The following is a 57,202-nucleotide window of genomic DNA, read 5'->3' as shown; positions in this document are numbered from 1 at the left end:
AGCATCATTATTTTCATTGTTATTTTCGTCAGCTATCAACTGAGAACCTAACTCAAGCCTTTGCATCAAGGTGTTGCCTTGATACCAGTCTAAGTTATCTCCTCTTTCTACAACCATGTCTCCCTTTAATGCAGATAGAGGGATAAATTCAACAGTCTCAATACCTAGTTCTTCGGCAAATTTGAGGTAGTCCTGTTTGATGGTTTCAAAGATGTCTTCGCTATAATCCACTAAATCCATTTTATTTACTGCAACAACCAGATTCTCGATACCCACTAAATGCGAGAGATAAGAATGTCTGCGGGTTTGCGTTTGAATTCCTTTGCGTGCATCTACCAAAATAATAGCCAGATTTGCGGTCGATGCAGCTGTCACCATATTTCGTGTATATTGCTCATGACCCGGCGCATCCGCGATAATGTACTTGCGTGTTCCCGTAGAAAAATAACGGTAAGCCACGTCAATCGTAATCCCTTGTTCACGTTCAGCCTGAAGGCCATCGGTAAGTAGTGCCAGATCAATTTCTTGTAAGCCTCTTTTCTGCGAGGTTTTATCCAGCGCAGACAAGGTATCGGTGAGTATCGACTTGGAATCAAATAGCAAACGTCCAATCAGGGTGCTTTTACCATCATCAACACTGCCACAAGTGAGCAATCTTAATAAACCGTTGTCTAAGTGATGGTTAGAAGTTAATGCAGTCATTAGAAATATCCCTCTTTTTTGCGTTGTTCCATCGCGGCTTCGCTTGATTGGTCATCAAGACGTGTTTCTCCGCGTTCTGTAAGTGTTGTCGATGCAGTTTCGAGAATGATTTTTTCAATCGAATCAGCATCTGAGATAACAGGAGCTGTACAGCTGATATCACCTACTGTGCGAAAACGTACCTGTAAATCAATGATGTCTTCATCTTGCTTAGCAGGGGTGATATCGGTAACAGGAACGATATTTCCATTACGTTTAACCACTGGGCGTTGGTGCGCAAAATAGATACTCGGCAAGCTTAATTGTTCGCGCTGGATATATTGCCAAACATCCATTTCAGTCCAGTTAGAAATAGGGAATGAGCGAATGTTTTCACCTTGATGAGTACGCGCGTTATACAGATTCCAAAGCTCTGGGCGTTGGTTTTTAGGGTCCCACTGACCGAATTCATCACGAAAACTCATGATTCTCTCTTTCGCTCTGGCTTTTTCCTCGTCGCGGCGTGCGCCACCGATGCAGGCATCAAATCCGAACTCTTCAATTGCCTCGAGTAAAGTGACAGATTGGTGCTTATTACGAGATTCATCGGCATTTTTAAGTACGACTGTTCCGCGTTTCATCGAATCTTCGATAGTGCGCACAATCAGTCTTTCGCCTAATTCTTCGGCGTATTGATCACGAAATTTAATCACTTCTGGGTAATTATGACCCGTATCAATATGCAGTAAGGGAAACGGAAAACGACTTGGACGAAACGCTTTTTCTGCCAGGCGAAGTAAACAGATTGAATCTTTGCCACCAGAAAATAGTAGTACCGGGTTTTCACATTGCCCCGCTACTTCGCGCATAATATGGATAGCTTCTGACTCTAACCAGTCAAGGTGCGAAAGCTGATTGTTCGTCATTTTTTGATCTTGATATAACATGGTAAACCTTCAGTTTGAGAAGCGAAGGAGTATCTACTAAATCATGTTTCGAGATTAGTGATATTAATTGATGTATTTATCTAATTAATGAATATATAAGGCAAACAAAGCAAGAGCGGCCCGTTTCTGATATTTAAACGGGTTAAAAATGATATATGCGTAAAACGTAGAGGGCAAATAAAGGACAGCAAGAGAGCTATAAAGAGAGGTAGAAATAAAGGTAGAAATAAAGCCAAACGGCTTGGAAAGAGTGCACGCTGAAACTATGGTGACCTTTTAACAGCGTGCATCTGGAGGTATTTCAGTTAAGGATAAAATTAATGATGCAAAGCATTTAAAATCTGCTTTAACACAATATCCGCACTTTTCGCATCGGGGTTTGTTTTCGCCATTACGCGAAGTCCCCAAATATTCACCATCAAAAATTTAGCTAAATCAGCGGGGGTTTTATCAGCGGATAGTTCACCTATTGCCTGAGCTTGCTGTAATCCTCTAACAAGTTCATCCTCAACCGCTTGCAACTGCAAGTTTGCTTTGGCTTGCACAGCATCATTGTGGGATGCCATTTCGAGGATAGAATTAACGATTAAGCAACCACGTTTATCTGTGCTTTTGCATTTATCTACAATACCTTTTAGAAAAGCTTCGATGGCACTTAGGGGAGAGCTTGAATCATCAAAATATTGTTTCAGTTGAGAAACAGAATTCTGGCCGTAAAACTCTAGCGTCTCAAGAAATAAACCTTCTTTGGATTTAAAGGCAGAATAAATACTGCCAGGATTCAATTTAGTAGAATCCACAAGATTGGGAATGCTCGTCATCGAATAGCCATTATTCCAAAAGGTATTCATTGCATTTTCTAGCACTTCATTACGGTCAAATTCGATTGTTCTAGCCATGGTATCGCCTGCTTCTCATGCGCAAATTTTTAGTACAAAAATTGCTTAATAAAATTAATCTTATAGCAAATGTAAATCATTTCAAGATATTACTTGAATGAGCATTCAATATAACCTAGTCTTATTCTTGAATAATCCTTCAATTATAAGAGAAATCTCCAATGAGTACACTAAAAGAAGAAATTGATGCGTATGAAGTTGTTAAAGCACAAAATGTTCCTGCGCCTACATTAGCAATAATGAATGATGCCACGACAGATTTAATTGCAACTGGTATTGAAAATAAAGCACTTAAAACCGGTGATAAAATTCCTGAGTTCAGCCTGCCTAACCAGAACAATGTGGTTAGTTCGATCACAGAACGTCTCGATGCATCTATGCTGGTTATTACTTTTTACCGCGGTGGTTGGTGTCCGTACTGTAATTTCGAGTTAAATGCTTTTCAGAAAATGATTCCTGAATTCGAAGCAGCAGGCGCAAAGCTCATCGCTATCTCTCCAGAAGTACCCGATCATTCTTTAAGCACTCAACAAAAGCACGATTTATCTTTTGATATCCTTTATGACAAAGGAAATGCAATCTCAAAAGAGTTTGGTCTGGTGTTTACTTTGCCACAAGAAATTCGTTCAATTTACGATACTTTTGGTATTGATGTTGTCGATCACAACGGTGATGACACTTTTGAATTACCATTACCAGCAACCTACGTGGTAAATCAAGCGGGTGAAATTGTTTATGATTTTGTCGACCCGGATTACACGAAGCGTTCAGAGCCAGCAGACGTTTTAGCTGCGGTAAAAGCAAACGCTTAAATAGTTACTGAATAAAGTTAACAAGGGTCAATAGATTCTGATAGCAAGCGAGTTAATGTAGCTTGTTATCAGAACTTGTTAACAGAACCGAATAGCTACTGAATAGATTAAACACAGGATGTAGAGATTTAGAATAGGGGAGTAGAAAGCAGAATCTTAGGATTTTCTACTTGCCTTAAACATTAACTTTTAAACTTTCTAACTCTTTCTTCAAGGCTTCGTTTTCTTCACGTAGCTTCTTGAATTCATGATGAGTAAAGGCTTTTACTTTCTCTAGATTAATGAGTTGCGGAATATATTTAGGGCAGTTCCAGTCCATCGCAACCACTTCAATGGTCGCAACGCGATCTACGTTTCCCTGACCTTTAGTTTCCAGCTTTTTGCAAAGTGCAGGGTCTGCATCTTTAGCGTGTTGCATTTTGATGTGACCGAGAATTTTTAAGCGGGATTTGTTTTCATAGTCCATTAAAAACAGCGCAACTTTATCGCTTATTGCTGCGTGTCCCATGGTGATGAATTGACGGTTGCCACTGTAATCCGCATACCCCAGCAGGTTATCACCAAGCACTTTCAAAAAACCTTTAGGACCGCCACGATGTTGAACATAAGGCCATCCTGTCGATGAAACCGAGGAAATGTAAAAACTTTCTCTGGAAGAAATAAAAGCAATATCTGACTCATCCAGTGCTTCTTTCGTTCGACTGGGATATATCTTCTCATAGGTCTTTCCGACACCGTCTTCATCCTGAAGATTGCGTACTTCATTTACAAAGAGTATCTCTGCGTAATTATCCATAAGTTTTAGTATGCGGCTGTATGAGTTAGCAAAATTTGTTGATTACTTTTATCATTATAGTTTATAAGCCAAATACTTTAACACAAAATTAAGGTGAATTTAATTAATACATTATTACTTATTGGTAATCTTTCTAAGGGCAGATGTCTTCTATAGATATAAAGCTGTGTATAAACCCACTTATATAAAAACATTGCAGAATTTATACTGATGAACGTTTGTAAAGTGTTCTGTATGAGTCCTCTATTGTTACCCTCTAATTTTGTCCTTTATATAGGCTCTGTGAAACGATCGATTTTTAAAGATAAACTCCGCAAAAACATATCAATGACGGGCACATTTATTGCATACTATATTTAATTATCCACACTGATAGATATCGGCATGAAACACAGTAGCTTTAGCGGAAAACCTGAATATCAAAACTTTAAAGAGTTGGATCGTTTCCTCTCTGAAGGCATTAAAGACGAAACAACCAAAGAGCAACTCAATAAAGCACTTCAATTTGTCTATGACGTTCAGGATGAGAATGATCATCGCCCTTCATCTCTCGACATTGCATATACGCTGAAGAAACTCGGTGTCGATGCGCAAACCTTAATTGCTGCATTATTAAGCGACCCAAGATTGCGCGATAACCTAGACCCTATCTTTTTGGAAGAGCAGTTCAATGAGCGCATCGCCAAGCTTGCGAATCACGTTAACTGGTTGAATACCTTTAAAGAAGCAGATCTGTCGATAGACTATATTCCCGAGCAGGCAGAAGCATTGCGCCGTTTATTATTAGCCACAGTAAACGATGTTAGAGCCGTATTAATCCGATTGGTATTTCGTTTACATCGTCTCCGAAAACTATACGAAGAAGACTCGGAAACTCAATACGCAGTCGCTAAAGAAACATTGGATATATTCACGCCTCTGGCCAATAGACTGGGTATCGGTCAAATTAAATGGGAGATGGAAGACCTCGCGTTTCGTTATTTAGAGCCTGAAAAGTACATGTCGATTGCGAATTCAATGGACGTGAATCGTGCAAAACGTGAAAGCATCATCAATAACTTTGTCGAACAATTACAAGGCTTGTTAGAAAAAAATAACATCAAGGCAGAGGCTTATGGTCGCGCCAAACACCTTTATAGTATCGCAAAGAAAATGCAGCGTAAAAATCAGGAATGCCACGAACTGGCAGACTTGTTAGCGGTAAGAGTTATTGTAGAAAATGTCACCGAATGCTACCAAGTGCTGGGTATTGTGCATGGTTTATGGAAGCACCTCCCGCAAGAATTCGACGACTACATTGCCAACACCAAAGAGAATGGGTATCAATCAATTCATACCGCTATCTTCGGCCCAGAACAGCAAATCATCGAAGTGCAGATACGCACCAAAGACATGCAAGAATTTGCCGAACACGGTGTGGCTGCACATTGGCGTTACAAAGAAGGCAGTAATCAAGATCAGGCGATGGAAAAAACCATCGAAGCATTACGTGGCATGCTGGAAAATCCGATTGACGACGACGCCTTACTGGAAGAACTAAAACCCACGTTCTTCAATGATCGCGTCTACGTGCTGACCCCGAAAGGGAATGTCATCGACCTGCCACAAAAAGCCACAGCGCTGGATTTTGCCTATTTTGTGCATACTGAAATCGGCGAACACTGCATCGGGGCGAAAGCCAATGGCCAACGAGTACCACTCAGTTACCCTTTAAAATCAGGTGAGCGCGTAGAGATTTTAACCGACCCGGAATCAACACCCAAGCTCAACTGGTTAAACCATAATAAGCGCTTTGTCACCACTGCCAGAGCCAGAGCAAATATCCGTAACTGGCTTAAAACTCATTACAAAGATACCCACTTTACCCAGCTGATTTTGAGCGACAGCCATTCGGGCTTAGGCAGTCGTGAAATCTTAACCGCACCGTGTTGTCACCCACAGATTGGTGATCGCATCATGGGAGTCTATCAACTCGATGGCACCATACAGGTACATCGTGCTACTTGCCCGAATGGGTCAAAAAGCAAACATGGGCTTCCTACACTAGATTTAGAATGGGGCGAAAAAACCGACAAGCTTAGGCATACGGTTCATCTCGAAGCGTTTGATCGACAAGGGCTGTTACAGGATATTACAACGCTGCTCAATCAATCACAGGTCAATGTGCTCAAAGTGAATTCAGAAACTGATCTGGCAGATCAATCGGTAACGATGGAATTATTTATAGAGTTGGAGCCAGAAGACGATTTGAAACATCTACTCAAACGCATGGAATATATTCCAAATGTGATTAAGGCGAATGCTGCTTAAACGTTTTTAAAGAGATAAAAAAAGTGCCCCAAAGGTGGGGGGTGCCTTTTTAAATGTTTTTTCGTCTTATTCTTTATGAAAGCCTTAATCACTAACTATTAATGAAACCTTTGATCAAATCTTTAATCTACCCTTTAATCAAACCAATGACGGGTGCGGTTGGCAAAAGCCACTAAGGTCAGCATTACAGGCACTTCTACTAAAACACCTACCACGGTGGCCAATGCAGCACCTGACTGTAAACCAAATAAAGAAATAGCAACCGCCACAGCCAATTCAAAAAAGTTGGATGTACTAATCATGCAGGCGGGTGCCGCAATATTATGCGGAAGTTTAATGGCTTTTGCGGCAGCGTAAGCAATCGCAAAAATACCGTATGTTTGTATCAATAACGGTATCGCGATTAACACGATAGCCAGAGGTTTGGCGATGATAGTTTCTGCCTGAAAACCAAATAACAACACAACTGTTGCTAATAAACCTGCTACCGAAATCGGTTTAAGTTTCTGAATGAAGTTATTAAGTGTTGAAGCGTCTTGCTTTGCATTCAGTGCTTTGCGCGTTAACACACCTGCGATCAAGGGGATTACGACATACAACACCACCGACAACAGTAAAGTATCCCAGGGTACAGTCACATCAGTAACGCCCAATAAAAAGGCAGTGATCGGTGCAAAGGCAAAAATCATGATCAAGTCATTCACCGAGACTTGCACCAAGGTATAGTTTGCATCGCCTTTAGTCAGGCTGCTCCAGACAAACACCATTGCGGTACACGGTGCTACACCCAGTAAAATCATACCTGCGATATATTCTGTGGCGGTTTGCGGGTCTACCAGATCAACAAAAATAACCCTGAAAAATAGCCAGCCTAAAAACGCCATACTAAACGGTTTGATCAACCAATTAACAACCAATGTCAGAAACAAGCCCTTCGGCTTTTTGCCAATATCTTTAATCGAAGAAAAATCCACCTGAATCATCATCGGGTAAATCATCACCCAGATAAAAATAGCGACAGGAATATTCACGTGAGCAATTTCCAGACCGGCAAACCACTGGAATAAACCGGGAATCACACTCCCCAGGATTACACCACCAACGATGCACAACCCCACCCACAAACTCAGATAACGCTCAAATAAACCCATAATAATTACCTCTCTAACAGATCATTCAATGTTGATGATGATCTTTCGCTTTGTATGTTTATGTAAAAAATCATTCATAAAAATGAGTATTAAGAACTAACAACATTGAGGACGATTTTCCATCGCCTTCAAACTTGTTTGTAGAACCTGCAAAGACTCTTTATTGGTGCGACTCGTCGTTTCTAATATTTCTGTCGCCCACTCGGGAAGGTTCTTTGATATCGAATAAAATACCCATTGTCCTCGTCTTACATCATCGAGAATGCCGCAGGCGCGGAGTTGAGAGAGATGTCGGGAAATTTTTGGCTGGCTATCGTTGAGTGCTTCTACCAACTCACAAACGCAGAGTTCGCCCTCAACAAAAATGAGGAGTGTGGCGTTTAATCGCGTAATGTCAGATAAGCATTTGAAAAACTGTAAAGGTTCTTTCATGGTTGCAATTCTTTATATATGGATATCCGTATATTCGGATATGGTGTGGTTTTAGTCAAGTCTAGAAGCGAGATTGTTTTTTGATTTTTTCATTAGAATGATTAGAGCGCGGTTATCAGGTGATTTTTTAAAAATGCCTTAACGTCGATTTATTCCGACGCCAGGGCGAATATATCGTCTCGACAGAACAAGAATTGATCCGAGAGGTGGTTGCCACAGGGGATGATGTTATTTACATGATCTGTTTAAAAAGTGCCTTAAAGTAGGGGGGTGACCTTTTTATCATCATCGTTAGGTTCTCTAACGGTATTTACCAATGTTGAATCAGAGTCTCTTTTTCGTAGCTTTGAGGCTTTTTGATTCTCTTCGGGCTTTGGTTACTGGCTACGAGTTCATTTATTTTGCTCAGCCAAAATAAACAGAACCAAACAAAAGGCTGCCCAACAAACAAGCCGTAAACGGTTCCCTCACTACTCGAAAATTGACGCGGTTTTAGAACTCGCTCCTAAAGTCGCTCAAACAGCTAAAACCTTAATCGTCAATTTTCTGCGTGGCTCGGCTTGTCTGAAAGGGGATTTACAAACATCGCTAGAATGTAAAAATTGCATAAAAGTCGATTTATTAAGCCGCTAGGGCGAATAAATCGTCTCGACAGATCAAGAATTGATCCGAGAGGTGGTAGCAGCAAGGGTTGCTGTTTATTAGATGGTCTGTTTAAAAAGTGCCTTAAAGTAGGGGGGGTGACCTAAACCTCCAAAACCGCACTAACTTCATCACCCATCCGCATAATCCCCGATTGAATCACTCGCGCATTTATCCCACCGTGTCCGCGTATTGCGTTATAACCGCCGGGGCCAAACGTTTCTTCCATAAACGAACAAGGGTGACAGAGTCCTGTGTATTCGAGTATCACTTCGCCGATCTGGAACTGTTTGTCTTTCAGTGCCAGCAGGTTGATGCTGCTGATGCAGATATTGCGACGTAGTTGAGCTGGATCTACGGATTCTAAACCGAGGGTTGCGGCGATTACGGGTAAGTGTTCTGTCTGGATTAGGGTGACTTGTCGATTGCCTGATCTGCCTGCGTAACGATCACCTGTTAAGCCATGTTGTGTTTTAGCTTCGACCGCATCGACGACTAGCATTTCCGCCCGTCGTTCGGGGCGTACGCCTATCCATGTGACTTTGCCTTTTTGCGGGAGTGTTTTGAAGAGTATGTCGAGTGTTTTCATTTTTGTATTATGTCAGGTTTTAGAAACTGGCTATAAAAAACCGCTTGTAAGTAGGGGGCTGCCATCTAAATTCTACCTAAGCCGATAATTTCAATAAAATCGCACCCATCACAGTCATGCTAACTACCACGACTTTGAGCCAGTTAAATTCTTCTTTCAGGAAGAATACGCCGATGATTAAAGCAAAGCTGATACTGGTTTCGCGCAGGGCGGTGACCAAGGCGACCGGAGCCTGAGTAAATGCCCAGACGATAATTGCGTAGGCGAAAAAGGTGGCATTGCCGCCGATAAAAAAAGCGGCTTTCGCTTCTTTAGGAATGCGTTTGATGAGGCCGGGTGATTGGCGTTCGGCAAGTACCGGGAAGATTAATCCATAACTGAGTGCGATGATGGCGTAATAGCTGAATGCATTGTTGGCGAGTTTTGCGCCCAAGGCGTCGATAATGGAATAACCAGCGATACAACAGCCCGTGATTAGCGCTAATTTAGCGGCCTGGAAATTACGTTTGCCATTCGATTGTTTGCCGATGGCGGTGACTAGAATCCCCAGAACGATCATGGTGATGGCAAGTATTTGTAATAGGCTGAATTGCTCCCCCAGAAAGAATATAGAGAACATCGCGACAATCAATGGACCAGAACCACGCGCAATAGGATAGACCTGAGTCAGGTCGCCGGTTTCGTAGGCGTAGAGTAAGATGAAGTGATAGGCGATTTGTACCGCAATGCTGGCGATGATATAACCCCAACTTTCGACTGCGGGAAAGGGGAAGATGGCTAATACGACGAGTGAAATGGGGATGCTGCCCATCACCACAGCAGCCATATTCAGTCGTTTGTCATTCCCGCCTTTTACGATCGCATTCCATACGGCGTGAAGTAATGCTGCGAGAATGACAGCGAAAAATACGGTAGTTGTCATGGCTTGAATTTACTCATAAAACAGTTAAACACTGAATTCTATTTATCACGTCGATTACAGCGAAGTGGAGATAGTATTGAAGTGAAATTACATCCCTAAATTGGCGAAAAAAAGCCCTATAAGTAGGGGGGTGACCTTATTATTCTATTCGAGTATAGCGCCAGTTAGTATTAAAGAATATCTTCTCTGTAAGAGAAATAAAATGCATAAAAAATTATTTTTTGTTGGCAAGTAGCGACAATAAAATCTAGTTGGAAATTGACGAGAAACAAGGAAAGGGATTGCTTCTCATCAGCTAAGCTTTATGCGTGCTAGTATGAATATATAAAGTATTTGATGGTTATATAGTCAGGTTCAGAAGCTAGTGTTACGACTTAGCTGCATTAAGATTTTCAGCACTAAAACTCGCAGCACAAAACAATGAGGAATACATGATTCACGCTGAAACACATCGATCGAATCGCATAGGCTGGTTGCGTGCGGCAGTTTTGGGTGCAAATGACGGCATCGTATCTACGTCGAGTTTGATCATTGGAGTAGCGTCAGCAAGCTCGTCGCACGATGGTATTCTACTTGCTGGTGTCGCTGGTTTGGTTGCCGGTGCAATGTCGATGGCAGCAGGTGAGTATGTTTCTGTCAGTTCACAGGCAGATACTGAAAAAGCAGATCTTGCCATCGAAAAGAAATCCTTAGCACTAAATTTTGAATCAGAGAAAACCGAGCTCGCGCAGATTTATGAAAAGCGGGGCATCGAACCTGTTTTAGCAAAAAAAGTGGCAGATCAATTGATGGCTAAGGATGCGTTGGGTGCGCATGCTAGAGATGAAATTGGAATTTCTAAAGATAATAAAGCCCGACCTATTCAAGCAGCCATTTCTTCCGCGGCAACCTTTACTATTGGCGCTGCTTTGCCATTGCTGATTGCATGGATGAAACCGGGAGATCAATTAGTGCTGCTAGTCGCGATTTTTTCTTTGGTTTTTCTGGCTATGCTGGGTGCCATCGCGGCAAAAGTGGGCGGTGCTTCAATAGCTGTCGGTGCCATTAGGGTCACTTTCTGGGGCGCGCTCGCAATGGCAATAACGGCGGCCGTGGGTAAACTATTCGGTGTGACAGTCTAACTTTATCTCGTCTCATCTCATTTTTAAAAAGATAGTTAATAAAGGCTCGGCATTAATATTAAGCAATTATGCTAAGCCTTAATACATAGCCTTCATACAAAGGTCTGCACCCATTCCACCAGTTTAGTCAACGATGCCTGATCGCGTTCCGACAATTCTTCGTGGGCTAATTCTTCTAGTCTGGTTTGTAGCTGTTCGGCGGTTAGGGTGCAATCATATTCACCGTCGATTATTTTAGCCTGACAGAATGCTTGCCATTGCTTTTGTTCTTTTTCATCGAGAGTCTCAGGCCAGTTTCTGGCGCGGTATCTTGGGTAAAGTGTTTGCAGTCGACTCGATTTGAATTCGGGTGTCCAGTTGCTGAGCTTTTCGGGTGATGAGGTTAATACCATATTACACAGTTTGCGGTCGTCATTGCTGATAAAACCACCGTAGAGTGCAGAGTCGGCATCTGATTCTTTCTGCTCACGTTTGCGGCTGTACATTTCTTCCAAACGTCGGATGAGTGTGTCATCGGCAATTAATTGTTGTTTGTGTGCTTCGATTTGATCCCAGTCTATTTCCCAGCGTTCTGCAAGTTCGGGCGTGAGTGTATTGGTCGGTGAAACTGCAGGTGACTTATTGATGTGAATTCCTTTTAACGCGATGTGCTGATGATTTTCATCGCGCTCAGCTCTTGGCTTGTAAAGGTTTTCGATGATCTGATCAACGCTCATAGCTAGCATAGCATTGGGGTCGTGGCGCAGGTCGTAACAGATGATTTCGTTTTTATTTACGGGATGCACAATCAACGGCACGATGGGTGAGAGACAGCCTTGAGTGGCGGGGAACATGCCGCTAACGTGTAACATGGTTTTACGTTGAGCCATTTCGACTGTGGTATTTAATAACGGCGCGACATTGTTTTTGATGCGTAGATCAAAAAAGTAATCGTACAAACGCGGTTGTTTGGTTTTGATCAGGCGTGCGATATCAATAGTGGCTTTCACGTCGACTAAGGCATCGTGCGCACCAGCTTGTTCGATATCGTTGGCGGCGGTTAAGTGCTCTAAACGAAAACTGGGTACGCCTTCTTCACCTTCACGGTCTGGCCAGTTGATGCCTTCAGGTCGCAGTGCATAAGTCATGCGGACTAAATCTAAAATATCCCAGCGGTTATTGCCGTTTTGCCATTCGCGTGCGTAGGGGTCGATAAAGTTGCGGTAGAAACCAAAGCGCGTGACTTCATCATCAAAACGAATACTGTTGTAGCCAGCCCCACAGGTGCCTGGTTGTGAGAATATTTCGTTAATTCGACCAAAAAATTCGGCTTCGATATACCCTTTTTCAAAGGCTAATTGCGGCGCAATTCCCGTAACTCGAACGGCATCAGGGTGTGGCAGAAAATCATGAGTGGGTTTGCAGTAAAACATTACTGGCTCACCGACAACTTCCAGATCTAAATTGGTGCGGATACCCGCAAACTGCGAAGCGCGATCACGTCGAGGATCAACACCCCAGGTTTCATAGTCGTGCCAGAAGATGGTTTGTTCAGTCATATTTTAAAGCGCCAAAAATCGTGGGTGTTTTTCCCATAAAAAAAACAGCCTATAAGTAGGGGGGTGACCTTCTTAGACTCACCAAAAGTCAAGAAAGTCCATCGTAGATTCCATAAGGAATCGTCGATGTACAATGGTTGAGTTACATCTTTTTTCTTTATATATGTCAATAATATAACTCCCAATATTATCAGCTGTTGCGGATAGAGTGTATTATTAGTGCTCATCTTAAAGGTAGTTTTACTATGTTGTGGTTAAAAGCGTTTCATATTTTATTCGTGATGTCATGGATGGCTGGAATATTTTATCTGCCACGCATCTTTGTGCATTTTGTCGAAGGTAAAGAGGCAGGGCAAGATGTCGATCGATTAGCGATTATGGCGCGTAAGCTGTATGGCTTTATGACAATCATGATGGTGATTACTTTAGTCACGGGAACGTGGCTATGGCTGGCTTACGGTTTTGCGGGAGGCTGGTTGCACGTGAAGTTATTGTTTGTGGGTTTGATGATGGCGTATCACTTTTGGTGTCGCTTGCGCATGAAAGAAATGCAGCAAGGGCATCTTGATCACAGTGGCGTTTTCTATCGCTGGATGAATGAGTTACCGTTGATTTTGACGATTGTGATTTTAATTATGGTCGTAGTTAAGCCTTTCTAATGTTTAAACTATTCTAAAGTTTAAGTCATTAAAACCGTGTCGCATTGAACGTACGTTGACATAAAAAAAGCCAGATTAATTATCTGGCTTTTTTTATGAGTGTGCATTTTAAAAATGACTGGTTAAACAATCTGCTCGATAAAATACTCAGACTAAAATTAATTTATGTGGATATCTCAAGGCCAGATTAATAGTAAAGTCAGCAGATAGAAAACGGGGAAAAAAGGCCTGAAAGTAGGGGGGGGGATGTAATCATTTGAACGAAAGGCTGTGTTTAAATTACCAATGGTTTTCCTTTACATAAATTTACATTTTGTACACATTCTTTGACATTTTCTCAAAATATACTCCATCGTTTACAGCAAAGACTTCAAATAATGCCTAGTACTTCTCTATCTTACCGACCAGAAATTGATGGTCTCAGAGCCTTTGCTGTTATTCCCGTTATCCTGTTTCATTTTGGTTTAGACTGGATTCCGGGTGGTTATATTGGCGTTGATGTATTTTTCGTTATTTCAGGTTTTTTAATCACCAGCATTTTATTAAAAGATTACGATCAGGGTGTTTTCAGTTTCAGCGACTTCTGGTTACGTCGCATCAGACGCATTCTTCCGGTTTTGGTGGTAATCGTTCTCGTTACACTCATCGCCAGCCAATTCTTACTCTATGCGCCAGATATTTATTATCTAGGTAAACAGGGGATTGCCTCCTTATTGTCTTTCGCCAATATTAGCCAATGGCTGACTGCGGGTAATTACTGGGGTTATGCCGCGGAGAATTCACCGTTATTGCATACCTGGTCTTTGTCAGTAGAAGAACAGTTTTATTTGATTTTCCCTTTATTCATTTTTATTGCGCTGAAGTATTTTAGAAACTGGCTCGCGCCCTTGGTTTTGGTGCTTTGTGTGTTAAGCGCGTTACTGTTTATTTATGGCACTAAAAATCATCCAGATGCGACTTTTTATCTGCTACCGACAAGAGCGTGGGAGTTAGGTGTCGGCGCATTTTTAGCGATTGCAGTGTATAAATACCCAGCGTTTTTCCAGCGTAAAAAAAGTAGCACCTTGCAGGTTTTGTCTCTTGTTGGTTTATGCGTTGTCGCACTATCGTATTTCTTCATCGATGGTCACGATGGCATATCACCGCTGCTGATTCTTCCCGTTATTGGCGCAGGTTTAATCATTGTTTTTGCCAGCGGTAGTCATACGCTGGTGAATAAAGTGCTATCAATTCCAGCGGTGGTGTATGTCGGTAAAATTTCCTATTCATTGTATCTGTGGCATTGGCCCGTATTGGTGTTATCAAAAAACTTAAGCTTGAAGACACAAACCGAATATTCGATTTATTTACTCCTCGGATTGATGCTGGTTTTATCAATTATCTCTTACCACCTGATTGAAAAGCCTACCCGTAAGAATAAGAAAACAGTCCCAGTCGTGCTGACTGTTCTGGTGCTTGGGGTTATCTATTCTTACACCCTGACGCATTCAGATTATGCAGAAGATATTTCCATGTATAGCCAGACGCAATGGGATGGTGAGCTTTACAACAGCAGCCCCAGCAAAGAAGTTATGGATGCCACCAAAAGGAAGATGCAGGGGATTAAGGTATCTGACAATAAAGGAAGAAACTGGCAAGCCTACAAAGAAGGAGGGGTGGTAAAGCATTATGGTAAGGACTCACCTGAAATCGTTGTACTGGGAGATTCGCATGCATTAATGTGGGCTAGCACTCTGGATCAAATTGCTAAACAATTGAATAAAACCATAGATTTTTATGCGGCTGATGGAACGCCAACGTTTTTTAAGATTCCCGTTACTTTGGGTGACAGAACAATCTTTTTCACGGCAGAAGAAAAACGTGATTACGATGAGGCACGCTTAAAATACCTGCAAAAATGGAAGCCTGAAACCGTCATTATTACCCAGAGTTGGTCAAATCTGGAAAGTGTAGAAAGCACGCATGATTTAATTAAATTTCTGGGGGAGATTGGCTCAAAGGTGTTTTTAATCGAGCAGCCGCCAGAGCTGTTTTATGGGGATAAAAATGCCACTCAATTTCTCTCTCATTATGGAATGAAACCACGTGAGGGCGAGAAGCAGTATGTGCCTTTTGTAAATTCTGCGTTGTATCAGTACGGACGAAAGTCGGTGAGAGACATTGTCGATGCTTGTAACTACTGTGAATTAATTGAAATCGCTGATATTTATATGAAGGGTGATCAAGGCTGGGTGCTGGATGGTTCGGATGTGTTATATATCGATGAAGATCATTTGAGCAGTGCAGGCTCATCAAAAGCACAACAAAGGATTATGCAGGCATTAGATACGCGGATCAGTACACGGATAAGTACACAGATAAATACGCACCAAATTAATACAAAAGCTGAATATCATTAATCACATTTCAGTGAAAAAATAGCGATTAGCTAAACTTGAATACAGAAAATCAGCGCAAAAAAAAGGGAGGTGACTTAAAAAGCCACCTCCCCACTTACAGGCTGTTTTTTGAAATTTATTTCCAGCCAGCTTTATCCATCACCTTAACGGCATCAGCGTTCTTTTCGCCTAGCTGAGAAAGATTTAGAGAATCAGCTTTAAACTTGCCCCAAGAAGACAGTGTTTCACTCCAGTCTGCTGAAGTTAATACTGGGTATTCATAATTCACTTCTGCGTACCATTTCTGAGAATCTTTAGTGGTTAAGAATTCCATCAACTTCTGTGCATTCGCTTTGTTTTTAGCGGCTTTAGTCATCGCAATACCACTGACATTCACGTGAGCTCCACGGTCAGCCTGGTTTGGCCAGTAAATAGCCACTGCGTTAGCTGCTTTCTGTTGGCTTTCGTCTTTGCCGTGTAACATCTTTCCGTAGTAATAGGTGTTTGCTATAGCGAGATCACATTCACCCGCAGCTGCTGCTTTAATCTGATCACGGTCACCACCTTTTGGTTTACGCGCTAGATTTTTCACAAGCTTGTCTGCCCATGCCTGAGTTTTCTCTTCGCCGATATTGGCAATCATGGAAGCAACAAGTGACTGATTGTAAATGTTTTCAGAGCTTCTGATACAGATGCGGTCTTTCCATTTGTCATCTGCCAGTGCTTCATAGGTAGATAATTCTTCAGGCTTCACTTTGCTTTTTACATAGAAAATAGGGCGTGCGCGTAATGACAGGCCATACCAGAAACCTTCAGGGTCACGATACTCAGCAGGGATTGCTTCATTCAAAGCAACAGATGTCGTTGCTTGTAAAACTCCGGCTTCTTTGGCTTTGTGCAAGCGACCTGCATCAACCGTGATGAATAGATCAGCAGGGCTATTCGCGCCTTCTGTTTCCAGACGCTTTAATAAAGGTCCTGCTTTTGCGGTGACTAGATTAACTTTTATGCCGGTTTCTTTGGTGAAGTTGTCCAGTAAAGGCTTGATGAGATTTTCTTTTCTCGCAGAATAGAGGTTCACTTCGTCAGCCGCATAGCTGATTGTTGGCGCTGCTAAGGTGCAAGCCAAAAGTGAAACGACGCTAACGATTTTTTTCATGAGGTACTCCAAAACATAACGTTTAATTAATGATGGAGTGGATGTTATTGCAAATAAGAATGATTTGCAATAACACTTGTTTAATAGTGAGTATTATTCCTATTAACTTTTTTTAATGTAGAAATAATAAGCCGTAAACGCTGGTTTATTCGGGCTCTGCGTACAAAATCAATGAATGATCCAGTAGCTTATAACCGTGCTCTTTCGCGATTTCTATTTGACGTTGTTCGATAATCTCATCATGAAACTCAATGATTTTACCGTTTTTCATGTCGACGATATGATCGTGATGTTCGCCCTTATCAAGTTCAAAAACAGCCTGTCCACCTTCAAAATTATGGCGAATAACTAAGCCAGCGGTTTCGAACTGGGTCAGAACCCGGTAGATGGTGGCTAAACCAATCTTGGAATCTTCCTCACGAAGTAATTGATATAAATCTTCCGCACTGAAGTGTTTTTCTTTAGAGGTTTCCAGAATTTTCAGAATTTGCACACGAGGCTGAGTGATCTTTAAGCCTGCTTCTTTGATATCGTTTTTATTCATAATTAGTTTGGGTGTTTTTAGTATGAGTGAACTCAGGGGTTATTATTTACTTTGATTAACTTTATAGTTTAGTTCATTTTAAGTAATACTCATAGCGGATACAAATAACTGATTCAGAGAAAATCAGGTCATAGGTTTTTAGTATGATTAATTTAAGTCGGTTTTTGCGCTTCAATAACGTTTTTAGCGCTACTTTTCCGTTGAATTTAGCGACAGATTACCCGTAACAGTAAGTAGTGTTTTAGCCAACGAATCTGCAGAGATCATCTGTTGCTTTTGGCTTTTTATCAGAGCTGATGTTTTAGATTGAGCATTCTGCCAAATAAAATAATCAGACTCCTCCTCGTCATAATCAAGCTGCTGATAGATATTCGGCATGCTCGGTATGTGGTCCCCATAAAAGCATAAAGCCTGTGGATTTTTTGATTGGGAATAGGCGTGGGTTAACTCTGCGATCATCTTATCTGCGTTTTGTAGATGCCTAAGATAGACCGTTAAATCGTTAGCGGCTGTTAACGGTTTTTTCTCAAAATAACTGTGTTGCTCTTCTGCGGTGGTTTTTTCCAAATGCAGAGGTCCATGGTTTTCCATGGTTATGGCGAAGATAAATAAGGGCTGATCAGGCTTATTTGTTTCGTGTTGCTGCGTGATTTCCAATATTTTATCAGTCACTGCCTGATCCGAAATATAAGGCCCAAAGGTGTTGTTGCTGTCGAACTCTTTAATGTCGATAAACTCATCGAATCCCATTTGCGGGAAAATTCTGTCTCTGCCGAAAAATGAATCAGGGTGCGGATGAATACACACACAGCGATAACCTTGCGCGCTAAGATAAGAGGCAATCGAACTGATCGGCATTTTGTGTAAATACTGGTAAGGGTAATAACGATAAAGCCCTAAATCTTGATATTTTAAGCCACTCAAAAATGCAAACTCGGTACGCATGGTGTTTGCGCCCCAGGCAGGGACTTTGAGTTTTCCGAACTGGGTTGATTGTTGATTACAACTATCAAAGTTCTTCAGCACATCTGGTTTTATTGAATCATGCAATCGTCGCGCATCAAAAAAGGATTCGCTCTGGATGACGGTAATATTAGAAAAAACGCCCTTAAAGTGGGGGGGTGACTTTTCATTACTTTCTTTGTTTGTTCTTCCGATTGGAGACTTAAAAGGAGAATCCGCCAAGGTAGTTTGGATCGTCTGTTGATGTTCTGGTGTGCGAGCCTGAATAGCGTAGACAAAAATCGAATTGAGCAAGCCTAAACACTCGATATCCTGATCTGGTTCCTGAGTGAGTGTGAAGCCTAAGGCTATTTTTCGGGCGATAAAAACAAACGCTGCGATCGCTAAAATACTGATTACAATCCGTTGCGCGGTAAACGCCATCGCTGGTTCCAGACTGAGTACCGTAATGATCAAAGCAATGATAATAATGGGCGCCGCAATAACAGGTAACAGCCCTAGAAAAGGGAAATACAAACGAGGGTGCTTAAACGCCTGTGAAAACATAGCGATGTCCGAGAATACCAAAGGCTCGCGTAAGGCTTTGTATTTTGCGTTACTGACACCGCTAAGAATGATTAGAAATATGGAAACCGCCAATGCCGAAAAAATAGGACGTTGCACAATGAGGGTTACGGCTAAAAACAGTATCGATACCAATAAGGCTTGCAGCAAACCAGTACTGAAATTAATTTTAGGTGTTTTTGGTTTTAGCCAGCGCTCAGGTAGAAATGAAAAAGCGATGGTTAACAACAGCGCTAAAGCAAGCGTCGGAAAATACGAGGGAAGAAAATCCTGCATCAGCGCTTTCCGGCACCAAATAATAGATTCATAAACCAATCTGCAATCCGCGCGGGCATCACGCTTAAAAACCACGTACCCAAATTAAGCGGGAATGGGAAGGTGATGCTTGGTTTTTGTTTTTCGATACCATTAACGATGATATTCGCGGCTTTTTCTGGCGTCAGCATAAACGGTCTATCAGAGATAAACTGATCACTTAAATCTGATTTTACAAAGCCAGGGTAAACCATCGAGACTTTTATACCATCGTGTTTTAACCAGCCACGGATTGCTTCGCCATAACCTTTTAGTCCCGCTTTACTGGCACAATAGCTTGGTGTGATGGGCATGCCATAAAAGGCTGCAAGCGAGCTGATGATCGCGATATGTCCCTGTTTGCGAGCCTGCATTCGCGAAATCAATGGATTAATCGTAGCCAGTACGCCATTCAGGTTGGTATCCACGACTTGGGTTATTTCTTCCCAAGTTTCAGCTTCGCCTTTTCTTCCGACGCAATTTGTAACACCTGCATTACAGATAATCAGGTCGATTGGGTATTGGGTGTCGATTTCTGTGATCAAGTCCTGAAGCTTTTGGTATTCGGTGACATCAATCGAATGTGTTATCACTTCTGCAGATTTATTGCTACAGAGCGTATTGATCGCATCCAGTTTTTGTTGGTTTCTGGCGAGTAAAATCAGGCGGTTTTCTGGTTTTGCCAAGCGTAAAGCTATGGCTGATCCTATGCCGCTGCTGGCGCCGGTGATGACGATAGTCTTCTTATTCATATGCTTAGCCTGAGCTTCTTAACAGTTGATCGGCATCCATTTTATTGTTCGTTACCGCTGCGTTTTCACAGGCCTCAACGTTGTTATTGTCTGGTTGTAACTGTGGTGTATTTTCAGCAAGGCGTTTTATCGTTGCATCAACGGCCATTTTAATGCCTTTTTGATTGTAGAAACTGCCGTTGATTTGAGTGTGTTCAATATAGCTTTGTTTGAACGCATCGAACAATTCAGCATCAGGTTTTTCGGTATTCGCCCAGAAATCATCTAATTCACCCTGAAAGGTTAGGCCAGGTATATCAAAAATGGCGGAACCTAAAGCAATCACCGGACAACCCACCGCTAAAGCGGATGTGCCTACGGTGCTATTCACCAGCACAGTGCCTTGGGCATGTTCTAGTAATGCATTCAGGTTACCTGCTTCTAGGTAAATGACTCTGTCTTTATCTATCTGGTATTGATTACAAAGCGACTCAATGATCTTAGGGTAATTGATAAACCACGGATCAAGCGGATGCAGTTTGATAACGAGTTTGGCATGCTCAGGTGCCTTCGTGGCGAATGATTCAAGCGTTGTTTGAATCACGTGTTCCAGACTCGTAAAGTCAGAATGCAGTCTAATTTGAGAATCCGCTTCTAGCTGCAAGGGCAGCAGGTAAAATGGTGATTTACTCGCAATTAACCTTTTGATTTGTTGATTAGACTGGCGTTTGTAATACAGCGAAACCATCGGCATGCGCCTGATAAATCCCCAGTACTCTTGTAATGGGCTATCTGGTCTGTGTGTTTCGTATTTCGGAAACATCGGCTTGAGCAGTGTTTTCGCGAGGTGATAACGAATATCGTGCCATGCGCGAATGGCTAAACCACCGCCAGTATTTTCACTCTTGTCTTCCCAGTCTGGATTACGTTCAACGTGTTGCAGAAACCATTCTGGTTCGTTTTCGGAATGCTGGTAGACCTTTGAGTAAGCGTTAACGCCATTACCATCAAGCGTTACCCAATTTGGTCTGAAATAACCTTCTTCGAATACGTGCACAGCGATACCTTGCTGTTTTGCTAATTCAATGGCTGGAACGTGCACAGGACGCGTATCACCAAACAATGCGATATCGGTAATATTATGGTCTGTGAAAAGCGTTTGATAGAACTCGGGAAGTTCTGCCAGTGATCGCTGAAAATTGATGTGATTGAGTGCCGTCGAGAAGAAGCGCCCAGCGAGCAAATCACCACCACAAAAATTGATTTTGAGTGCTTTATGTCCGGCGTCGATTAAGGCTTTTTCAAGCTCAGCAAAAAAAGGACTCGCTACCCCTTGTAGGAGAAGAAAGGATTTTTGCTGAGGTGTCACTTGTGCTGGCACTTGATATGGCTCTTGAGATGACAAGTGAGTAAAACTTATTCGCGACCGATTAACTCAATTTGATATCCATCGGGATCTTCAAGAAAGGCAATGATGGTGCTACCGGCATTCATTGGGCCAGCATCACGAATCACTTTTCCGCCTGACTGCTTCATTTTTTCACAGGCTTCGTAAACATCATCGACACCAATGGCAATATGGCCGTATGCGTTACCCAGATCATAACTTTCAACGCCCCAGTTATGGGTTAGTTCTAATACTGTGTTATTTGCTTCGTCACCGTAACCCACAAAAGCAAGGGTGAATTCTCCTTCTGGGTAATCTTGACGACGTAATTCCTGCATGCCTAAAACGTCTGTGTAAAAAGCGATGGATTTTTCTAAGTTACCCACGCGCAGCATGGTGTGTAGCATTCTCATTTTTATAAGTCCTGTTATTTATTACTATTCAATTACTCTACATTTAACCAAACGTGTAATTGTGGAAGTACCCGAACGTCAGTCCAGTTTAACGATTGTACTGCATCAATCAACCAAAGCATTTTTTGTTTTTGGTTGTATGGCGAATTTTCTTCCTTTGATCGGTTATCAACATTGATATCCGCATTATTATTACAAGGCTGTACATAACAAGGCAATTGTGGATATTGCTCTGCAATCTCTTTTGCCCAGAGTAAATCATCCTGATCTGCCACAACAAATTTGAGTGAAACATCGGGATGCGTTTGGCTATTTATAACCTCAAGCGTTTCACAAGCATCCAGACAACGCTGCAAGCCCTTGTGTTTGAAGCGCATTCCAGAAGAGGGTGGTTTTGGGCTAAACGTCAATTGATCGAGTAAGGCAAACCAGGGTTTTGCAATACTGCCCTGCGTTTCCATGGAAAACTTATAGCCTTTCGCCTGACCCAGTTTAATGAGTGGTTCTAGATTTTGCATCGCCGGATTGCCGCCAGATAGCGTAATCCACATGGCTTGTTTATTACTGAGCGATTCTATTTTGTTGAAAACAGATTCGGCATCCATGTTCTTCCAGTCACTATCAAACTCGGGCAAAACGGCATAACCGGTATCACACCAACTGCATCGGTAATCACAACCCGCGGTTCTGACAAAAATCGTTTGAGTACCAATCAACGCACCTTCTCCCTGAATCGTGGGGCCAAAGATTTCCGAAATACTGATTAAATCAGTAGCATCATTGCTCACAGATTCTGTAGAAAAAGTGCCTGAAAGTGGGGGGGTGACTATAGATGGAATACTCATGGTCTATATTCGGCCCATGTTTTAGGCGTCTCACTGACGCGTACCGCACTTACTTCTGGCCATTGTTTTTTTGACCAATCGTATAAGAAATAAGCCAGATTCTCGGCAGTCGTATCATCATGACCAAATACTTCATTGAGATGACGATGATCAAGCGTGTCGTCGATATATTGCTTTAAGGCATCGAGATCATTGTAATCTCGCACAAATCCAGTCGAATTAAGCGTCGCTGATCTCAACTCGATTTCGACAATATAGTTGTGCCCATGCAGTCGGTGACAAGGGTGATCTCCAGGCAAGTTAAGTAGCTGGTGCGAGGCGCTGAAAGTAAATTGTTTGCTTATTGTATACATGATGATCTTCTATTCTTCTTGTTATAAAGAGCTATGTAACTGATTGCCAGTAATCGGCATCGGCGTATTCGGTTGGATCTTCAATACCCGCAAGATGAAATGCCTCACGGCGCTCAACGCAGGTGCCACAACGACCACAGTGCTTTTCTTGTCCTTTGTAACAGGACCAGGTATCAATCACAGGTACGCTATATTTTGCTGAATCGCGGGCGATTTCAGTTTTATCCAGGTGTAAATAAGGCGTGTATAGCTCAATCTCCGACATACCGTCTAAAGCCATTTTTTGCATCGCTGCAAACGACTCAATAAAGTCTGGGCGACAATCCGGATAGATAAAATGATCACCGCCATGCACCGCCATGGCTACCGTATCTGCATTTTGTGAATACGCCAAACCAAAAGCAATCGTCATCATAATCGCGTTTCTATTAGGTACGACGGTGGTTTTCATGCTTTCTTCAGCATAGTGTCCATCGGGCACGTCGATGTCATCGGTAAGGGCAGAGGTAAGCTGTTTGCCAACCTGACTTAAATCGATAATGGTGTGTTTTACGCCTAACTGTTTTGCGCAATGTGCGGCAAAGTCGAGTTCTTTGCGATGGCGTTGTCCGTAATCGAACGATAAGAGTGATGATAGCGTGCCTTCGCTGGCTACTTTGTAGGATAAAGTAACAGAATCGAGGCCGCCCGAACAAACTACTAGGGCTTTCATATTTCCTTCTATGGGAGATAATTCTCCCCGTGTTTTTTACCTGGTGCGTCGACAGGGGTAAATCGGTTGATTTACCAGCGCGGTATTATAACCAAAGGTTTTTTAAAATGCGATTGTTGTTTGATGAGAGAATTTGATAAAACCTGACGACACACTGAGGTGTCAAACTGATGGTAACTAGAGAGTGAGTTCTGTTTCTAATATAATGCTTTGAAAATATTCATAATTTGAGGAAACCATGTTTCTAACATACTTAAAAGCAGCGCTGATGATTCTAATCCCGGGAATGATAGTCGCGTGGTTATCCTATGACTTTTATCACACCATCGTAAACGGTGTGACCTACAAACTAAGAGTGAACGGAACCCTGGATTTCAGTGAATACCCGTTTATTTTTATTTTTACGGTGGTTTTGAAATTAGTGTTTTATGTTTTTATGCTGTCTTTTATCCGAGATGGTTTTCGCGTTTTTAAAAGCTATGGCAAGGATCAAGCTAAAAAATGAGTTTGTAGAAGTCAGATTTCTAGCGTGTGAAAAAGTGCTCATAAGTAGGGGGGTGGCTTAATACATCAATTAGGCTTCATTCTCTTTTAGAAATTTGCGAATAAACAGTCTGATTTCTCTGGCGGCACTGGTATCCATATCTTCGCAGAGACTCACGAAGCGATCTCTGTCTTCAGTCGCAATACGAATCACCAGTTGGCTGTCTTTTTTGTTTTTCTTTTTTTGTTTTCTGGCTTTCTTTGTTGTATCTGAAGATTCAGTCATAGCTACTTCGCATTTCTCTTTTCAATTGGTCGTATTCCTTAAAGTGCCAAAGTTGCATTTTTTTATAGGAATTAGCTTGCCAGAGCTCTTTGTCTTTCAGGATGTTACAGGCCTTGGTCTGGTATTTTTTATTCGCAATATTATCCGTGATGTGATCACTGCCACCAAAACAACAAGTATCGTATAGGTCAGTCACATCCGGATTAATGCTCGAATGTTCGTGGCCAAGCCAGTGGATCATTTCGTGAAACATCAATGAGCTGCGGTTTTTGTAGCGATGCATCGTATCAAGATGCACGGGTTTACCGTTAGATATTTCTGCTATTTGTTCTTCGTTTAATTTGAAGAAGTTACGATAAGTTTCGGCGTTGAATTTGTCCGAAATAAATCCGCCAATTCGATAGGTATCAACTATCACACCGGGATAGCGAATAGTGCGGGTGATATCGTCTTTTTTTAGTTGGGCTTGCTTATCGGAGGGTAGTGTAGAGATTGCATAAGCGAAGGTTTTATCTTTCACACAGCGAAATGTTTTGGCCTGTTTGCTGTTCAATATTTTAATCAACCGCAAGGCTTGTTCTTCATGGTAAGGGTGTAATTTTCCTGCTGGGCTATTGCCAGCAAGACATTGCAATCCGGTTTCTAAGCCCTGTTTAATGTCCCGCAGAAGTTTTGTTTTACCTATATTGTGTTTATTGGAATTGTGCTTACTGGAATCTGCGCTTTTGTTAACGGCGTATTGGAGGCCATTTTCGTTTTGTGCTTGATCGTTCTTGTGATTGTTATTGTCATTGGCGTGATAAGGGTAGTCTTCACAATCTTGTATCTGGAAATGAATTTCATCAACGTTCAGTAGTGGGGGATTTCCTGATTGTTTGCCTTGAGACTGAGAGATTGAAACGGTATGAAGTGCGGTTGATGGCTCTGTTAAAAGAGGCTCAGAGGCATTGCTCGGTTGTGAAATTACCGATAAGAGAATGATGGCGATTGTAGCCAGAGGTCTGGCATGCCACTTCATATTACCTCCTTTTTTATTTACAGAGTCGTAAAGCTGACTATCAATATAACATACAATGTATATTTAATGTATATACGTTTTTTAGGGTGGTTGTGCGTTGAGATGATGGCAAGTGTTCTCTAGAAATAGCAAGAACGATGATTAGGCGATTAAAATAAAAAAACGCCTATAAGTAGGGGGGTGCCAAATTGTATTGGCTGATAGATATGTCTAGTAAATAGTGCTAGTTAACAGGGCTGATATAAAATTCAATCAGTGCTTTTTTGTCGTCATCAGACAATTTTCTAAAACGTTTTTTCATTCGTCTAGGCATATAGCGATCACCTTCGCTAAGCACTTCAAACTGGCTTTGAAGATAGTTTTTCCATTGGCCTCTTAATAACGATGCGTCTTCAATATTGCCGGTGCCTTCGTCAACATGACAGTTCTCGCAGAGATCCATGTGGATAGCTTTGCCTTTTGCCGCAAGCTCCTGATCAAATGTTTGTGATGCAGGTTTTGATTTCTGATTGGCCAGAAAAAAGGCAATAGCTTCAATCTCATTTGACTTCAGCGATTTGGCAATCTCATTCATGTTTGTTTCTGTCTTATCGGCAGTTGCAGCGCTGTCCTTTAGCTTAATTGGCTTCGATTTTCTATCTCCCGATTTATATTGATCCAGAATGTCGAAAGTCAAAATAGCCGAAGTCCCTGCAATATTGGGAATCTCTTTGTCTTCGCTGTTGCCATCTTGTTGGTGGCATTCGCTGCATTTTTCCTGAAATAGCTTTTTACCAATATCATCATCAGTCGCTAAAGCGTGTGTGCTTAGGCTCAGGATAAAAATCAGGAAGTGAAATGTCAGAGTAATGCGCATGATGGTAAGTGAGTGTTAGAAATAAATAATGAAGTAAAATCTTAGTTAAAAGTTATGTCAAAACCAGGTCAAAAGAGCGATTAAGTCTCTAAGGCATTATGCGGAATACGCCCCATAATGGTTTCATTTCCTGCTTCTGGATTGCTCGGTACATTAAAGGCTAAGAGCAAGGATATTCCCGCAAAAACAGCCCCTACATAGAACACCAAAGAAGGCGAACTCAACCATAAAGCGCCAAAAATCACCGGAATAACAACCGCTGCAATGTGATTAATGGTGAAAGAAACGCCGGCTGTTGATGCAATATCAGCAGGGTTAGCAATCTTCTGGAAGTAGGTTTTTTGTGCAATCGCCATGGCGAAGAATAAGTGATCTAGAATATACAGACCTACCGCAATATTTGAATTTTCTACCACGGCATAGCCGCAGAACACAGCGATCAAACCAATATATTCAAGGATTAATGAATTTCGCTCGCCGATTTTACCTATAAGCCTGCCGATTCTGGGCGCCATAAAAATATTAAAAGCGGAGTTGATAAGAAACAGTATGGAGATTTCTCCGACACTAAATCCAAACTTTTCTACCATCAAAAATCCCGCGAATACCACGAAGATTTGACGGCGAGCACCACTCATAAATTGCAAGGCGTAATAGAGCCAGTAGCGTTTACGTAGAATGAGTTTTTTACTTTGGTAGACTTTCTGCGGGAAATCATCGAAATGATTCCAGCTGTAAAAGGCGATAAATAAAGAAACGCCGCCACCGACAATGTATATCCATTTGTAATCAAAATGGAAGAATTCGAATAATAGCCACACCAGTGAGAATGCCAGGATCGATGCAGCAGCTTTTGCTGCGATCATTTTGCCTAAAAATTCAGGTGCATCTTTCTTGCTCACCCATTGCAGAGTCAGCGAGTTTTGAATGGTTTCCAGATAATGAAACCCCATCGACATTAAAATTGTAGTGAGATAAAAACCAATAGCAGAGGGAAAAAAGCCAGTGAGTAGTGTTCCCAGCCCTAGTAAAACCATCGAAACATAAGCCATTCGCTGTTCGCGAATAAGCAGTAGAACGTAGATAATCGTAAACGCAAGAAAACCGGGGATTTCGCGAAGGCTTTGTAAAATACCAATTTCCACACCGGTAAATGCAGCACGTTCAATCGCAAAATTATTCAACAGATTTTGCCAGACAGCAAAACTCATCGCTGTACCTGCAGCGATAAGAAGCAGTAATAACTCAGGAGAGTTCTTAGTGATTTTCATGTCTACGTCTTCAACTCTTGTATCGTTTAATTTGCCCCTGGTGTTTGTCAGTTAAAGAAGATAAGTGCCGAATCCCAGGGGTGAATTAAGCAGTGAAAACTAGTTGGTAAACTGAACCCATGGATACTTCTTGTCGTCTTTTACGTGTGACCAGAATAAATCACCCGAATTTCTCCAGGGGTCTAAAATGATTCCATCAGGAACGCCTTTGCCTTTGGCAGTCACAACCAGTGTACTGTGCTCTCTCCAGTAGTTACGTCTAAAGGCAACAGCATGGTAGAACTGTAGTGATTTCATTGGCTTATTGATTTGTTGGCCCATGTCATGCGTCCATTGGTAACATAATCCACGCGGGCGTTTACCATAATTTACCAGCACATTGTGGTAAAGAGGAGGGCTCATCAACTGGTAACGATTCGCTAACACCTTTGGGTAAAGTACGGCTTCTCTCGCGACAAACTGAGCCTCACTTTCAACAATATTGGGTCCTAAGCCCATAATTGCCTGTGTCAGTTCTTTAATCTTTTTGTTGTCATACTCATCAATGGCATTAACAACGGTTCTACCTTGTTTGTTTACATGTACGCCTTGGTACTGAATTGATGAACAGGCACTCAATAACAGTAAAGCAGTAAGTAATAAAGACAGTTTTAGCGTAGATTGATTTTTCATGGCAGGTAATAACATTTAATTCGTTTCTTTATTATTCACGTCAGGAACAGCACTGTAAACTCTTCGTGTGTATTCTTCCCAGTCATATTCTGGATCTTCACGGGTCTGTAGTACTAATAAATCGCCTGAGTTTCTCCATCCATCAAGAATGTAAGCATCTTTAATGCCTTTGCCTTTTGCGGCAACGGTTAAAACATTATGTTCGTATTTTCTGCCCTGATTGGCAACCGCACGATTCAAGGTTAAGGTTTTGTAAGTTCTACCTTTAACGATTTGCTCGCTCATATCACGCGCCCAGTGGTAGCATAAACCACGATCTCTACGGCCTGTGTTAACCAGTACATTATGAGAGTTTGGTGGTGCGATTAATCTGTATTGGTTCGCAAGATATCTTGGGTAAAGAACTGCCTCACGTGCTACAAAGCCCGCTTCCTCAGGATCAATGTTAGGTCCTAATCCCATAATGGTTTCAGTCAGAATTCGGATTTTAAACTCAGTACTTGAATCTATTGCTGAAACCACTGTTTTGCGATTTTCGGCATCATAGCTCACTTCGTCATAGCGAATATCTTTAACGATAGGGCTCATGGAACACGCAGAAAGTAGCATGCTAGACATGAGGAACAGGGTGGATAATATACGTTTCATAATTTACAGTTTTTAAATAAAATTTAATTTTTGGGTTTGGTGAAATACATCAAGTAGTTCACGCTAACATCGCTTTTTAATTTATAGCTTTGAAGTAGCGGGTTATACGTCATGCCTTTTATGTTTTCAAGTTGCAAGCCAGACTTTCTTGCCCATGCCTCAAGCTCTGATGGTTGTATGAACTTGGCATATTCATGCGTCCCTTTGGGTAGCATATTCAACACATATTCGGCGCCTAAAATAGCAAACGCAAAAGCTTTTGGGTTACGGTTAATGGTAGAAAAGAAAACACTTCCCCCCGGTTTAACCAAATCTGTACATGCTTGAATAATTGAACAAGGGTCTGGTACGTGCTCAAGCATTTCCATACAACTGACAACATCAAATTGTTCTTTTTCCGTTTTTGCCAGCTCTTCAACGGGAATTTTCTGATATTGAATATTCTCGATTCCAGCTTCCAGTGCGTGTAATTCAGCCACAGAAAGTGGAGCCTGTCCCATATCAATTCCCAGTGTATCCGCGCCACGCAGTGCCATGCTTTCAGAAAGTATGCCGCCGCCACAACCGACATCGATTACTTTTTTACCTTTTAAGCCGCCAGCATGCTGCTCAATATAATTTAATCTGAGTGGGTTAATATCGTGTAATGGTTTAAATTCACTGTCTCTATCCCACCATCGATGTGCTAAGTCTTCGAACTTTTTGATTTCATTGGCATCAACATTCACAGCCTTGCTTGAAGGTTGGTTGGTATTTGTATCGTTTAGTTCATTATTATTAGCTGATGCGTTTTTAGCTGATTCATTTTGAGCAGTCGCATTATCTATTGATGTATTTTCAGTTGAAGCTTGCATTGCAATTCCGTATTGAGAATAGTTAAGAAATAAGACTGTTTAAGGAGAACAATGATGGATAAACAATAATGAATAGTAAGGGCTGAACATTTCATATTTTTGAATGAATAAGTGACAGATAGCATTGCTATCGATCTTAATCTGAGAAAAATATTGAAAATTACGCGTATAACCCTGACATCATGTTCTCATGAAATAGTCTGTATACGTTATTATATCGAATATGGATTCATAACTGCGAAATAAATCTCGAGGTATTAATAAAGTCTACAATGTTTAAATATTTTTTTGGAATAGTTGCGGTACAAATTGCAACAGTTGCGCTGGTATTACTCGCCCCTGAATTGGAGGGAATAGGGTGGTTACGCTTGTTGATTCCGTTATTCGTCATCGGTTTTTTTACTGCTTTTTGGTTTAACTCAATCGCATCGCATAAAAGTAAAGATGAGGTTTATGAGGCGAAAGCTCAGCACGCACGCGAAAGAGAAAAGATTCAATTGAACGCAGAACGCGCTAAAACCAAGTTGGTACAAAAAACGCAGCAGCAAATTGCCAGAGAAGCCAAAATCACCCACAGCAAAGCCAACTTTAAAGTAGGGGCAGCATTTGCCGGTACCATAGGCGCAGGTGCTTTGATGCTATTGACGGAGTTACTGACCATGGGCTTATTAACAATTAGCACGGCTGGTGGTGCACTGGGCGGCTATGTAATGCGCGCCAGAAAAGAAACTAAATTATTAAAACAGATCAACCAGAATAGAGGGAGTGACAATCAAGCAGGCAATAACGTACTGAAAAAACCCGTAAAAACCATACCCAAATCAAAAGTTAAATCATCGCCAAAAAAGTAATTAGCCACCCCCCTACTTATAAGGCTTTTTTTAAGTGGCTTTTAACAAATTAACCAGATATCACTTCAGATTCTGTAATTGCTTGTCATGAACCTTGCTTAAAACGAGTATGCAGACAATCGCTCCTATCAGTGCTAAAAACATATCTGATTGAGTATCCCATTCATAACCTTGCGTGCCTAAAAAGGCCACTGCATCATCTCCGCTTGCTACTGCAACCCACCACTCGATGAGCTCATAAAAAGCGCTAAAAGCCAGAGTCACTGAAACGATGAAGGTATTTAACCAGGCTTTGCCGTTAACCGCATTCTTACGAATCAATATTTCTCTGGCGAGTAGGGCGGGTACAAAGCCCTGAAAGAAATGACCGACTTTGTCGTAATTGTTTCGTTCGGCGCCAAATAGACCATCAAACAATGGGACTTCAGCATAGGTGTAATGTCCACCAATCATCAGCACAATACAATGTAGCAAAATGAAAAAATACAGTATGGATGTTAAGTGAAACGTCTTGAAGGTATAAAGCATCAAGCCTGCGCCAATGATGGCTGGCGACACTTCCAGAAACCAGGTGAGTGTATCTTTGGGGTTAATTCCCGACCAGATTAAAACCACTAAAAATATTAAGCCCCATGCGTATTTCATACTCTTTATCCTTACCGTCTTAATGTTTTTTTCTGATTTGCAGTATAACAATTAACGCCATGCCGAAGCCCATAATGACAGATGCAAAAATCAACGGCATCGAATAATTACCTGTTGTTTCTGCAATCATCCCTGCAATGGCTGGTGCAACTACTTGCGCGATACCATAACTCAAGGTTAATTTTCCCATGGGTTTAGCAGGTTTGGTAGGGTAAAACTTGCCAACCATGGTCAGCAGTAAACTCACGATACCCACAAAAGTTAATCCAAAGAAAAAACCGCTGAGTAAAACGCCCGATAAGCTATGACTAAAAACCGGAATAATAATACCAACAATATTAATGCCATAAGCCCAGAACAATGCCTTTAACTCGCCGACTTTTCGGGCAATTCGATCCCATAAAATAGCCGCCGGTGCCGCCGCAATACCGGTGACTAGCCAGACTAGCGAACCTTTGCCTGCCAATTCAGGCTGATGATCGACAATGGCGACCAGAAATGTAGCGCTGATAACATAACCGATACCGGCACAAAAATAAGCCACGTATAAAATCAACATCCAGCTTTTTTCTGGTGGCGTGTCCAATAGTGTTCCGCCAGCTGTGGTCTGATGGTGATTCACCGGCTTTGGCAACCAGCGCCATGCGGGAATAGCAATAACTACTGCAATCGCAGAATAGACATACCACTGTTGCGCCCAATCCAGCTTATTCAGCATCATCATCGAGAGTATCGCGGTAAGGCTTATGCCTAAACCGATGCCAGCGAAATGTATGCCCAGTTCGGGCTTGTGTCCGTGGCGGATCATCCAGTTAAGAATCAAACCGGTTCCCACCAGTAAGCACGCCGCACTACTCAAACCACCTATAAAACGCATGATCGACCAGACGATATAATTGTCGGTTACTCCCATGCCTACAGTTGAGAGGACTGCGACAATCAAACCCACGCGATAAAGTACGTCTTTGAGTTTGAGGTCACTGATTGAGGCAGCGATAATCGCCCCTAGCATATAACCCAGATAGTTAATGGTAGCGAGCCAGCCACCGCTGGCATCATTCAAATACGTCTCATTGATCATCACCGGCAACAAGGGCGTGTATGAAAAACGCGAAATACCCATCGCTAAAATAAGGCTAAATAGCCCCGCAAACATCACTTTTAACGGATGATCTGTTTTACTATTTGGCATATAAGAAAGGGGATTCCTGTCGCAGGTTTGGTTTTTGTAGATTTTTAAACGAAAATTACTGCGTAATAAAATCTACAGTCGTGTCGATGACTTCTTTGTTGAGTAAAATTTTACGATGACCAAAACCAGACGTGATGAGCTTTTTTGCCTGTGGTTGACTGTTGTGCAGCGGTAACACTTCCTCTATCGGAACTTCGTGATCTTGATCGTCATGGATCAATAGTAGTTCACTGTCGCAACTTTTGATGGTTTCTAGCGGAGAAATTTCATTCCAGTCCCATCCGACATGATATTCATGGGCAAACTTTTTTAATGCTACTTGTTGCATGGCATCCAGAGTGGATTGCCTTAAAGAGAAAAGATCGCCAAAGATTTCGAGGATAAATTCTACGCCAGAGAATGTACTTATCAACACCACTTTGGGCGTTTTAACGCCAAACTTATCTATCGATAATAGTGTGGTACCAGTACCAAAAGAGTGAGCGATAATCGCTTCTACCGGACCTTCCTGCTTAATGACTTCGGCAATTATCGACGCGCCATCCAGCATGTTTGAGTGTTTGCCCGTTGAGTCACCATGACCCGGGATCTCGAAGCCAACAACGCGATAACCTGCTGCAACCAACGGTTCGATGAATCCCATTAGCTGAGAACTTCTACCGCCCCAGCCATGCGCCAGTAGAATTGTTGGGCCTTCTCCCCAGCTACGCACAGAAATCTGTCGGTCTTTGATGTTTATGAAATGCAACTTGGCACTTTCACGAATGGGTTTTTCGCGCCGAGGAATAATGACTTTGGGAGGCGTCATAAACAGTCGTAAGGCTAATTTGCCCGCCAGAGTGGGTGAAATAGCGCCGACAATTTTGAAAACAAACGTGGTTAAACTAAAAAATGCCTTCATTGTGAAAGGCATATTCGTGCTTTTAAAGGGGTGATCGGTTTTATTTGTCATACATCGTTTCTGCTGTTTTATGCTGTGTTTTTGCTGAAACACACCATAGTGTTGAATTGAGCGCACCAATAATAGACGCAAATTACACCAGATACACTAAATACTAAGCGGATAGGCTTTTTGCTTAGCTAATCGATGGCTTCATGGTTTATTTTATCGAGTATCTCATCAACTATTTTATCGACTGATTGTTCTATGGAAACCGTTATTGCCAGCTCATCATTTGTCGGTTTTTCTAACGTTTCTAACTGGCTATCCAGCAGGCTGGCAGGCATGTAATGCTCTGTTCGGGACTGAATTCTTAATAACAGGGTGTCACGACTTCCATCGAGATAAACAAACAGTATTTGTTCTCCTGAAGCATTCAACAGACGTTGGCGGTAACTATGTTTTAAGGCAGAGCAGCTGACGATAACGCCTTTGCGCACAACTTTTTTCTTATCCTTTTCGACGTTACATTTTTTATGAATGGCAGCACCTAAGGCATCAAGCCACGGCCAGCGATCGTCATCGTTTAAGCCGATGGCATTTGACATTTTTTCTATGTTTTCCGGTGGGTGGAAGTCATCGCCCTCTAAAAAAGGCAGTCCTAACTGTGTTGATAATGCTTTGCCAATCGTCGACTTACCGCAACCGGATACGCCCATCACGACAATCACAGGTATGTTATTTAAATAGGCTGTAGCGTTGTTCATAAAGGTAGTGTGTTCGTCGCAAATCAGTTAAAGAAGTCGTGAATGTTATACATTAAATAGTCGATTAAGTATCTGATAGAATATTGCACTGTTATGTTACTAAATGGCTGTTGATAGATTCATGAAAATTCTTATATACATCGTACTTTTTGTGATCTTTGCTATTGCTGCCGTGGTGGGTGGGGATTATTTTTATGATCAGTACAATGCGTCTGCTGATTCATCTGATTTTTCAACTACCGATTCAGCTTTTAATTCAACTACCAGTTCAGCTGCAAATACTAATTCGCAAAAGCTTGATGTTGCAAAAGATACGCAAGCTGTTAGCGCTATCCAGAGCAAAGCTTCAGATAATAAAATAGACCAGAAGGGTAGCACTGCATTACCCCAACTTGAATCAAAGGCACCCCCCCACTTACAGCGAGGTTTTGATTGGTCGCTTCCAAGTTATGCGGGTGAAGCAAAGTATTCAGGGTTAACCACAGAACGGAAATCTACCAATAAGGCCGTTAAAAATCGCTTTTTAATGGTGTTATGGAATCAGGCAAATCCACAACCAGGTGTGTTTGATTTCTCACAGTTCGAAAAACAATTAAAAAGCATTGCACCACAACGGGCTCTAGTCAGATTAGAAGTCAACTCATCTTGTGAAGCGCCTAATTGGGTACTAAAGCAAATGCAGCAAACCTCAGACAAGTCCCTGATATTTTGGGATAAAGCCTATCTGGATACCACACGCCCCTTTATTCAGGCGTTCGCCAAGCGCTATGCAGCAAACCCGCAAATAATCGGTGTTCAACTGGGTTTGGCAGATGGGGAATTTGGTAAAGCGGCGGATTCCTGCAAAGACTACGACAATAAAAATGGCTGGGGCGAATTCTGGATGTCACCTTCCGAGCGTCAGGAAGCCGAGCAGTTTTTTGGTTTTACCCCAGAAACTTTTGAACAGGGAACGATCGCTAATATAGACCTCTATGCCAAGGCATTCGGCAAACACAAAAATAAACTGGCATTCACCAATATTGGTAACTTGTTTACTTATGGCGAAGGTTCTGAAGCTTATAATCAAAAACTAAAAAACATCGCTCACTATGTGATAGACAAGGGCTTAGGAAATAGAGATGGCGCCATCGAGCGCTGGATGAGCTACACCGATAAAGTCTATGGCATGGCATTCAGCAGTTTCACTGACGGTAGTTGCCGAATGGATTTTAATGAAGATTTTGCAGATAAAATTGAAGGACGTTACTGGGGTACAGAAAATGAATTCTATGGCGATAGCTCTTATGTGATTTCAGATGTTGGTCCAGTTGAAAATGGCCCGTATCGCTTTTTGATTACATCGTTACGTACTTTGCAAATGCGTCGTAATTTTATGTCTATCACGACTAGCATGGACAAGACTGATCACCCTGATTATAAAACTCAGGAGTTTTTGGTGTATTTAAGTCGGGTGCTGGGTAAAACCAAAGAAAATACACCAGATGCTTTCGTTTTGATGGGGGAACGTTATATCGCGCCTTATCGCTTGGCTGATCAGATGGATGCGGATTGTGTTAAGCGAGATAAGCAAAAAGTAACCGTCAGGTCTTTTGGTCGATGGTTACAGGAAAGCCCGCAAAATACGCAAGTTGAAAATCGTCCGGCACTCAAGGTTAGTATGCCTAAATCTGAAAATTACTGGTATCAGGGGTTCTATTTACCCGAAGGTATTGATTACGAATATTTTGCCCGCGAAGCCAAAACATTCAGCTTTGATGTTAATGATAAATTGGCAGAAAAACGCTGTCAGGATGGTTGCGACGTTGAAGTAAAAGCTATTTTTAAAGACACCGTAAAAACATCGCTGAGTATTGAGGTCTCAGAAGGCGTAAGTCAAAATCTCGGAACTCTGGGCGATAATAAAATCAAAACGGCAACTTTCACGTTGAACTCGCGTTTTAACAACATTAAGCAGAATTCAGATCTGGTGCTTAGGAGCGGGCAACATGCAATCCCGCTGATTATGTTGCGTATGAATCTGCTTTAGTTGTCACTAGAATATAATTTAGGACTGATTAGACCTGACTGCAAATTGATGGAAACTTACTGAACATGCTCATTATCTCTCAAGCTGTATCCATTCCCGATGATGAAATCGAAATATCAGCAATTCGTGCGCAAGGTTCGGGTGGGCAAAACGTCAACAAGGTTTCATCCGCGATTCATTTACGTTTTGATATTGCCGACTCATCACTTCCTGAGTTCTACAAAGAACGCTTGCTGGCGTTGAGTGACAGCCGCATCAGCAAAGATGGCGTGATCATTATCAAAGCACAAACTCACCGAACTCAGGAGAAGAATCGCAAAGATGCGTTAGAGCGACTTCAGTTACTGATTAAAAGTGTTTCTTTAGTGCGGAAAGCGCGCAGGCCAACTAGGCCCAGTCGAAATTCACAAATTAAACGTGTGGATAAGAAAACACAACGCGGTAAAACCAAAGCCTTACGGAAGAAAGTGGATAGAGATTAGAAATTCTTGCTTAAAGAAGAGAGGGGGTACCTTTCGTTTTTCTGAAAAGAATAATTTATCTGCTAAATAACTTTATTCACTATTTGATAAATTCTATACTCCTTTCCTATAAAATTTTTTATATGCAAGGGAGTTAAGAATGACAATAAGTAAAATGGGGTTAATCATAGCAACTGCGGTTTTGATTTCTGCGTGTTCAGGCGGATCAGATAGTAGTTCTACAGCTTCTGGTAGTAAGCCAGAAAAGAAAATGGCGGCTAAGCCAGCAAAACCTGCAGCGACAAAACCTCGTGGTAGCAAAATCACAGGAACAATCAGACCGGGCAGCAAGTTCTCAAAAATTAAACTGGGCATGAGTATGGCTCGCGTTAATTCTACAATTGGCGGACCAAACGACCTAAAGCGTCATGAAACTGGTAAGCGTTGGATTCCTTTCTACTATGGAAGTGACGTACAGCGTATGCAGGCCTTATACGATGGCGAAGGTTGCTTAACGTATAACGGTGGAAACGTATTCGGTGGCGGAGGTAATAAACTGATCGGAATCAATGTTGATCCATCAGGTGCTTGTTACTAAACACAAGAATAAACAATCAAAAAGCCCGTGAGTGAAATCATGGGCTTTTTTTTGTTCTAAAAAAAGCGCCCTAGCTCTGCATAAATTCTATTTACGTTTTAAAAAAACAAAAACGTAATATCATTCAAAGTAGGGAGGGGCCATTAATAAAAACTAAGAATAAATTGGGAGTTGCGGCAACGCCCGACGGCTTAAATATTCAGCGCCGTTTTCTGTGATCACAATATTTTCTTCATGCACCATGAGTTTCCCTGGGGCAAACTCCATGCCTGGTTCGAGTGTCATCACCGTTCCTACTTCAAACACTTCATTATCCCAGGGAGTATTCGAAGGTGGCTCAGTCAGTTGCAAACCTAAACCATGTCCGTAGCGACCCACTGAATCTCCCAAAGCACCTGCTTTTTGCAGGACATTGTTCATTGCGTGAAATAAATGGGCTGGCGTGTTGCCCGGTTTTGCCGCTAAAAAGCCTTGTTCGGTTGCTTCCCAGACAGCCTCATAGGCATCAAGCGCGCTTTTATCTACTTTGCCGAAACCATAGTTGCGGTCGAAATCACAGTAGTAGCCATCGAAGGTACAGCCGGTATCGAGTATCAAAACATCGCCATCTCGAAGAATACGCGCCCCTGCGGGTGAAATAATATCGCTATAGCCACCTTGATCAGCGCCGCCGACCAGATAAGCCACATCATCAACCCCTTCTGTCAGACATTGAATTTTAAATGCGCGAAATATCTCGCTGTCACTCATTCCGGGATGCACAAACTCAAACAGTCGCTCGAAAACGGAGGAAACGGTTTGCGCCACATAGCGCAGTTTCTCGATTTCTTTGGGCGATTTAACCATCCGCTGACGACGCATGATGTGTGTCGCATCTACAAAGTCGACCCGATTATCATGCTTGCTCAAATTAGCCTTGATTTGATCCAGGTCGCATAACGGCATACGCATGTGCGACTCTTTTCCCGCACTAATACCGATGTGTTTAAAACCACTGTTTGATGCTGCGCGCGTCACTGCTTCAACCAAAGCTTCCGTGAGTAGGCTAATGCCATCGTCTGTTGGGTGGGGCGATGACCAGTGACGAATATCACTCATCCAACCCTTTGCCATACACTCCACGCCGATAGTTGGAATTACTGCTATGGGCAAACCTTCGCTGGGTAAAACTAAATACCAGGGACGCGTTGGGCTTTGCCAAAACTGTGTCAGGTAGCCCGTGTAATAATTAATATCGTGTTCGGTGGTAAGTAAAATCGCGGCTAATTGTTGCTCACGCATTTTATTTTGAACAACCTCAAAACGCTGTTCGAATTCTTCGTTCGCAAAACCGCGTTCTGGCTCATGCAAAATCTCTGTCATTTGAACAGATTTCCTTTGTTTGTTGTTGTGTTGATATATGTGTTGTTGGTAGATGAATCAGAAGCCAAATCCAGTCCTGCATGTCTGGCTAAATCCCATGCTAAAACCTGATTACTCGATAAAGCCGTAATACCCGTTTGCGCTTCAATCTCAGCAATAATATGCGCGCACTTTAAATTGGTGCAGGCCATAAAAACGGCATCAATGTCCGGATTATCTTTCGCTAACATAATCGCATCGCGTTGAATGGTGGCAGGGGAAATTCGGCCAACAAAGCGGTCTTCTGCTTCATCATAGGTTGCTGATGCAATAACCTGAATACCATTAGATTCAAAGTATTGAATCATTTCAGCGCATACGCTTTCGCTATAGGGTGCTAGATAAGCTATTTTTTTGGCGTTAATCGATTGTAAAGCGGAGAGGGTCGCGGTTAATGGATTCGTCACCATTTTACAGGGGCGTTTTTCAGCAACTAATGCGGATATTCTGTCTTCTCCGATGAGTAAGGTGCCGGAGGTGCAGGCGTAACCCAGTGCATCGAATTCAGCTTCAATCGGAAACTGCGACATGGTATCGCCAAGATGATTTTCCATTTGCTGGAGTAATTCTTTAGTGACTTCATTCTCAAACGGAATACGATTCACAAACAGGCTGACATTTTGATTCGCAAAGTAAAAACGAAATTCATCTTCAATAGTGACATCCGACTGCAATACGATTAATCCCAGCTGTTTAACAGTGTCTTTGGCTATTAAATCGTATTTTAAGGTATCCATTTCGATGCATTAAGCTATTGCTTATTTCCTATGATTTCATTGTACAAATCAGGATCTGTCGCACCTTCGGTACCCAGCATGAAAATCACGGAGTTTTCATCGACATGGATAGATTCTTTGAGTTCTGGATTATCCATGATGGTTTTCAAGGTAATCAAACCCGAAGCCGAACATTCACCACCGACAATATCCGGTCGGTCACCTTCTGATTTTGCTAAATAACGCATCATGGGTTTTACGCCTTCATCACCCACCGTGATTACATGGCTTGCGCCGTGTCGCAGTATCGGCCAGGCCAATTCAGATACTTCACCGCAGGATAAACCCGCCATCAGTGTTTCATCGACGATATCCACTAAATAGATTTGATCGCGTTGCATGCTTTCTAAAACACAATCAGACATGTGAGATTCCATGATGATGATTTCAGGTAAATCATCGCGCCAGTGCTTCCAGAAGTAGGCGATTAACGCACCAGCCATACCGCCGCAACCGGCTTGAAGAATAATATGTGTTAACGATTTTTTTTGCTGCTCTATTTGCTCGATGACTTCAGCGGCTAATACGGTATAGCCTGCCATCACTTGTGTAGGTATTTCCTGATAATCTTCCCACGATGTGTCCGAGACAATTTGCCAGCCATTCGCATCAGCCATTTTGATGCATTCGGCGATTGAATCATCGTAATTACCATCGACTCGATGCACCGTTGCGCCATACTCCGCTAAGCTTTTTGCGCGGGCTTCACTGACTCCTGCATGGATAAAGATATGACAAGGGATGTTCTTTTGCTGAGCGCCCCAGGAAACGGAGCGGCCATGGTTTCCATCGGTGGCTGTACATACTGTAAGTGCAGACGCATTTCCGGTTCTTTCTCGCGCTTCCAAAACAGTCTGTACCGCATAAGCGCCGCCCAAGGCTTTGAAGGATCCTAAATTTAAACGTGTTGATTCATCTTTATACAGAACCTTTTTTACGCCCATTTGTTTAGCAAAATCATCTAATGCAATTAAGTCAGTTTGCTTGTAATCCGGCCACTGGGTAATTGATTGATAAGCAGTTTCACAGATTCCGGCGGGAAACAAATCATCGGCCACTTCATGCATGGCATTGTTTTGTTTTGGATTCTGGTAATAGTTAGCGTATGTATATTTCAAATGATGCTCCTATTTATAAAACAATCAGGTCAATTAAACGCATAGCTGTCTTGATAAAACAGTAAAACGGGGGAGAAACTTATACTGTGTCTTTATTACTGTTGCTAGTTATTACTGTAGCTAGGTTTCAGATATTTGTACCAAATAATATTGAACACATCAGCATTTCATTTTTCTTCATTTATCTATAACGAACAACGAAATAAAAAAGCCCCTCAAAGTAGGGGGGTGCCTAAGACCTCTTACAATCAAACAGTGCTTATATTCTGATTATATTTTATTAGAATTAGAATGAATTCTCAGTGTTGACGCTCAGTTGCACATCGTCGACATCACTATCGCCATTCAGTGGGAATGCCAAATCAATGTGGATCGCTTTGGTAATACTGCTACGGGTAGGAATCATGCGCAGTCCGACCCCAACATCGGCTAACACATCCAGGTCTTTGCCATCACCCCAGGCGCTGCCAACATCGGCGAAAACAGCCGCCCCAAATTTTGCTAAATGGAGTGGATACCAGTCAAAGTGATAGCGTTTTTCTGCGGTGAAAACCAGAGACTTATCGCCACTTTCATAACCTTTAGGGTAGGCGCGTAAACCAGTATCTCCACCTAATAAAAGTTGTTCGTCGGGCTGTAGATTCGATTGGTATTTAAACGTCCCGGATAAGTAAATATCACTGCCGTGTTCATCAAAAGAATACCATTCTGCCTGCAAGTTCAGGCTGTCTCCTTCTAACTCACCAGAACCGATATAGGAGTTGGCTTCCATATTGATAAACGCCAGACTGTTTTCGAATTCATAACCTTTTTCAAAAGACGCATTCAGGTTAAGTTGATTATCGGTAGAACCAAACTCTTCTCGCAGTATGCCGACTCCGAGGGTGTAGTTAGTCCCCAATGTAATGTCTTCCACTTCGCCCATACTTTTGAAATTGGTACGAGTGGTATAGCTTTCACTGTCGTGTTCGTATTCAAACCAGGGGTAAGACTCGGTCAGGGAATAGTAATCTTTATAGTCTGACTCTTTGTATTTCCAGCCGACCTTGTAACGGGTGACTTCGTTCTTTGCAGAGTCATCTACATCAGTATCATCAGATTCAAGACCATTAGACCAGCCCCAGTAAGCCGAATGTTCTGATTTTTTTACCGAGACTTTACTGCTAACGTCGCCCTTGTCATAAAGCGAGGTTTCTTCACTCAAGCTTGATGTCGATAGCCCCCACGCTTTGCGGCTATCCAGCTCGAAAAACGGCAGGGATAAATCAACCTCGTGCCCTTTACCATCTGAGTTGTCTTGTACCGAGGCATATAATTTTTGTCGGGTGCCTAAAAAGAGTGAATTGGTATAGCTTAAAAAGGTTTCATCACGCTCTTCATCGCTTTTATAGCCGACCACAAGGCCTTTACCCGAACCCAAGAGGTTATGTTCCTGTATTTCGAAACCGGTTTTGCTATTGCCGCCAGATTGGCTAAATGAAACTCCGGGTGACAGCGTCCATTTATCCGTGGTATTTACCTGTATGTTGACGCGATTACCGCACAACTCAGAAGGCATAATATCTGCATCTTGAATATAGCGATTACTACGAACGATACGTTCTGATTCTGATAGTTTGCGCGGCTGGAATATTTCGCCTTCTTTAAACAGTAACTGGCGACGAATAACAACCGGTTTAGTGCTCACATGCAGATTATTGGCAACCCTGTGAATCGTCTTTGATTCTTTCGGATTGTTTAAATCAAACACATCTGCCGCGTTAATCTCGACCTTGCCCACGATAAGATTAGGCTTGTTTTTAAAGTCATCCGTCCACGCGATACAGCTTTCATCTGCAAATGCTGGAGATACCGCTGAGAATGGCAAAAGGAAACCGCAACATAAAAGCAGTTTGTTGTTTGGCTTGCAGTCACAAGCGTTTTTGACTGTATTTTTTAAGATAATATTTTCTTTTGTTTTTATAGTTATGCCCATGGTCTATTTTTTGACTATTTGAGTGCTTTTGCAAGAAGAAAAAATATCTAATTGCTTATCGTGAACCTTTGTTTCAATAGACAGCATCCCGAGTATGGAGCTGAATAAATTATCATGTGAAAGTGCTGTTGCAGATTTACTCGCGACACAGTCCTTATTGATACTGTGTGTTTTTTCATAGCCCTTAGACAACCAAAGCATAAATGGAACTTTCTTTTGGTAATCTGGCGCGATCATATAGGGTAATCCGTGCAAATACAGATTATTTTCCCCCAAGGATTCGCCATGATCAGAGATATAGACCATCGCCGTATCAAATTGTTCTGAATTCTTCTTTAAAAAGTTAATTGATTTATCCAGAAAATAATCGGTGTAAAGAATCGCATTGTCATAAGCGTTTACAATTTCTTCCTGAGTACATGAAACCAGTTGATTGGTTTTACACACTGGCGTGAATTTCTCAAATTCTGCTGGATAGCGCTTGCTGTAGGTAGGGCCATGATTGCCTTTTTTATGCAGAATAATGACACGGTCACCTTGCGGGCTTTCAATCACCGCATTCACTTTAGTGAGTTGTTCATTGGGGGCAGTATTGGTGTTACTGGCATCCACAATCTGTTGTAAATCTTCAATTAATACCTCATCCACGCAGTTGCCCGTTTCACAAAATTTAGGATTAAGCTTATCCAGCATGTGTTCGTATGCAATGCGATCACAACTGTGTTGGCAGCCGGTATTATTATCCCTCCATAAGACTTTGTAACCCGCATGCGAGATCACATCGAATAAATTCTCGTACTCTCTGCCTTTATCAAAGTTAAATTCATCGCGGGTAAATTTAGAAAACATACACGGTACAGATACTGCGGTCGCCGTTCCGCAAGAGCTTACGTCACTAAAATTGATAATATCCTGTTTCGCTAACAATGGGTTGGTGTTGCGTTCATAACCATTTAAAGAGAAATTCATCGCTCTAGCGGTTTCACCCAATACCAGAATCACTAGCGAAGGTTTGCGCGGAATGCCATTTACAGCATGAACATCGCTCAGTACCAGTTGCGCATCATCTTCAATCGGCTTTAGTTCGTAATTTCTTTTTCTTAAATCTTTGGCAACAATCGATTTAATTGAGCCAATATAGTTAATTGGATTAATTAAATGACGAGCTTCACGGTTATTTCTACCGAAGAACGAAAGCTCTTTGTAATTGCTGTACAAGGTGCCACCCAATACAGCAGAACTGATTAGAATAACTAAGCCTTTAGCAGCCAGACCTTTGAAGAAGGGTTGGTAGTTGATTTCGGTTTTATACAATAACCATGCTGGAACCACGCCCAGTAACAGTAGCGTCATTACTAATTTATAACTAAATAGATCGGTCGCCTCATGCACATCAGTCGCAAAAATATTACGAATCATGCTTTTATCAATCATGATTGCATAATTATCCATAAAGTATGCAGCAGAAGCGGAGCACAACAGAATGATGATTACGATCGGTTTAAAAATGGGTTTAAAGCTGAATAAAGTCAGCAAAATATTAAACACAGTGACTAATATCAAAAAGAAGGAAATCCCAATAACGGGTGATTCGGATAGTGGTTGCAGGCTTAATATTTTTGACCAGAAAGAATAGTTAGTGAATAACGTTAAATATAACGAAATCAGTAAAGTGACTTTCCACAGTGATAATTTTAATGTCATAGAAAAATGCTCTGGTTTGGAAATCTTGAGATGAGGGAAGTAGCTAAAATGGATGACGCCATTCTCAAAAGTATTTGCCGAGCTTATTGAAACTATGTGCCGGAGATAATGGGCATGTGCCCCATAAATCGTCAATTGGGTCGAATGACCCATGCCGTATTTGTTCTATTTTTAAGAGTATTTAGTTGTTAGAATGCGCGCAATCTATGACATCAATACAAAAATTCATACTTACCCTATTTTTCATTGTCTTCGCGCTCTACAGCGCTTATGAGGTCTTTGAAGAGCTTACTGATTTTTCAGATGGGGAATCATTAGCCCAGGCCTGGGTAGAAATTGGCATTGTGATTATGTCGCTCGCCGGATTACTCTATTTTGCCTATATCATCGCCGTTCAAGCCAAAGAAAAGATCAAGCTGAAAGATAATTTAGCCGATGTGAGAAAGCAGTTAGAAAGCTCAAACATACGTCTGCAAGATGGCAAAAAAGAATACCAGAAAGTTATTCAGTGGCAATTTAGTGAATGGGGTTTGTCGCCCAGCGAGCAAGAAGTCGCTTTGCTGATGCTCAAAGGTTTGAGTGTTAAAGAAATCTCTGCATCCCGAAATACGCACGAAAAGACGGTAAGAAAACAAGCCTCAGCGATTTATGAAAAATCAGGATTGGGCGGCCGACATGAATTATCGGCGTGGTTCTTTGAAGACTTATTGTAAGTTGAAACATTAAAACACACCCCCCTACTTACGGGCACTTTTTTTGAATGATAATAAAAAAGTGCCCATAAGTAGGGGGGTGTCAAACATCTAATTATGTAGATGTTTGCTAATAGGTCATCAATCGGCCATTTCCAGATCTTCAGCAATTACTTCGATGCCGGCTTTAGCGCAGGCTTCGTCAATGTCTCCACCGGGTGCGCCGCTCACGCCAATCGCCCCGTAGATTTTTCCACCGATATTAATAACCGCACCACCGGCTGACATTAATACGCCATCGAACATGCCCACAGCAGTATTTGCACGATCTGCCATGGCTGAGGTATCAGCACTGAAATTCACCGCGGTATAAGCTTTTGCTTTACTGATCGGGATAGAAACAGGTGGTGCCAAGGTGTCACGCACAACTGCCTGAACAATTCCGTTTTTATCAACCACGGTAGCGGTTGCCTGAAAACCTCTTTTACGACAATCCAGCATGGCGCCTTGTGCAGCAGCGGTTGCCGCTTCGGATGACAAGCGCGCGATTTGCACGGTCATAGGCGCATCCTCTTCATCTGCAAATGCAGGTGTGACAAACGCAGTGACTATTACAGCGCCTATTACAGTGGCAACGCTATTCATCACTAAGGTCTTTTTTGAAATTATTCTTGGTTTTTTCATTTTACCCTCCATGTAGTAGATAAGGTCATTTTCTATCAAATGACGCAAAAATAGAATGCGCGATAACCCTAATCCCCACTGGTGAAAACCCTGTAGGTTTTTTACAATTGGGCTATCATTAGCAACTACTCTTTTAATTACTGTTGTGATTAATAATAGAACATCAAAACTCGAGTAACAAAAAACGCATCAAAACAGAGCAATTTACAAACCTCAAAATAGACTAACGAATAATCCTAACTAATCATCTAAACGAAGCCATAAAATATTATGAAAAACGCTCAAGCACAGACTATTTACCTAAAAGATTATCAGCAACCTGCATTCTGGATTGATACTGTCGATCTGGCGTTTGATTTGTTTGATGACCACGCAATTGTTACCTCTAAAGTACAATATCTGCGAAACGCAGAAGCCACGGCAACCGAACTGGAATTGTTTGGCGCCGAGTTAGAGCTGCAATCGATTACCTTAAATGGCTATGAATTGACGGATAAGGATTATGCGCTAGAAGATGAAAGTCTGATTCTGTCAAACCTGGCAGATGAGTTTAGCTTGGAAATAGTCACCAAAATTTATCCGCAAGACAATAAGTCTCTTGAAGGTTTGTATCAGTCTAGCGGAAACTTCTGCACCCAGTGTGAAGCGCAAGGGTTCCGCAAAATCACTTACTTCCTTGATCGTCCTGACGTGATGGGTAAATTCGTCACCACGATTCATGCCGATAAAACAAAATACCCAGTAATGCTTTCTAACGGCAATCTAATTGATTCAGGAGATCTTGATGAGGGTAAACACTTTGCCGTCTGGGAAGACCCATTCAAAAAGCCTGCCTATCTTTTCGCATTAGTCGCGGGTGATTTAGAACACGTAACAGACAGTTATACCACCACATCAGGCAAAGACGTTAAATTAGAAATTTACACCGAAGCGCACAATATCGACAAATGCGATCACGCCATGCAATCGCTAAAACGTGCGATGAAATGGGATGAAGATCGCTTCGGACTAGAATACGACCTAGATATCTATATGGTCGTCGCCGTTGATGATTTCAATATGGGCGCAATGGAAAACAAAGGCTTGAATGTCTTTAACTCCAAGTTGGTTTTCGCTAGCCCAGAAACCGCAACAGACAATGATTACACCAATATCGAAGCAGTTATCGGTCACGAATACTTCCACAACTGGACAGGTAACCGCGTCACCTGTCGCGATTGGTTCCAGTTAAGCCTTAAAGAAGGGTTAACCGTTTTCCGTGATCAGGAATTCACTGCGGATTTACACTCGCGTGCGGTAAAACGTATCGAAGATGTACGTAGTTTAAGAACACTGCAATTCGCTGAAGATGCAAGCCCAATGGCGCATCCGATTCGTCCTTCATCGTTTATGGAAATCAATAACTTCTACACCCTGACTGTGTATGAAAAGGGCGCTGAAATCGTTCGTCTTTACAACACACTGCTAGGTCAAGACGGCTTCCGTAAAGGCATGGATTTATACTTCGAACGTCACGATGGTCAAGCGGTTACCACCGAAGATTTCCTCGCGGCAATGGCCGATGCCAACGACATGGATTTAAGCCAAATGCAGAACTGGTACGATCAAGCCGGTACGCCAACGGTTGACGTAACCATGGATTACGACGAAGAAGAAAATAGCTGTACCTTGAACTTCACGCAGTCATACACCACCACGCCAGAAGCAAATGCAGAAGATAAAAAGCCGTACCTGATTCCAATCAAAATCGGTTTGATTGATGTTTCAAGCATCAAACCGGGCAAAGAGCTGTTAAGCGAAACCATCCAGCTAACCAAGCAAACGCAAAGCGTGCGATTTAAAGGCATTACCGCAAAACCATTGCCATCATTACTTAGAGATTTCTCGGCGCCTGTAAAACTAAACTACGATTACACCACTGAAGAAACCATCTTCCTGATGCAACACGATAGCGACCAATTTAATCGTTGGGAAGCCAGCCAACGTCTCGCAAAAACGCTGATGATGCAAATGCTCGAAGACAAAGCAATGGGCAAACCAATCGGAGTAGAGCCTGAAGTTATCAGTGCCTACCAACAAGTCCTGATGGATGATGATTTAGATAATGCGCTGAAAGCAGAAGCACTAACGTTACCATCAGAAAATGACCTGGCGGAAGCGATGGCATCGACAGAACACAAAGCCGATCCAGAAGCGATTCACGAAGTCCGCGAACTGATCTTAAAAACCATCGCATCGAGCTTACGTATTCCACTAGAAAATACCTATGGGCATTTAATCAACCAACTAAGCGCAGAAGAATATTCACCAGATGCAGTAAGCATCGGCAAGCGACGTCTAAAAAATACCTGTCTGGCTTATATCAGCCAGCTCAACGATCCTGCCGTCGGCGCTTTGATCTATCAGCAATTCTCGCAGTCATTAAAAGAAGGCGGTAATATGACAGATACCTTGGCAGCGCTAAGTTGTTTATCAGACATGCAATGCCCAGAACGCGATCAAGCCTTCGCCGATTTCGAAGCGAAATGGGAACACGATACTTTGGTGATGGATAAATGGTTTGTAATGCAAGCCACATCAAGTCTGCCAGATACTTTAGATAACGTTAAAGCATTGATGGACCATAAATTATTCGACATGAAAAACCCGAATAAAGTCCGTTCACTGGTTGGCGCATTCGCTAATGGCAACCCGGTAAACTTCCACAGCGCAGATGGTTCAGGTTATGAATTCCACGCAGACCGGGTAATAGAACTGGATGCCTTCAACCCACAAGTTGCCTCAAGAATGGCTCGTGCGCTAATGAACTGGAGACAATATGAGCCAGGACGTTCTGAGTTAATGCGTGCGCAGTTGGAGCGAATTAAGGCGGTTGATGGATTGAGTGGTGATGTTTACGAAATCGTTTCTAAGAGTTTAGATTCTTAAATAAAAAACTGCCTGAAAGTAGGGGGGTGACTTAATAGAATTATCCCCTTGTTTCAACCAACACTGCGCCATGCTTTCGCATGACCCTGCGTACCCTTCTGGCTCTTGGTGAGCCTAGAAGGGCAAGTAGGGGGTGACCTTTAGGTATGCTCAACACACATTGGGTTATGCCTTTTGTGGTATGGGATTCGTTTTATACATCAACTAAACTGTCTTGAGTTACAGTCAATCCTAACTCCAAATCACAGGAAGTTGTATGTCTGCAGAACACCCGATTATTGCATTTGTTAGTTCGGCCGGTGCTGGTAGCGCTGCGGTTACGCAAGCGTTTGAGAATATCTTTTTTCGCGAGCGCGTTAAGGCGGTTTATATTCAGGGCAATGCGTTTCATCGTTATGATCGCAAGCAAATGCGTATTGAAATCGAAAAAGCCAAGGGTGAGGGTAAAGTCTTAAGTCACTACAGTCCTGAAGGTAATCATCTGGATAAACTGGAATCTCTGTTCTTTCAATATGCGGCTGTTGGTACTGGAATGTCGCGTTATTATTTGCACACGCAAAAACTCGCAGATCGTTTTGAACAGGAATCGGGCACCTTTACTCCTTGGAAGGAGCTACCCCGAAAGAGTGATCTGTTGCTGTATCGCGGGCATCATGGTGCCGCGGTATGGGGTGATATTAATTTGGCGCAGTATCCTGATTTATTGGTGGGTGTAGCACCGAACGTCAATCTCGAATGGATTCGGAAGATGAAGCGCGACAATACCTTGCGCGATTACACGCGCGAAGAGGTTCAGGACACCATTATTGATCGCATGAGAGATTACGCAGAGCACATTACACCGCAGTTTTCGCGCACTCACATTAATTTACAAATGATTCCGATCGTGGATACGTCTGATCCGTTTTCTGCCAGAGATGAGCCGACGCTTGAAGAGTGTTATTTAGTGATCAATTTTCAGAAAATCGATAATCCGGATTTTCCCCGTTATTTACAGCATATTAAGAATTCGTTTATGTCTGGTAGAAATACCATGGTCGTTCCTGGTAGCCAGATGATGCATGCGCTGGAAATTATTTTGATGCCTATAATTCATGAACTGGTGAAGAAAAGCCGCGAACTACGCAATATTAAAAAACCACCAAAGCAGAAGAAAAGCGGTTTGTTGGGTTTATTGTACGAACTGTAGCGTAAGCTATATAATTATTTATACCTTGTTTCATTCTTTTACAGTTTTTTAATTTCTATAAAAACAACTGACCAAAGTGGATACCTCTTAGTTACCCTCTCAAATTTTTTGTCTTTTTAATGTCCTTTAATTAAGTTGTGCTATGTTTAGATAAAAGAGCACGGTGTTTGATCGTTAATTTTAAGTAATTGATATGAAATCTCGAACCCAGTGGCTATATCTGAGACCTCTGATGTATGTTTAAAACAATATGTGAAATATTTCACAGAATTGGACTAAGGTTGAGGTTATATTCCTTCGATTATAAACAGGGGTTTGGGCTCGCTAGTCAAACATCATATGTGGTTGTTTTGGCAAAATATTTATTGAAAAATTCTTGATATAAATGTGCCGCTACAACACTTGATAATGGGTTTTTATGCAGTGAACTATATGGATTTTGGGTTGCGTATGATTACTCAAAATGAGGAGCAATATTCTAATAACTATATTTATATCAAAGCTATCCAAGTTGTACATGTCTCGGTTTAAAGTTTTTAAATTTTATTGATTAATTAAGGAAAAATTATGAATTTACAAAGGATGTTCTCCAAATTAGCTGTTTTTGTGGTCTTAGTTTTAAGTAGTTCTTCTGTATTTGCTGCTGGTGGCACTGTTATTTTTTCAGCAGCTAGCCCAACAGCTGTACCCACGCTTTCTGGTTGGATGTTGATCGTACTAAGCTTATTGTTGTTTGCGGTGGCTGTTAAAGTTTCTAGGCAAAAAGGAAGTAGTAATGCGGGTAAGTTTTTTCTGTTACTACTAGGTGTTGGCGTATTAAGCAGTGGCACCGGAGGAGTTAAGTTAGTTACTGATGTGAATGCTGGCGGAGCCCCCATTATCGCAATTAATACACCCTATATAATTCCTGAGAATGGTAATAGATTTTTCTCAAATGAATCAGGTCAATCACTTAATTTTAACCTAGTCGCAGATGATGATCCGGAGTCTTTATGTGGTTATGAGATCTTAGATCTCGGTGCTAGATTTGATATTACAACAGATCCGTTAGCATTCCCCGAGGCAGCAGAATATTCAGGTGTAGTGGAAGATCAAAAATTAATTTTTATACGTTGTGAGTCAGTAGAACCTATAGATGAAGACGATATAGGTGAGGGAACAACTTAAGAAGAAGCCTTCTTAAATAGTATTTAATAGATTAAAACATGTCGCATTTGTGGCATGTTTTTTTATGGACTCTACATACAATTCTCATGCCTCTCTTTATGCTTTACTAATGAACAATCTCGGCCCATTTCTGATTTTTCTCGACAAAGTACTTAATGAATGGGCATTTGGCGATAATTTTATATTCTTGTTCGTAGCCTTCTTCTACCAGCTTTTCTAGCGTCTTTTCTATCAGTATTTTCCCGATGCCATTCCCTCGGAGTGCTACAGGCACTTCTGAGTGTGTTAAGTACATTTTGTCTTTTTTGATGATGTAATCAACTAATGCGCGGGCATTGTTTTCGCCAGCTTCTAGATAGAGTTGATTGCTTTCTTTATCGTGGGTAATTTCGCTTATTTTCATCTTGTTCCTTATTTTCATTGGCTACGGTGGGCTGTACTTAGCTGTTATTGTGAGGTTCTTAAAACCTTTGTTATGCATTATCTCAGTAAAAATACGAGTTACATAAATCACTGTCTCTTGATAAGGGTCAACTCACTCATTTCACATTGATATATGATAATCGTAGTTGAAATATACCGAAAAAACGGTTGTTTTATATGATGTAAACAGTTTCATTCTTGGAGGTATTAAAATGTATAACACAATTATTGTTCCTACCGATTTATTGAACGAAGAGTCTACTATTGCTGGGCTAAAAAAAGCGGTTAGCTTGTCTGAAAAACCTCAAATTACTTTATTACATGTACTTGAACATGTTCCTCATGATCTTTCTAAAACACGTGAAACGATGGCGGATTGGTTAGCAAAGTCCGGTGTTGATGCTGACACTGCAATTCGTGATGGTAGAACGTCTTATCATGAGATTATTGAATTTGCGAAAGAGAAAAATGCAGATTTAATCTTAATTAATTCACATAAACCAGGTTTGGGAGATTATCTATTAGGATCTACTGCTTCTAAGGTTGTGCGTCATTCACCTTGTGCTGTATTGGTTGATAGATAAAAAAGTAATCTGTCACTGACAGATACTTATTTGGGTCGGATAGCGTTTAAATATCGCCATCCGACCTGATTTTAAGCATTTAGATTCTGTATCTAACACTAAAAAAAGTGCCTCCGCAAAGCATAAATTATTCGGCTACGCCTCAGCCTAAAGGGGCAGCTAAAGCTTTTGTCTCGTAAGCTCGGCTCTACTTGCGTTTTCAAGCAATAAAAACGAGCCGAATGAAGTGAGACAAAAGCATTGTTGTTAAATGCTTACCCGAAGGGAAGGCGAAGCCGCATCAATATCATTCCGCGAAGCATAAGTTCCTTTAGTCATTTCATACAACAAAATGAGCCGAGATTTATCGAGACAAAAGCATTGCTGTTTAATGCTTACCCAAAGGGAAGGCGCAGCCGCATAAAAGTCACTTAAAGTAGGGGGGTGGCAATTATTCTTCGGTATAAGGTTCTATTTGCGCATTTTCAATGCGATAGCCTGCTGCACCAATGCTGGTTCTTTCTTCAACCGCTTTTAGTTGCCCAGTAATCCAGATAGGTAGCGATGATTCTTCTGATTTAATCCCTTCACCGTCTTTCGCTTTGATCATAACGGTTTGATTAACCGGTGGTGCTGGCACATGAATACAGGCGCCAAAATAAGGGACCAATAGAAACTCGCTGATGATGCCGTTGTTGTTTTCTAAGGGGGCAATGAATCCCGGCATTTTAATGGTCTTGCCATCTAGTGACATATTCACTGGTGCGTTATCCAGTTCAGCCTGAATTTTACCGTAGAGTTCCATCGCCTTTGGGTCATCGTCTGTAAGGCTTTCTAATTCCTCACTGTATTTGTCGATAATGACACTCGGGTCATAGCTTTCTGGAATGAGTTTATCCCAACTGATTGTTTCAACGGCATTGCTGTCTTGTTGTTTCGCGTTTGCTGTGTCTTCAGTGTCTGACTTATCAGTGGTTTCGGGAGTGGTATCGGCCACTAGTGGAACTACTGTTTCTTCTTCTTTGACTGTGGCAGTGTCATTGGTTTTAGCTTCCGCTTTAGCAGTTTTTGCAGTATCTACTTTTGATTCAGCACTGGTAGTTTGTTGTTCTGTGTCTTTTGAAGCACTATCAGCCGTTTCTTCACCACAAGCGGATAACAATAAAGTCAGAAATGAAACCGCTAATATGGATGATAATTGATTGTTTTTGAACATAAGTTGTATTTTATAAATCCTTTAAAACGAATTTAGACCTTTAGCACCAAACCGTCTTGTAACGATCGTCGGTAAGCGATGAGGCCTGGCAATAAGCTGAAAAATAATCCTAACAATAATGCGCCGCCGATAATAGCCCACTGTTCGGCATCGGGGAACATAATATCGATATGGATTCCGTATAACTGTACCAAGAGTGGTTGAGCGACCAATTGCACAACATAGCTTGCGATAAGTCCTAAGATACAGCCGCCTAAAACGACCATAAACGCTTCCAGTAAAAACAACGCAATAATATGCCAGGCGTGCGCACCCACTGTTCGTAAGATCGCCATTTCGCGCCTTCGTTCATTTAAAGTGGATAATAATGTGGTTAACATGCCAAGTAGGCCGCTGAGTAATACCAGAAAGGCGATCGCGACTAATATTTTTTCAAAGTTACCCAGCGTATTCCACAAAATAGCCAGCGTTGAGCCGGGTAAAATGGCTAATAGTGGTTCGGCCCTGTATTGATTAATTTTACGCTGCATGCGAAACGTGGCGGTGCGGTTTTTAAGCCCAAGCATGAATGCGGTGATGGTTTTGGGGTTGAGTTTCATCTCTCGTGCTTTCTCCGCAGATATTTTGATGGGAGAAGGAGAGCCTGACAACCAATCGACGTGAATCGCTTCTATGGCTTGCAAAGAGACATGCACGGTTTGATCTACGGGGGTGCCAGTTCGTTCTAAAATACCCGAAACACGAAAGGGTTTGTCGCCATGTTCGGCAAATTTTGTAGAGGTTAAACCATGCGCCAAGGTGATTTTATCGCCGAGTTTGTACGACAGTTTTTTCGCGACCTCGCTACCCAGAACCGCGTCATATAAATCATCAAATTGCTTTCCTTTGGCGAAGGCGAGGTTTTTACCCCCGGCAAAGCGGTAGTATTTAAAGTAATCCTGATTGGTGCCCAGAACGCGAAAGCCTTTGTGGGAATCACCGAGTGATAACGGCACTGTCCAGTCTGTTTCTGGAAATGCGGCAATTTCTTGATAAGATTTCCATGACACATTATTGGTGGCATTGCCGATGCGGAACACGCTGTACATCAATAAATTGAGTGGACCACTGCGCGCACCAACGACTAAATCGGTTTGAGAAATCGTGTTCACAAAACTGCTTTTGCCTTGTTTACGAATGGTGTCGACAACTAGCAATAACATGATGCTTAAGGCGATTGAAACACTTGCCAGTATCAACCCTGTTTTTCTATTTGCCGCGCTTTTGAAGGCTATTTTGAGGAGTTTCATGTTTATTTTGCATCTGCTTGATTGTGGTTTATCTGATTATTGCCTAACGCGTTATCTACGTTATTAATCGTCGCGAGACTCACCATTCTATTAAAACGGTGTTGAATTTGGGTATCGTGGCTGACGAATATCAAGGTGGAGCCGTGTTTATCCGATTCCGTAAAGAGCAAGTCTAAAAAACGATCTCGATTGTCGGTATCTAGTGCCGATGTTGGTTCATCGGCAATGATTACTTCCGGGTTGCCAATTAAGGCTCTGGCGACCGCGACACGTTGTTGTTGTCCTATACTTAAGCTGGAAACTTTACTGTGTAATAGATCGCCTGAAATTTCCATATCAAGCAATAATTGTTTGGCCGTTTCAACGGCATTTCCGGCTTTTTTAAGACGCGTTTTTGAAAAGTCGCAAGACAGTAAAACATTATCTAACACCGCTAAATAAGGCAGTAGATTAAATTGCTGGAAGATCACACCCAAATGATCGGCGCGAAAACGATCTCTTTTGGATTCTGAGAGCTTGGCAATATCAGTTCCGAGTATTTCCAGCTGTCCAGATTGGGGAGTATTGATGCCAGTGAGTAAATTGAGCAGGGTTGTCTTACCACTGCCGCTAGGGCCGTGTAGAAAAAGGTGTTCACCTTTTTCTACTTCTAACGATGGAATGTTAAGCGTAGGCTGCTGCTGACCTGGCCAGCAGTAGCTTACGTTCTTTAAACGAATGATCATTACTTTTTCAATGTTAAAATAGGTTGTTTTTTACTTAACTCAGTCGCTGATTGTTGGCCGTTTACGATGATTTGTGCATCGATGTCTTCAAATCCTGAGAAACGTTTGAAGAAATTGCTTAGATCCAATTGCGTGAGTTTAGTTGCATTTTTGCAGTTGTAAACAACTTCTACATCGATATCGGAGTGAGTTGATTCTTCTTGCTCTTCATGTTTCTCGTCGAGTTCATTCTTTTCTTTGTGTTCGTCGTCATGATCATGCTCATCTTTTTCTTCGTGTTCATGCTCATGTTCGTCTTCATGTTCATCCTCATCATGCTTACCAAATGGCTGATCCACATCGACTTTAACGATTTCACACGCAGCGTTTTTGTCCATTTCTATGAGCGTTGAAAGCTTTTTAAGGTCTTTAACGGCATGCTCGACAATTTCTTTTTGTTCACTGTTTTTTGGCTCATGTTCAAAGCCAAACACATTCATTGCCGGAGTTTCCAGCATGATAGCTAGCTCACTTTTTTCTTGAATAACATTGAGCTGTGCCTTTCCATGTTGATGCGCACCGTGCTCGCGATGTTCGTCTTCGCTTGCAATCGTAGAAGTTGAAATTGCTACTGTTAAAGCCATAGAAGATAAAACCACAGAAGTTAGAGAAGAGGCGGCATTAGTTTTCATCTTAAAAAATCCTTAAAAATATCTGTCAATCAAAAAAAAGTAGCTGGGAAAGAAGCTGCTACCGATAGTAAAAAGATATGATAATCTTGTTATCATCATTGTAATGTTAAAGTTATGTTATATTATATCATTTAAATTTACGACTACTATTTTAATCGAGTTAAAGCATCTTATGATTCATTGTGAAAAACATAATCACTGTATATCGACGGCAATCAAACAGGGCGAAGAGATATGCAATGAAAAGGGTCTTAAATTTACCGCGATAAGACGCAAAGTATTAGAACTGGTGTGGGAGACTCACAAGCCTGCAAAAGCGTATGATATTCTGGAAAAGCTGGCTAAAGAAGATGGTGCTCCTGTGCCACCGACTGTTTATCGTGCCCTGGATTTTTTGTTGCAAAATGGGTTAGTGCATAGAATTAACAGTCTCAATGCATTCGTCGGTTGTTCTCATCCGGGCTTGCATAACCAATGTTTTTTTATGATCTGCACACACTGCGAAAAAGTAACGGAATGTTGCACCGCGGAGCTTGGCAAGGCCATTGATATTACTACCAAAGAAAATTCATTCACCAGAGAATCTGTTTCGCTTGAAATTCTGGGTGCTTGTCAGTCTTGCAGTGCTTAGATACTTGCAGTGCTCAGATAATAGAAGGAATTCACAAAGTTTGTTGTTAGGACAATTCTAAAAACAAGTTTAAAGCCAAATCAAAGAGCTAACAAGAACCTAACTAAGCTCCTAACAAGCACTTCGGGATAACTAAAAAAGGCCTATAAGTAGGGGGGTGTCAATTCAATGCTCTTCAACTTTCTCAAATAATAAACAATCATAACGTTATTTATATTGCTTGTTCTAGACGATCGGTCTAATATCGCAACTTACAACGCCTACTTATCATTTGTCTTGTCTCTACGTATTAACAGATATGCTAGAGAGAGTCGATAAACAGCGTATCTATTGCTTGTCTATATTGTGTTTAGATATGAATGAAAACCACTTAAATGACTGTCCAGACTGGAGATACTTACTGTTAGAGTGCTATGAGCTTTATCGGCACCTGGATTCTGGTGGAAGTGATGTTATCCGATCGCATCAGCGCAAGGTGCGTGAAGCCATTAGTCGCTCGATGAAAGTGAATCCAGAAATATCGATTAACGTCATAGCTGATAAACCAGTGACCAAACACTTGAAACGTGCGATGGATGAAGGTAAAAGTCAGGCCCATGTTTCGATGATTCGTTGTTTCGAATCGATTCAGGATCAACTCAATTGGCAATACGGCTATGAAAAAATGCCGAGAGGGCTAGAGCATAAATACGCGTAT

General features: G+C 41.8%; 57 protein-coding genes (2 of these 57 cut by a window edge). 17 read left to right on the top strand and 40 right to left on the bottom strand.

The annotated features are described in order from the left end of the window. The 3 genes from OO007_RS15190 to OO007_RS15180 form a co-directional block, all read right to left on the bottom strand. Positions 1-702, bottom strand: the 5' portion of a protein-coding gene (locus tag OO007_RS15190; RefSeq protein WP_325809436.1) for a sulfate adenylyltransferase subunit 1. The gene continues 615 nt to the left of window position 1, outside the view; the window shows 702 of its 1,317 coding nt (coding positions 1-702); the start codon lies at positions 700-702; its stop codon lies off the left edge, out of view. After that, positions 702-1,607: a sulfate adenylyltransferase subunit CysD gene (gene cysD / locus OO007_RS15185; RefSeq protein WP_325809435.1), complete on the bottom strand. Its 906-nt coding sequence runs from the start codon at positions 1,605-1,607 to the stop codon at positions 702-704. Before cysD ends, OO007_RS15190 begins: the two co-directional genes overlap by 1 nt. 338 nt (positions 1,608-1,945) lie before the next feature. Beyond that, a complete protein-coding gene (locus OO007_RS15180) occupies positions 1,946-2,527 on the bottom strand; it encodes a TetR/AcrR family transcriptional regulator (RefSeq protein WP_325809434.1) in 582 nt (193 codons plus the stop codon). A gap of 161 nt (positions 2,528-2,688) precedes the next feature. On the opposite strand from OO007_RS15180, the gene OO007_RS15175 reads away from it, so the two are divergent. After that, entirely contained in the window at positions 2,689-3,339 is a 651-nt protein-coding gene (locus OO007_RS15175) for a peroxiredoxin-like family protein (protein WP_325809433.1), read from the top strand. Between the two features lie 175 nt (positions 3,340-3,514). Here the strand turns inward: OO007_RS15175 and OO007_RS15170 are convergent, their stop codons facing one another. Further along, positions 3,515-4,135 (bottom strand): pyridoxamine 5'-phosphate oxidase family protein, encoded by a 621-nt coding sequence (locus OO007_RS15170; protein ID WP_325809432.1) that lies wholly within the window; start codon positions 4,133-4,135, stop codon positions 3,515-3,517. 384 nt (positions 4,136-4,519) lie between these two features. Between OO007_RS15170 and OO007_RS15165 the strand changes: the two genes are divergently transcribed. Further along, a complete protein-coding gene (locus OO007_RS15165; RefSeq protein ID WP_325809431.1) occupies positions 4,520-6,445 on the top strand; it encodes a RelA/SpoT family protein in 1,926 nt (641 codons plus the stop codon). Positions 6,446-6,579: 134 nt separating this feature from the next. Here OO007_RS15165 and arsB read toward each other — a convergent pair whose 3' ends face one another. The 4 genes from arsB to OO007_RS15145 form a co-directional block, all read right to left on the bottom strand. After that, a complete protein-coding gene (gene arsB / locus OO007_RS15160) occupies positions 6,580-7,596 on the bottom strand; it encodes an ACR3 family arsenite efflux transporter (protein WP_131906928.1) in 1,017 nt (338 codons plus the stop codon). A gap of 96 nt (positions 7,597-7,692) precedes the next feature. Then, positions 7,693-8,028 (bottom strand): metalloregulator ArsR/SmtB family transcription factor, encoded by a 336-nt coding sequence (locus OO007_RS15155; RefSeq protein ID WP_131906927.1) that lies wholly within the window; start codon positions 8,026-8,028, stop codon positions 7,693-7,695. Between the two features lie 745 nt (positions 8,029-8,773). After that, positions 8,774-9,259, bottom strand: coding sequence for an MOSC domain-containing protein (locus tag OO007_RS15150; protein ID WP_325809430.1), 486 nt, complete (start codon positions 9,257-9,259; stop codon positions 8,774-8,776). Positions 9,260-9,335: 76 nt separating this feature from the next. Further along, complete coding sequence (locus OO007_RS15145; RefSeq protein WP_325809429.1) at positions 9,336-10,181, bottom strand: DMT family transporter; 846 nt, start codon at positions 10,179-10,181, stop codon at positions 9,336-9,338. A gap of 431 nt (positions 10,182-10,612) precedes the next feature. Here OO007_RS15145 and OO007_RS15140 point away from each other — a divergent pair, with 431 nt between their 5' ends. Then, complete coding sequence (locus tag OO007_RS15140; RefSeq protein ID WP_325809428.1) at positions 10,613-11,302, top strand: VIT1/CCC1 transporter family protein; 690 nt, start codon at positions 10,613-10,615, stop codon at positions 11,300-11,302. A gap of 92 nt (positions 11,303-11,394) precedes the next feature. Here OO007_RS15140 and sbcB read toward each other — a convergent pair whose 3' ends face one another. Then, the gene (gene sbcB / locus OO007_RS15135; protein WP_325809427.1) at positions 11,395-12,840 is read right to left on the bottom strand and encodes an exodeoxyribonuclease I; all 1,446 of its coding nucleotides are present in this window, start codon (positions 12,838-12,840) and stop codon (positions 11,395-11,397) included. 245 nt (positions 12,841-13,085) lie between these two features. On the opposite strand from sbcB, the gene OO007_RS15130 reads away from it, so the two are divergent. After that, complete coding sequence (locus OO007_RS15130; RefSeq protein WP_325809426.1) at positions 13,086-13,499, top strand: CopD family protein; 414 nt, start codon at positions 13,086-13,088, stop codon at positions 13,497-13,499. Between the two features lie 377 nt (positions 13,500-13,876). Beyond that, positions 13,877-15,898 carry an acyltransferase family protein gene (locus OO007_RS15125; RefSeq protein WP_325809425.1) on the top strand — a complete coding sequence of 674 codons (2,022 nt, stop codon included), beginning with the start codon at positions 13,877-13,879 and terminating at the stop codon, positions 15,896-15,898. A gap of 115 nt (positions 15,899-16,013) precedes the next feature. Here the strand turns inward: OO007_RS15125 and OO007_RS15120 are convergent, their stop codons facing one another. The 9 genes from OO007_RS15120 to queC form a co-directional block, all read right to left on the bottom strand. Next, positions 16,014-17,036: a Fe(3+) ABC transporter substrate-binding protein gene (locus tag OO007_RS15120; protein ID WP_131906920.1), complete on the bottom strand. Its 1,023-nt coding sequence runs from the start codon at positions 17,034-17,036 to the stop codon at positions 16,014-16,016. A gap of 145 nt (positions 17,037-17,181) precedes the next feature. Beyond that, positions 17,182-17,580 (bottom strand): ferric iron uptake transcriptional regulator, encoded by a 399-nt coding sequence (gene fur / locus OO007_RS15115; protein ID WP_131906919.1) that lies wholly within the window; start codon positions 17,578-17,580, stop codon positions 17,182-17,184. A 189-nt stretch (positions 17,581-17,769) separates the two neighbouring features. Continuing rightward, positions 17,770-19,383, bottom strand: a complete 1,614-nt coding sequence (locus tag OO007_RS15110; RefSeq protein ID WP_325809424.1) for an LTA synthase family protein — start codon at positions 19,381-19,383, stop codon at positions 17,770-17,772. Then, positions 19,383-20,153, bottom strand: a complete 771-nt coding sequence (locus tag OO007_RS15105; RefSeq protein ID WP_325809423.1) for an SDR family NAD(P)-dependent oxidoreductase — start codon at positions 20,151-20,153, stop codon at positions 19,383-19,385. Before OO007_RS15105 ends, OO007_RS15110 begins: the two co-directional genes overlap by 1 nt. A gap of 4 nt (positions 20,154-20,157) precedes the next feature. Beyond that, positions 20,158-21,513, bottom strand: a complete 1,356-nt coding sequence (locus OO007_RS15100) for a capsule biosynthesis protein (protein WP_325809422.1) — start codon at positions 21,511-21,513, stop codon at positions 20,158-20,160. 35 nt (positions 21,514-21,548) lie between these two features. Continuing rightward, entirely contained in the window at positions 21,549-21,932 is a 384-nt protein-coding gene (gene gloA / locus OO007_RS15095; RefSeq protein ID WP_325809421.1) for a lactoylglutathione lyase, read from the bottom strand. Positions 21,933-21,964: 32 nt separating this feature from the next. Further along, complete coding sequence (gene queE / locus OO007_RS15090) at positions 21,965-22,777, bottom strand: 7-carboxy-7-deazaguanine synthase QueE (protein ID WP_325809420.1); 813 nt, start codon at positions 22,775-22,777, stop codon at positions 21,965-21,967. Further along, complete coding sequence (gene queD, locus OO007_RS15085) at positions 22,774-23,130, bottom strand: 6-carboxytetrahydropterin synthase QueD (RefSeq protein WP_131906913.1); 357 nt, start codon at positions 23,128-23,130, stop codon at positions 22,774-22,776. The genes queE and queD overlap by 4 nt, the downstream gene beginning before the upstream one ends. Positions 23,131-23,161: 31 nt before the next feature. Next, entirely contained in the window at positions 23,162-23,842 is a 681-nt protein-coding gene (gene queC, locus OO007_RS15080) for a 7-cyano-7-deazaguanine synthase QueC (RefSeq protein ID WP_325809419.1), read from the bottom strand. A 238-nt stretch (positions 23,843-24,080) separates the two neighbouring features. Here queC and OO007_RS15075 point away from each other — a divergent pair, with 238 nt between their 5' ends. Then, entirely contained in the window at positions 24,081-24,347 is a 267-nt protein-coding gene (locus tag OO007_RS15075; protein ID WP_325809418.1) for a hypothetical protein, read from the top strand. Between the two features lie 69 nt (positions 24,348-24,416). Here the strand turns inward: OO007_RS15075 and OO007_RS15070 are convergent, their stop codons facing one another. From OO007_RS15070 to ubiG, 7 genes are all read right to left on the bottom strand, one after another. Beyond that, complete coding sequence (locus OO007_RS15070; RefSeq protein ID WP_131906910.1) at positions 24,417-24,611, bottom strand: hypothetical protein; 195 nt, start codon at positions 24,609-24,611, stop codon at positions 24,417-24,419. After that, on the bottom strand, positions 24,604-25,629 hold the full coding sequence (locus OO007_RS15065; RefSeq protein WP_325809417.1) for a hypothetical protein: 1,026 nt from the start codon (positions 25,627-25,629) through the stop codon (positions 24,604-24,606). Before OO007_RS15065 ends, OO007_RS15070 begins: the two co-directional genes overlap by 8 nt. 223 nt (positions 25,630-25,852) lie before the next feature. Beyond that, complete coding sequence (locus OO007_RS15060; protein ID WP_325809416.1) at positions 25,853-26,485, bottom strand: c-type cytochrome; 633 nt, start codon at positions 26,483-26,485, stop codon at positions 25,853-25,855. 80 nt (positions 26,486-26,565) lie between these two features. Then, positions 26,566-27,756 (bottom strand): MFS transporter, encoded by a 1,191-nt coding sequence (locus OO007_RS15055; protein WP_131906907.1) that lies wholly within the window; start codon positions 27,754-27,756, stop codon positions 26,566-26,568. Between the two features lie 99 nt (positions 27,757-27,855). After that, complete coding sequence (locus OO007_RS15050) at positions 27,856-28,443, bottom strand: hypothetical protein (protein WP_243651665.1); 588 nt, start codon at positions 28,441-28,443, stop codon at positions 27,856-27,858. Then, entirely contained in the window at positions 28,444-29,076 is a 633-nt protein-coding gene (locus OO007_RS15045; RefSeq protein ID WP_131906906.1) for a hypothetical protein, read from the bottom strand. A gap of 23 nt (positions 29,077-29,099) precedes the next feature. Beyond that, positions 29,100-29,930 carry a bifunctional 2-polyprenyl-6-hydroxyphenol methylase/3-demethylubiquinol 3-O-methyltransferase UbiG gene (gene ubiG, locus OO007_RS15040; protein ID WP_325809415.1) on the bottom strand — a complete coding sequence of 277 codons (831 nt, stop codon included), beginning with the start codon at positions 29,928-29,930 and terminating at the stop codon, positions 29,100-29,102. 272 nt (positions 29,931-30,202) lie between these two features. Here ubiG and OO007_RS15035 point away from each other — a divergent pair, with 272 nt between their 5' ends. Further along, the gene (locus OO007_RS15035; RefSeq protein WP_325809414.1) at positions 30,203-30,781 is read left to right on the top strand and encodes a hypothetical protein; all 579 of its coding nucleotides are present in this window, start codon (positions 30,203-30,205) and stop codon (positions 30,779-30,781) included. A gap of 60 nt (positions 30,782-30,841) precedes the next feature. Here OO007_RS15035 and OO007_RS15030 read toward each other — a convergent pair whose 3' ends face one another. The 4 genes from OO007_RS15030 to OO007_RS15015 form a co-directional block, all read right to left on the bottom strand. Then, the gene (locus tag OO007_RS15030) at positions 30,842-31,426 is read right to left on the bottom strand and encodes a DUF2238 domain-containing protein (protein WP_325809413.1); all 585 of its coding nucleotides are present in this window, start codon (positions 31,424-31,426) and stop codon (positions 30,842-30,844) included. A 19-nt stretch (positions 31,427-31,445) separates the two neighbouring features. After that, positions 31,446-32,618: a YbfB/YjiJ family MFS transporter gene (locus OO007_RS15025; protein WP_131906902.1), complete on the bottom strand. Its 1,173-nt coding sequence runs from the start codon at positions 32,616-32,618 to the stop codon at positions 31,446-31,448. Positions 32,619-32,673: 55 nt separating this feature from the next. Further along, positions 32,674-33,570, bottom strand: a complete 897-nt coding sequence (locus OO007_RS15020) for an alpha/beta hydrolase (RefSeq protein ID WP_325809412.1) — start codon at positions 33,568-33,570, stop codon at positions 32,674-32,676. A gap of 128 nt (positions 33,571-33,698) precedes the next feature. Next, the gene (locus OO007_RS15015) at positions 33,699-34,265 is read right to left on the bottom strand and encodes a gluconokinase (RefSeq protein WP_325809411.1); all 567 of its coding nucleotides are present in this window, start codon (positions 34,263-34,265) and stop codon (positions 33,699-33,701) included. A 121-nt stretch (positions 34,266-34,386) separates the two neighbouring features. Between OO007_RS15015 and OO007_RS15010 the strand changes: the two genes are divergently transcribed. The 3 genes from OO007_RS15010 to OO007_RS15000 all read left to right on the top strand — a co-directional run bounded on the left by OO007_RS15010 (position 34,387) and on the right by OO007_RS15000 (position 37,353). Continuing rightward, positions 34,387-36,294, top strand: coding sequence for a hypothetical protein (locus OO007_RS15010; protein WP_325809410.1), 1,908 nt, complete (start codon positions 34,387-34,389; stop codon positions 36,292-36,294). A 65-nt stretch (positions 36,295-36,359) separates the two neighbouring features. Continuing rightward, positions 36,360-36,776 carry an alternative ribosome rescue aminoacyl-tRNA hydrolase ArfB gene (gene arfB / locus OO007_RS15005; RefSeq protein ID WP_325809409.1) on the top strand — a complete coding sequence of 139 codons (417 nt, stop codon included), beginning with the start codon at positions 36,360-36,362 and terminating at the stop codon, positions 36,774-36,776. Positions 36,777-36,915: 139 nt separating this feature from the next. After that, positions 36,916-37,353, top strand: coding sequence for a hypothetical protein (locus OO007_RS15000; RefSeq protein WP_131906898.1), 438 nt, complete (start codon positions 36,916-36,918; stop codon positions 37,351-37,353). A 153-nt stretch (positions 37,354-37,506) separates the two neighbouring features. Here the strand turns inward: OO007_RS15000 and OO007_RS14995 are convergent, their stop codons facing one another. From OO007_RS14995 to OO007_RS14975, 5 genes are all read right to left on the bottom strand, one after another. Then, entirely contained in the window at positions 37,507-38,715 is a 1,209-nt protein-coding gene (locus OO007_RS14995; RefSeq protein ID WP_325809408.1) for a M24 family metallopeptidase, read from the bottom strand. Then, complete coding sequence (locus OO007_RS14990) at positions 38,712-39,491, bottom strand: maleate cis-trans isomerase family protein (RefSeq protein WP_325809407.1); 780 nt, start codon at positions 39,489-39,491, stop codon at positions 38,712-38,714. The genes OO007_RS14995 and OO007_RS14990 overlap by 4 nt, the downstream gene beginning before the upstream one ends. 14 nt (positions 39,492-39,505) lie before the next feature. Next, positions 39,506-40,648, bottom strand: a complete 1,143-nt coding sequence (locus OO007_RS14985; protein WP_325809406.1) for a diaminopropionate ammonia-lyase — start codon at positions 40,646-40,648, stop codon at positions 39,506-39,508. 286 nt (positions 40,649-40,934) lie between these two features. Next, the gene (locus tag OO007_RS14980; protein WP_325809405.1) at positions 40,935-42,623 is read right to left on the bottom strand and encodes a hypothetical protein; all 1,689 of its coding nucleotides are present in this window, start codon (positions 42,621-42,623) and stop codon (positions 40,935-40,937) included. A gap of 3 nt (positions 42,624-42,626) precedes the next feature. Next, entirely contained in the window at positions 42,627-44,327 is a 1,701-nt protein-coding gene (locus OO007_RS14975) for a phosphoethanolamine transferase (protein WP_325809404.1), read from the bottom strand. Between the two features lie 206 nt (positions 44,328-44,533). Here OO007_RS14975 and OO007_RS14970 point away from each other — a divergent pair, with 206 nt between their 5' ends. Then, on the top strand, positions 44,534-45,040 hold the full coding sequence (locus tag OO007_RS14970) for a helix-turn-helix transcriptional regulator (protein ID WP_325809403.1): 507 nt from the start codon (positions 44,534-44,536) through the stop codon (positions 45,038-45,040). A gap of 120 nt (positions 45,041-45,160) precedes the next feature. On the opposite strand, the gene OO007_RS14965 is transcribed toward OO007_RS14970, so the two are convergent. Beyond that, positions 45,161-45,703, bottom strand: a complete 543-nt coding sequence (locus OO007_RS14965) for a GlcG/HbpS family heme-binding protein (RefSeq protein WP_207907112.1) — start codon at positions 45,701-45,703, stop codon at positions 45,161-45,163. 270 nt (positions 45,704-45,973) lie between these two features. Here OO007_RS14965 and pepN point away from each other — a divergent pair, with 270 nt between their 5' ends. The 3 genes from pepN to OO007_RS14950 all read left to right on the top strand — a co-directional run bounded on the left by pepN (position 45,974) and on the right by OO007_RS14950 (position 50,987). Continuing rightward, complete coding sequence (gene pepN, locus OO007_RS14960) at positions 45,974-48,631, top strand: aminopeptidase N (protein ID WP_325809402.1); 2,658 nt, start codon at positions 45,974-45,976, stop codon at positions 48,629-48,631. A gap of 256 nt (positions 48,632-48,887) precedes the next feature. Next, a complete protein-coding gene (locus tag OO007_RS14955) occupies positions 48,888-49,820 on the top strand; it encodes a phosphoribulokinase (RefSeq protein ID WP_325809401.1) in 933 nt (310 codons plus the stop codon). A 567-nt stretch (positions 49,821-50,387) separates the two neighbouring features. After that, on the top strand, positions 50,388-50,987 hold the full coding sequence (locus OO007_RS14950) for an IPTL-CTERM sorting domain-containing protein (protein ID WP_325809400.1): 600 nt from the start codon (positions 50,388-50,390) through the stop codon (positions 50,985-50,987). A 106-nt stretch (positions 50,988-51,093) separates the two neighbouring features. Here the strand turns inward: OO007_RS14950 and OO007_RS14945 are convergent, their stop codons facing one another. Beyond that, positions 51,094-51,390 (bottom strand): GNAT family N-acetyltransferase, encoded by a 297-nt coding sequence (locus OO007_RS14945; RefSeq protein ID WP_325809399.1) that lies wholly within the window; start codon positions 51,388-51,390, stop codon positions 51,094-51,096. A 232-nt stretch (positions 51,391-51,622) separates the two neighbouring features. Here OO007_RS14945 and OO007_RS14940 point away from each other — a divergent pair, with 232 nt between their 5' ends. Beyond that, on the top strand, positions 51,623-51,994 hold the full coding sequence (locus OO007_RS14940) for a universal stress protein (protein ID WP_325809398.1): 372 nt from the start codon (positions 51,623-51,625) through the stop codon (positions 51,992-51,994). Positions 51,995-52,424: 430 nt separating this feature from the next. Here the strand turns inward: OO007_RS14940 and OO007_RS14935 are convergent, their stop codons facing one another. From OO007_RS14935 to OO007_RS14920, 4 genes are read right to left on the bottom strand one after another with little or no spacing between them, the layout of a single operon-like run. Further along, positions 52,425-53,189 (bottom strand): DUF3299 domain-containing protein, encoded by a 765-nt coding sequence (locus tag OO007_RS14935; protein WP_325809397.1) that lies wholly within the window; start codon positions 53,187-53,189, stop codon positions 52,425-52,427. A 32-nt stretch (positions 53,190-53,221) separates the two neighbouring features. Beyond that, on the bottom strand, positions 53,222-54,478 hold the full coding sequence (locus OO007_RS14930) for an ABC transporter permease (protein ID WP_131906880.1): 1,257 nt from the start codon (positions 54,476-54,478) through the stop codon (positions 53,222-53,224). 2 nt (positions 54,479-54,480) lie between these two features. Beyond that, positions 54,481-55,203 carry an ABC transporter ATP-binding protein gene (locus tag OO007_RS14925; protein ID WP_325809396.1) on the bottom strand — a complete coding sequence of 241 codons (723 nt, stop codon included), beginning with the start codon at positions 55,201-55,203 and terminating at the stop codon, positions 54,481-54,483. Continuing rightward, on the bottom strand, positions 55,203-55,874 hold the full coding sequence (locus OO007_RS14920) for a DUF2796 domain-containing protein (protein WP_325809395.1): 672 nt from the start codon (positions 55,872-55,874) through the stop codon (positions 55,203-55,205). Before OO007_RS14920 ends, OO007_RS14925 begins: the two co-directional genes overlap by 1 nt. 172 nt (positions 55,875-56,046) lie before the next feature. Between OO007_RS14920 and OO007_RS14915 the strand changes: the two genes are divergently transcribed. Both OO007_RS14915 and OO007_RS14910 read left to right on the top strand, forming a co-directional pair. Continuing rightward, positions 56,047-56,505 carry a Fur family transcriptional regulator gene (locus OO007_RS14915; protein ID WP_325809394.1) on the top strand — a complete coding sequence of 153 codons (459 nt, stop codon included), beginning with the start codon at positions 56,047-56,049 and terminating at the stop codon, positions 56,503-56,505. 355 nt (positions 56,506-56,860) lie between these two features. Then, positions 56,861-57,202: the 5' portion of a dimethylsulfonioproprionate lyase family protein gene (locus OO007_RS14910; RefSeq protein WP_325809393.1), read on the top strand. The gene runs 321 nt beyond the window's last position; 342 of the gene's 663 nt are visible here — the first part of the coding sequence; it begins with the start codon at positions 56,861-56,863; the stop codon falls past the right edge of the window.

The sequence above is a fragment of the Cocleimonas sp. KMM 6892 genome (assembly GCF_035798195.1).
Lineage (GTDB): Bacteria > Pseudomonadota > Gammaproteobacteria > Thiotrichales > Thiotrichaceae > Cocleimonas > Cocleimonas flava.
This window is presented reverse-complemented; position numbering and strand designations above follow the sequence as displayed.

What these genes read in the sequence shown, in the direction of transcription:
- gloA (WP_325809421.1), bottom strand. Translation starts at nt 21,932, where the DNA reads ATGAGAATGCTACACACCATGCTGCGCGTGGGTAACTTAGAAAAATCC.
- OO007_RS15140 (WP_325809428.1), top strand. Translation starts at nt 10,613, where the DNA reads ATGATTCACGCTGAAACACATCGATCGAATCGCATAGGCTGGTTGCGT.
- OO007_RS14915 (WP_325809394.1), top strand. Translation starts at nt 56,047, where the DNA reads ATGATTCATTGTGAAAAACATAATCACTGTATATCGACGGCAATCAAA.
- ubiG (WP_325809415.1), bottom strand. Translation starts at nt 29,930, where the DNA reads ATGCAAGCTTCAACTGAAAATACATCAATAGATAATGCGACTGCTCAA.
- arsB (WP_131906928.1), bottom strand. Translation starts at nt 7,596, where the DNA reads ATGGGTTTATTTGAGCGTTATCTGAGTTTGTGGGTGGGGTTGTGCATC.
- OO007_RS14935 (WP_325809397.1), bottom strand. Translation starts at nt 53,189, where the DNA reads ATGTTCAAAAACAATCAATTATCATCCATATTAGCGGTTTCATTTCTG.
- OO007_RS14950 (WP_325809400.1), top strand. Translation starts at nt 50,388, where the DNA reads ATGAATTTACAAAGGATGTTCTCCAAATTAGCTGTTTTTGTGGTCTTA.
- OO007_RS14940 (WP_325809398.1), top strand. Translation starts at nt 51,623, where the DNA reads ATGTATAACACAATTATTGTTCCTACCGATTTATTGAACGAAGAGTCT.
- OO007_RS14925 (WP_325809396.1), bottom strand. Translation starts at nt 55,203, where the DNA reads ATGATCATTCGTTTAAAGAACGTAAGCTACTGCTGGCCAGGTCAGCAG.
- OO007_RS15120 (WP_131906920.1), bottom strand. Translation starts at nt 17,036, where the DNA reads ATGAAAAAAATCGTTAGCGTCGTTTCACTTTTGGCTTGCACCTTAGCA.
- OO007_RS14965 (WP_207907112.1), bottom strand. Translation starts at nt 45,703, where the DNA reads ATGAAAAAACCAAGAATAATTTCAAAAAAGACCTTAGTGATGAATAGC.
- queD (WP_131906913.1), bottom strand. Translation starts at nt 23,130, where the DNA reads ATGTATACAATAAGCAAACAATTTACTTTCAGCGCCTCGCACCAGCTA.
- sbcB (WP_325809427.1), bottom strand. Translation starts at nt 12,840, where the DNA reads ATGACTGAACAAACCATCTTCTGGCACGACTATGAAACCTGGGGTGTT.
- OO007_RS15180 (WP_325809434.1), bottom strand. Translation starts at nt 2,527, where the DNA reads ATGGCTAGAACAATCGAATTTGACCGTAATGAAGTGCTAGAAAATGCA.
- OO007_RS15065 (WP_325809417.1), bottom strand. Translation starts at nt 25,629, where the DNA reads ATGAAGTGGCATGCCAGACCTCTGGCTACAATCGCCATCATTCTCTTA.
- fur (WP_131906919.1), bottom strand. Translation starts at nt 17,580, where the DNA reads ATGAATAAAAACGATATCAAAGAAGCAGGCTTAAAGATCACTCAGCCT.
- queE (WP_325809420.1), bottom strand. Translation starts at nt 22,777, where the DNA reads ATGAGTATTCCATCTATAGTCACCCCCCCACTTTCAGGCACTTTTTCT.
- OO007_RS15130 (WP_325809426.1), top strand. Translation starts at nt 13,086, where the DNA reads ATGTTGTGGTTAAAAGCGTTTCATATTTTATTCGTGATGTCATGGATG.
- OO007_RS15060 (WP_325809416.1), bottom strand. Translation starts at nt 26,485, where the DNA reads ATGCGCATTACTCTGACATTTCACTTCCTGATTTTTATCCTGAGCCTA.
- OO007_RS14990 (WP_325809407.1), bottom strand. Translation starts at nt 39,491, where the DNA reads ATGGATACCTTAAAATACGATTTAATAGCCAAAGACACTGTTAAACAG.
- OO007_RS15035 (WP_325809414.1), top strand. Translation starts at nt 30,203, where the DNA reads ATGTTTAAATATTTTTTTGGAATAGTTGCGGTACAAATTGCAACAGTT.
- OO007_RS15020 (WP_325809412.1), bottom strand. Translation starts at nt 33,570, where the DNA reads ATGACAAATAAAACCGATCACCCCTTTAAAAGCACGAATATGCCTTTC.
- OO007_RS15125 (WP_325809425.1), top strand. Translation starts at nt 13,877, where the DNA reads ATGCCTAGTACTTCTCTATCTTACCGACCAGAAATTGATGGTCTCAGA.
- OO007_RS14955 (WP_325809401.1), top strand. Translation starts at nt 48,888, where the DNA reads ATGTCTGCAGAACACCCGATTATTGCATTTGTTAGTTCGGCCGGTGCT.
- OO007_RS15165 (WP_325809431.1), top strand. Translation starts at nt 4,520, where the DNA reads ATGAAACACAGTAGCTTTAGCGGAAAACCTGAATATCAAAACTTTAAA.
- pepN (WP_325809402.1), top strand. Translation starts at nt 45,974, where the DNA reads ATGAAAAACGCTCAAGCACAGACTATTTACCTAAAAGATTATCAGCAA.
- OO007_RS15025 (WP_131906902.1), bottom strand. Translation starts at nt 32,618, where the DNA reads ATGCCAAATAGTAAAACAGATCATCCGTTAAAAGTGATGTTTGCGGGG.
- OO007_RS15145 (WP_325809429.1), bottom strand. Translation starts at nt 10,181, where the DNA reads ATGACAACTACCGTATTTTTCGCTGTCATTCTCGCAGCATTACTTCAC.
- OO007_RS14970 (WP_325809403.1), top strand. Translation starts at nt 44,534, where the DNA reads ATGACATCAATACAAAAATTCATACTTACCCTATTTTTCATTGTCTTC.
- OO007_RS14995 (WP_325809408.1), bottom strand. Translation starts at nt 38,715, where the DNA reads ATGACAGAGATTTTGCATGAGCCAGAACGCGGTTTTGCGAACGAAGAA.
- OO007_RS15175 (WP_325809433.1), top strand. Translation starts at nt 2,689, where the DNA reads ATGAGTACACTAAAAGAAGAAATTGATGCGTATGAAGTTGTTAAAGCA.
- OO007_RS15055 (WP_131906907.1), bottom strand. Translation starts at nt 27,756, where the DNA reads ATGAAAATCACTAAGAACTCTCCTGAGTTATTACTGCTTCTTATCGCT.
- OO007_RS15015 (WP_325809411.1), bottom strand. Translation starts at nt 34,265, where the DNA reads ATGAACAACGCTACAGCCTATTTAAATAACATACCTGTGATTGTCGTG.
- OO007_RS15150 (WP_325809430.1), bottom strand. Translation starts at nt 9,259, where the DNA reads ATGAAAACACTCGACATACTCTTCAAAACACTCCCGCAAAAAGGCAAA.
- OO007_RS15105 (WP_325809423.1), bottom strand. Translation starts at nt 20,153, where the DNA reads ATGAATAAGAAGACTATCGTCATCACCGGCGCCAGCAGCGGCATAGGA.
- queC (WP_325809419.1), bottom strand. Translation starts at nt 23,842, where the DNA reads ATGAAAGCCCTAGTAGTTTGTTCGGGCGGCCTCGATTCTGTTACTTTA.
- OO007_RS15155 (WP_131906927.1), bottom strand. Translation starts at nt 8,028, where the DNA reads ATGAAAGAACCTTTACAGTTTTTCAAATGCTTATCTGACATTACGCGA.
- OO007_RS15170 (WP_325809432.1), bottom strand. Translation starts at nt 4,135, where the DNA reads ATGGATAATTACGCAGAGATACTCTTTGTAAATGAAGTACGCAATCTT.
- cysD (WP_325809435.1), bottom strand. Translation starts at nt 1,607, where the DNA reads ATGACGAACAATCAGCTTTCGCACCTTGACTGGTTAGAGTCAGAAGCT.
- OO007_RS15030 (WP_325809413.1), bottom strand. Translation starts at nt 31,426, where the DNA reads ATGAAATACGCATGGGGCTTAATATTTTTAGTGGTTTTAATCTGGTCG.
- OO007_RS15050 (WP_243651665.1), bottom strand. Translation starts at nt 28,443, where the DNA reads ATGTTATTACCTGCCATGAAAAATCAATCTACGCTAAAACTGTCTTTA.
- OO007_RS15075 (WP_325809418.1), top strand. Translation starts at nt 24,081, where the DNA reads ATGTTTCTAACATACTTAAAAGCAGCGCTGATGATTCTAATCCCGGGA.
- OO007_RS15010 (WP_325809410.1), top strand. Translation starts at nt 34,387, where the DNA reads ATGAAAATTCTTATATACATCGTACTTTTTGTGATCTTTGCTATTGCT.
- OO007_RS15000 (WP_131906898.1), top strand. Translation starts at nt 36,916, where the DNA reads ATGACAATAAGTAAAATGGGGTTAATCATAGCAACTGCGGTTTTGATT.
- OO007_RS14920 (WP_325809395.1), bottom strand. Translation starts at nt 55,874, where the DNA reads ATGAAAACTAATGCCGCCTCTTCTCTAACTTCTGTGGTTTTATCTTCT.
- OO007_RS15110 (WP_325809424.1), bottom strand. Translation starts at nt 19,383, where the DNA reads ATGCAGGATTTTCTTCCCTCGTATTTTCCGACGCTTGCTTTAGCGCTG.
- OO007_RS14980 (WP_325809405.1), bottom strand. Translation starts at nt 42,623, where the DNA reads ATGGGCATAACTATAAAAACAAAAGAAAATATTATCTTAAAAAATACA.
- OO007_RS15070 (WP_131906910.1), bottom strand. Translation starts at nt 24,611, where the DNA reads ATGACTGAATCTTCAGATACAACAAAGAAAGCCAGAAAACAAAAAAAG.
- OO007_RS15045 (WP_131906906.1), bottom strand. Translation starts at nt 29,076, where the DNA reads ATGAAACGTATATTATCCACCCTGTTCCTCATGTCTAGCATGCTACTT.
- OO007_RS14975 (WP_325809404.1), bottom strand. Translation starts at nt 44,327, where the DNA reads ATGACATTAAAATTATCACTGTGGAAAGTCACTTTACTGATTTCGTTA.
- OO007_RS14945 (WP_325809399.1), bottom strand. Translation starts at nt 51,390, where the DNA reads ATGAAAATAAGCGAAATTACCCACGATAAAGAAAGCAATCAACTCTAT.
- arfB (WP_325809409.1), top strand. Translation starts at nt 36,360, where the DNA reads ATGCTCATTATCTCTCAAGCTGTATCCATTCCCGATGATGAAATCGAA.
- OO007_RS14930 (WP_131906880.1), bottom strand. Translation starts at nt 54,478, where the DNA reads ATGAAACTCCTCAAAATAGCCTTCAAAAGCGCGGCAAATAGAAAAACA.